53 protein-coding genes and 1 pseudogene (1 of these 54 running past the window's edge) are annotated in these 54,883 nt (G+C 72.3%); 17 read left to right on the top strand and 37 right to left on the bottom strand.

The window, feature by feature from the left end; genetic code table 11:
- The 6 genes in view from nuoF to ACGF3A_RS00495 are tightly spaced (at most 14 nt apart) and all read right to left on the bottom strand, a layout consistent with a single transcriptional unit that may run on beyond the window.
- Positions 1 to 385, bottom strand: the start of a protein-coding gene (gene nuoF / locus ACGF3A_RS00520) for an NADH-quinone oxidoreductase subunit NuoF (RefSeq protein ID WP_393724301.1). 971 nt of this gene lie to the left of the window's left edge; 385 of the gene's 1,356 nt are visible here — the first part of the coding sequence; its start codon is at positions 383 to 385; the stop codon falls past the left edge of the window.
- Positions 382 to 1,110 (bottom strand): NADH-quinone oxidoreductase subunit NuoE, encoded by a 729-nt coding sequence (nuoE, locus tag ACGF3A_RS00515; RefSeq protein WP_393724299.1) that lies wholly within the window; start codon positions 1,108 to 1,110, stop codon positions 382 to 384. The genes nuoF and nuoE overlap by 4 nt, the downstream gene beginning before the upstream one ends.
- Positions 1,107 to 2,435, bottom strand: a complete 1,329-nt coding sequence (locus ACGF3A_RS00510) for an NADH-quinone oxidoreductase subunit D (protein ID WP_393724297.1) — start codon at positions 2,433 to 2,435, stop codon at positions 1,107 to 1,109. Before ACGF3A_RS00510 ends, nuoE begins: the two co-directional genes overlap by 4 nt.
- Positions 2,435 to 3,148: an NADH-quinone oxidoreductase subunit C gene (locus tag ACGF3A_RS00505; protein ID WP_393727059.1), complete on the bottom strand. Its 714-nt coding sequence runs from the start codon at positions 3,146 to 3,148 to the stop codon at positions 2,435 to 2,437. Before ACGF3A_RS00505 ends, ACGF3A_RS00510 begins: the two co-directional genes overlap by 1 nt.
- An 11-nt stretch (positions 3,149 to 3,159) precedes the next feature.
- On the bottom strand, positions 3,160 to 3,714 hold the full coding sequence (locus ACGF3A_RS00500; protein WP_393724295.1) for a NuoB/complex I 20 kDa subunit family protein: 555 nt from the start codon (positions 3,712 to 3,714) through the stop codon (positions 3,160 to 3,162).
- A 14-nt stretch (positions 3,715 to 3,728) separates the two neighbouring features.
- Complete coding sequence (locus ACGF3A_RS00495; RefSeq protein WP_344528328.1) at positions 3,729 to 4,088, bottom strand: NADH-quinone oxidoreductase subunit A; 360 nt, start codon at positions 4,086 to 4,088, stop codon at positions 3,729 to 3,731.
- Positions 4,089 to 4,807: 719 nt separating this feature from the next.
- Between ACGF3A_RS00495 and ACGF3A_RS00490 the strand changes: the two genes are divergently transcribed.
- Positions 4,808 to 5,650, top strand: a complete 843-nt coding sequence (locus ACGF3A_RS00490; protein WP_393724292.1) for a C40 family peptidase — start codon at positions 4,808 to 4,810, stop codon at positions 5,648 to 5,650.
- Positions 5,651 to 5,887: 237 nt separating this feature from the next.
- Here the strand turns inward: ACGF3A_RS00490 and ACGF3A_RS00485 are convergent, their stop codons facing one another.
- Both ACGF3A_RS00485 and ACGF3A_RS00480 read right to left on the bottom strand, forming a co-directional pair.
- Entirely contained in the window at positions 5,888 to 7,210 is a 1,323-nt protein-coding gene (locus ACGF3A_RS00485; protein WP_393724291.1) for an MFS transporter, read from the bottom strand.
- Entirely contained in the window at positions 7,210 to 7,611 is a 402-nt protein-coding gene (locus tag ACGF3A_RS00480) for a MerR family transcriptional regulator (RefSeq protein ID WP_393724289.1), read from the bottom strand. The genes ACGF3A_RS00485 and ACGF3A_RS00480 overlap by 1 nt, the downstream gene beginning before the upstream one ends.
- A gap of 113 nt (positions 7,612 to 7,724) precedes the next feature.
- On the opposite strand from ACGF3A_RS00480, the gene ACGF3A_RS00475 reads away from it, so the two are divergent.
- Positions 7,725 to 8,783, top strand: a complete 1,059-nt coding sequence (locus tag ACGF3A_RS00475; protein WP_393724287.1) for a DUF5954 family protein — start codon at positions 7,725 to 7,727, stop codon at positions 8,781 to 8,783.
- Between the two features lie 42 nt (positions 8,784 to 8,825).
- Here the strand turns inward: ACGF3A_RS00475 and ACGF3A_RS00470 are convergent, their stop codons facing one another.
- Both ACGF3A_RS00470 and ACGF3A_RS00465 read right to left on the bottom strand, forming a co-directional pair.
- Positions 8,826 to 10,112, bottom strand: a complete 1,287-nt coding sequence (locus ACGF3A_RS00470) for a geranylgeranyl reductase family protein (protein WP_393727057.1) — start codon at positions 10,110 to 10,112, stop codon at positions 8,826 to 8,828.
- Positions 10,113 to 10,255: 143 nt separating this feature from the next.
- Positions 10,256 to 12,346, bottom strand: a complete 2,091-nt coding sequence (locus ACGF3A_RS00465) for a hypothetical protein (RefSeq protein WP_393727232.1) — start codon at positions 12,344 to 12,346, stop codon at positions 10,256 to 10,258.
- Positions 12,347 to 12,356: 10 nt separating this feature from the next.
- Here ACGF3A_RS00465 and ACGF3A_RS00460 point away from each other — a divergent pair, with 10 nt between their 5' ends.
- Positions 12,357 to 12,494: a hypothetical protein gene (locus ACGF3A_RS00460; protein ID WP_393727230.1), complete on the top strand. Its 138-nt coding sequence runs from the start codon at positions 12,357 to 12,359 to the stop codon at positions 12,492 to 12,494.
- A 2-nt stretch (positions 12,495 to 12,496) separates the two neighbouring features.
- Here ACGF3A_RS00460 and ACGF3A_RS00455 read toward each other — a convergent pair.
- The 5 genes and pseudogenes from ACGF3A_RS00455 to ACGF3A_RS00435 form a co-directional block, all read right to left on the bottom strand.
- Positions 12,497 to 12,565: pseudogene (locus tag ACGF3A_RS00455) on the bottom strand (zinc-ribbon domain-containing protein); the annotation flags it as partial.
- 132 nt (positions 12,566 to 12,697) lie between these two features.
- Complete coding sequence (locus ACGF3A_RS00450; RefSeq protein WP_393724285.1) at positions 12,698 to 13,396, bottom strand: demethylmenaquinone methyltransferase; 699 nt, start codon at positions 13,394 to 13,396, stop codon at positions 12,698 to 12,700.
- A gap of 26 nt (positions 13,397 to 13,422) precedes the next feature.
- Positions 13,423 to 14,628, bottom strand: coding sequence for a cyclic dehypoxanthinyl futalosine synthase (gene mqnC / locus ACGF3A_RS00445; RefSeq protein WP_393724283.1), 1,206 nt, complete (start codon positions 14,626 to 14,628; stop codon positions 13,423 to 13,425).
- A 94-nt stretch (positions 14,629 to 14,722) separates the two neighbouring features.
- Positions 14,723 to 16,327: a serine/threonine-protein kinase gene (locus tag ACGF3A_RS00440; protein ID WP_393724281.1), complete on the bottom strand. Its 1,605-nt coding sequence runs from the start codon at positions 16,325 to 16,327 to the stop codon at positions 14,723 to 14,725.
- Positions 16,328 to 16,398: 71 nt separating this feature from the next.
- On the bottom strand, positions 16,399 to 17,265 hold the full coding sequence (locus tag ACGF3A_RS00435; protein WP_393724279.1) for a menaquinone biosynthetic enzyme MqnA/MqnD family protein: 867 nt from the start codon (positions 17,263 to 17,265) through the stop codon (positions 16,399 to 16,401).
- A gap of 286 nt (positions 17,266 to 17,551) precedes the next feature.
- On the opposite strand from ACGF3A_RS00435, the gene ACGF3A_RS00430 reads away from it, so the two are divergent.
- Positions 17,552 to 17,755, top strand: coding sequence for a cold-shock protein (locus tag ACGF3A_RS00430; protein WP_180931495.1), 204 nt, complete (start codon positions 17,552 to 17,554; stop codon positions 17,753 to 17,755).
- Positions 17,756 to 17,840: 85 nt separating this feature from the next.
- Here the strand turns inward: ACGF3A_RS00430 and ACGF3A_RS00425 are convergent, their stop codons facing one another.
- The 5 genes from ACGF3A_RS00425 to ACGF3A_RS00405 all read right to left on the bottom strand — a co-directional run bounded on the left by ACGF3A_RS00425 (position 17,841) and on the right by ACGF3A_RS00405 (position 23,455).
- Positions 17,841 to 18,311: a ribose-5-phosphate isomerase gene (locus ACGF3A_RS00425; RefSeq protein WP_393724276.1), complete on the bottom strand. Its 471-nt coding sequence runs from the start codon at positions 18,309 to 18,311 to the stop codon at positions 17,841 to 17,843.
- A 6-nt stretch (positions 18,312 to 18,317) separates the two neighbouring features.
- The gene (locus ACGF3A_RS00420) at positions 18,318 to 20,048 is read right to left on the bottom strand and encodes a dihydroxyacetone kinase family protein (RefSeq protein WP_393724274.1); all 1,731 of its coding nucleotides are present in this window, start codon (positions 20,046 to 20,048) and stop codon (positions 18,318 to 18,320) included.
- A gap of 220 nt (positions 20,049 to 20,268) precedes the next feature.
- Entirely contained in the window at positions 20,269 to 21,726 is a 1,458-nt protein-coding gene (locus ACGF3A_RS00415) for an FGGY family carbohydrate kinase (protein WP_393724272.1), read from the bottom strand.
- A complete protein-coding gene (locus ACGF3A_RS00410) occupies positions 21,723 to 22,787 on the bottom strand; it encodes a 2-hydroxyacid dehydrogenase (protein ID WP_393724270.1) in 1,065 nt (354 codons plus the stop codon). Before ACGF3A_RS00410 ends, ACGF3A_RS00415 begins: the two co-directional genes overlap by 4 nt.
- Positions 22,784 to 23,455, bottom strand: a complete 672-nt coding sequence (locus ACGF3A_RS00405; protein WP_393724268.1) for an HAD family hydrolase — start codon at positions 23,453 to 23,455, stop codon at positions 22,784 to 22,786. The genes ACGF3A_RS00410 and ACGF3A_RS00405 overlap by 4 nt, the downstream gene beginning before the upstream one ends.
- A 115-nt stretch (positions 23,456 to 23,570) precedes the next feature.
- On the opposite strand from ACGF3A_RS00405, the gene ACGF3A_RS00400 reads away from it, so the two are divergent.
- The 4 genes from ACGF3A_RS00400 (at position 23,571) to ACGF3A_RS00385 (ending at position 28,110) form a co-directional block, all read left to right on the top strand.
- The gene (locus ACGF3A_RS00400) at positions 23,571 to 24,362 is read left to right on the top strand and encodes a DeoR/GlpR family DNA-binding transcription regulator (RefSeq protein WP_393724266.1); all 792 of its coding nucleotides are present in this window, start codon (positions 23,571 to 23,573) and stop codon (positions 24,360 to 24,362) included.
- 114 nt (positions 24,363 to 24,476) lie between these two features.
- Entirely contained in the window at positions 24,477 to 25,781 is a 1,305-nt protein-coding gene (locus tag ACGF3A_RS00395) for an MFS transporter (RefSeq protein WP_393724264.1), read from the top strand.
- Between the two features lie 171 nt (positions 25,782 to 25,952).
- A complete protein-coding gene (locus ACGF3A_RS00390; RefSeq protein WP_393724262.1) occupies positions 25,953 to 26,420 on the top strand; it encodes a carboxymuconolactone decarboxylase family protein in 468 nt (155 codons plus the stop codon).
- 274 nt (positions 26,421 to 26,694) lie between these two features.
- Entirely contained in the window at positions 26,695 to 28,110 is a 1,416-nt protein-coding gene (locus ACGF3A_RS00385) for an MFS transporter (RefSeq protein WP_393724260.1), read from the top strand.
- Between the two features lie 13 nt (positions 28,111 to 28,123).
- On the opposite strand, the gene ACGF3A_RS00380 is transcribed toward ACGF3A_RS00385, so the two are convergent.
- From ACGF3A_RS00380 to ACGF3A_RS00355, 6 genes are read right to left on the bottom strand one after another with little or no spacing between them, the layout of a single operon-like run.
- On the bottom strand, positions 28,124 to 29,029 hold the full coding sequence (locus tag ACGF3A_RS00380; protein WP_393724258.1) for an ABC transporter ATP-binding protein: 906 nt from the start codon (positions 29,027 to 29,029) through the stop codon (positions 28,124 to 28,126).
- Entirely contained in the window at positions 29,026 to 30,018 is a 993-nt protein-coding gene (locus ACGF3A_RS00375; RefSeq protein WP_393724256.1) for an ABC transporter ATP-binding protein, read from the bottom strand. The genes ACGF3A_RS00380 and ACGF3A_RS00375 overlap by 4 nt, the downstream gene beginning before the upstream one ends.
- Positions 30,019 to 30,023: 5 nt before the next feature.
- Positions 30,024 to 30,920 carry an ABC transporter permease gene (locus ACGF3A_RS00370; protein WP_393724254.1) on the bottom strand — a complete coding sequence of 299 codons (897 nt, stop codon included), beginning with the start codon at positions 30,918 to 30,920 and terminating at the stop codon, positions 30,024 to 30,026.
- Complete coding sequence (locus ACGF3A_RS00365; RefSeq protein WP_393724252.1) at positions 30,917 to 31,867, bottom strand: ABC transporter permease; 951 nt, start codon at positions 31,865 to 31,867, stop codon at positions 30,917 to 30,919. The genes ACGF3A_RS00370 and ACGF3A_RS00365 overlap by 4 nt, the downstream gene beginning before the upstream one ends.
- 7 nt (positions 31,868 to 31,874) lie before the next feature.
- Entirely contained in the window at positions 31,875 to 33,575 is a 1,701-nt protein-coding gene (locus ACGF3A_RS00360) for an ABC transporter substrate-binding protein (protein WP_393724250.1), read from the bottom strand.
- Positions 33,576 to 33,587: 12 nt separating this feature from the next.
- Complete coding sequence (locus ACGF3A_RS00355; RefSeq protein WP_393724248.1) at positions 33,588 to 34,766, bottom strand: C45 family autoproteolytic acyltransferase/hydolase; 1,179 nt, start codon at positions 34,764 to 34,766, stop codon at positions 33,588 to 33,590.
- A gap of 122 nt (positions 34,767 to 34,888) precedes the next feature.
- Here ACGF3A_RS00355 and ACGF3A_RS00350 point away from each other — a divergent pair, with 122 nt between their 5' ends.
- The 7 genes from ACGF3A_RS00350 (at position 34,889) to ACGF3A_RS00320 (ending at position 41,780) form a co-directional block, all read left to right on the top strand.
- The gene (locus tag ACGF3A_RS00350; RefSeq protein WP_393724246.1) at positions 34,889 to 35,821 is read left to right on the top strand and encodes a MurR/RpiR family transcriptional regulator; all 933 of its coding nucleotides are present in this window, start codon (positions 34,889 to 34,891) and stop codon (positions 35,819 to 35,821) included.
- Positions 35,822 to 35,903: 82 nt separating this feature from the next.
- The gene (locus ACGF3A_RS00345) at positions 35,904 to 36,866 is read left to right on the top strand and encodes a TetR family transcriptional regulator C-terminal domain-containing protein (protein WP_393724244.1); all 963 of its coding nucleotides are present in this window, start codon (positions 35,904 to 35,906) and stop codon (positions 36,864 to 36,866) included.
- 54 nt (positions 36,867 to 36,920) lie between these two features.
- Positions 36,921 to 37,814, top strand: a complete 894-nt coding sequence (locus ACGF3A_RS00340) for a 3-keto-5-aminohexanoate cleavage protein (protein WP_393724242.1) — start codon at positions 36,921 to 36,923, stop codon at positions 37,812 to 37,814.
- A 68-nt stretch (positions 37,815 to 37,882) separates the two neighbouring features.
- A complete protein-coding gene (locus ACGF3A_RS00335; protein WP_393724240.1) occupies positions 37,883 to 38,851 on the top strand; it encodes a 3-hydroxyacyl-CoA dehydrogenase NAD-binding domain-containing protein in 969 nt (322 codons plus the stop codon).
- Positions 38,848 to 39,300, top strand: a complete 453-nt coding sequence (locus tag ACGF3A_RS00330) for a thioesterase family protein (protein WP_393724238.1) — start codon at positions 38,848 to 38,850, stop codon at positions 39,298 to 39,300. Before ACGF3A_RS00335 ends, ACGF3A_RS00330 begins: the two co-directional genes overlap by 4 nt.
- 212 nt (positions 39,301 to 39,512) lie before the next feature.
- Positions 39,513 to 40,478 carry a TauD/TfdA dioxygenase family protein gene (locus tag ACGF3A_RS00325; RefSeq protein ID WP_393724236.1) on the top strand — a complete coding sequence of 322 codons (966 nt, stop codon included), beginning with the start codon at positions 39,513 to 39,515 and terminating at the stop codon, positions 40,476 to 40,478.
- A 90-nt stretch (positions 40,479 to 40,568) separates the two neighbouring features.
- Positions 40,569 to 41,780, top strand: coding sequence for a lipase family protein (locus tag ACGF3A_RS00320; RefSeq protein ID WP_393724234.1), 1,212 nt, complete (start codon positions 40,569 to 40,571; stop codon positions 41,778 to 41,780).
- A gap of 101 nt (positions 41,781 to 41,881) precedes the next feature.
- Here the strand turns inward: ACGF3A_RS00320 and ACGF3A_RS00315 are convergent, their stop codons facing one another.
- The 4 genes from ACGF3A_RS00315 to ACGF3A_RS00300 all read right to left on the bottom strand — a co-directional run bounded on the left by ACGF3A_RS00315 (position 41,882) and on the right by ACGF3A_RS00300 (position 47,325).
- Positions 41,882 to 42,877, bottom strand: coding sequence for a zinc-binding dehydrogenase (locus ACGF3A_RS00315; protein ID WP_393724232.1), 996 nt, complete (start codon positions 42,875 to 42,877; stop codon positions 41,882 to 41,884).
- Between the two features lie 99 nt (positions 42,878 to 42,976).
- Positions 42,977 to 43,903, bottom strand: coding sequence for a hypothetical protein (locus tag ACGF3A_RS00310; RefSeq protein WP_393724230.1), 927 nt, complete (start codon positions 43,901 to 43,903; stop codon positions 42,977 to 42,979).
- An 87-nt stretch (positions 43,904 to 43,990) separates the two neighbouring features.
- A complete protein-coding gene (locus tag ACGF3A_RS00305; protein WP_393724228.1) occupies positions 43,991 to 45,904 on the bottom strand; it encodes an AMP-dependent synthetase/ligase in 1,914 nt (637 codons plus the stop codon).
- A gap of 101 nt (positions 45,905 to 46,005) precedes the next feature.
- Positions 46,006 to 47,325: an acetyl-CoA C-acetyltransferase gene (locus ACGF3A_RS00300; RefSeq protein ID WP_393724226.1), complete on the bottom strand. Its 1,320-nt coding sequence runs from the start codon at positions 47,323 to 47,325 to the stop codon at positions 46,006 to 46,008.
- Between the two features lie 72 nt (positions 47,326 to 47,397).
- On the opposite strand from ACGF3A_RS00300, the gene ACGF3A_RS00295 reads away from it, so the two are divergent.
- Positions 47,398 to 48,741: a 3-oxoacyl-ACP reductase gene (locus tag ACGF3A_RS00295; protein WP_393724224.1), complete on the top strand. Its 1,344-nt coding sequence runs from the start codon at positions 47,398 to 47,400 to the stop codon at positions 48,739 to 48,741.
- A gap of 17 nt (positions 48,742 to 48,758) precedes the next feature.
- Positions 48,759 to 49,616: a MaoC family dehydratase gene (locus ACGF3A_RS00290; protein WP_393724222.1), complete on the top strand. Its 858-nt coding sequence runs from the start codon at positions 48,759 to 48,761 to the stop codon at positions 49,614 to 49,616.
- Here ACGF3A_RS00290 and ACGF3A_RS00285 read toward each other — a convergent pair.
- From ACGF3A_RS00285 to ACGF3A_RS00255, 7 genes are all read right to left on the bottom strand, one after another.
- On the bottom strand, positions 49,549 to 50,205 hold the full coding sequence (locus ACGF3A_RS00285) for a TetR/AcrR family transcriptional regulator (RefSeq protein WP_393727055.1): 657 nt from the start codon (positions 50,203 to 50,205) through the stop codon (positions 49,549 to 49,551). The two genes, ACGF3A_RS00290 and ACGF3A_RS00285, sit on opposite strands and share 68 nt — an antisense overlap.
- Positions 50,206 to 50,368: 163 nt before the next feature.
- A complete protein-coding gene (locus ACGF3A_RS00280) occupies positions 50,369 to 51,736 on the bottom strand; it encodes a dicarboxylate/amino acid:cation symporter (protein ID WP_393724220.1) in 1,368 nt (455 codons plus the stop codon).
- 357 nt (positions 51,737 to 52,093) lie between these two features.
- On the bottom strand, positions 52,094 to 52,390 hold the full coding sequence (locus ACGF3A_RS00275; protein WP_393724218.1) for a DUF4229 domain-containing protein: 297 nt from the start codon (positions 52,388 to 52,390) through the stop codon (positions 52,094 to 52,096).
- 20 nt (positions 52,391 to 52,410) lie between these two features.
- A complete protein-coding gene (locus tag ACGF3A_RS00270) occupies positions 52,411 to 52,914 on the bottom strand; it encodes a GNAT family N-acetyltransferase (protein WP_393724216.1) in 504 nt (167 codons plus the stop codon).
- Positions 52,915 to 52,942: 28 nt separating this feature from the next.
- Positions 52,943 to 53,548 carry a hypothetical protein gene (locus ACGF3A_RS00265; protein ID WP_393724214.1) on the bottom strand — a complete coding sequence of 202 codons (606 nt, stop codon included), beginning with the start codon at positions 53,546 to 53,548 and terminating at the stop codon, positions 52,943 to 52,945.
- Between the two features lie 71 nt (positions 53,549 to 53,619).
- The gene (locus tag ACGF3A_RS00260) at positions 53,620 to 54,072 is read right to left on the bottom strand and encodes an Lrp/AsnC family transcriptional regulator (RefSeq protein WP_393724212.1); all 453 of its coding nucleotides are present in this window, start codon (positions 54,070 to 54,072) and stop codon (positions 53,620 to 53,622) included.
- Between the two features lie 42 nt (positions 54,073 to 54,114).
- Positions 54,115 to 54,825, bottom strand: a complete 711-nt coding sequence (locus ACGF3A_RS00255) for a UbiX family flavin prenyltransferase (protein WP_393724210.1) — start codon at positions 54,823 to 54,825, stop codon at positions 54,115 to 54,117.
- Positions 54,826 to 54,883 lie beyond the last annotated feature (58 nt).

The following is a 54,883-nucleotide window of genomic DNA, read 5'->3' as shown; positions in this document are numbered from 1 at the left end:
CGTGGCCCGACCTGATCGCGTGACAGGCGATGACGATGCCCTCGATGAGGGAGTGCGGATTCGCGAAGAGGAGGGGGATGTCCTTGCAGGTGCCCGGCTCGGACTCGTCGGCGTTGACGACGAGATAGTGCGGCTTGCCGTCGCCCTGCGGGATGAACTGCCACTTCATCCCGGTCGGGAATCCGGCGCCGCCGCGCCCGCGCAGCCCCGCGTCCTTCACGTACGCGATGAGGTCGTCGGGGTCCATCGCCAGGGCCTTGCGCAGCCCCTCGTACCCCTCGTGACGCTTGTACGTGGCGAGGGACCACGGCTCGGCCTCGTCCCAGAAGGAGGAGAGGACGGGTGAGAGCAGCTTCTCCGGGGAGAGCGAGTCCGCCGTCATCATGCTTCCTCCTCGGCGTCGCGCGGGGAGACGACCTTGGGGGCCTCGGTCTCGCCCTTGGCGAGCCGCAGCCCGGTGAGCGAGGCGGGTCCGGCGCCGCCGCTGGCGGCGACCGCGCCCTCGCGCTCGTCGGGGAACCCGGCGAGGATGCGCGCGGTCTCCTTGAAGGTGCAGAGCGGGGCGCCGCGGGTGGGCGCCACCTCGCGTCCGGCGATCAGGTCGTCGACCAGGCCGCGGGCTGACTCGGGGGTCTGGTTGTCGAAGAACTCCCAGTTGACCATCACGACGGGCGCGAAGTCGCAGGCCGCGTTGCACTCGATGTGTTCGAGGGTGACCTTGCCGTCGTCCGTCGTCTCGTCGTTGCCGACGCCCAGGTGCTCCTTGAGGGAGTCGAAGATGGCGTCCCCGCCCATCACCGCGCACAGCGTGTTGGTGCAGACGCCGACCTGGTAGTCCCCGGAGGGCTTGCGGCGGTACATGGTGTAGAAGGTCGCGACCGCGTTGACCTCGGCGGTGGTCAGCTCCAGCATCTCCGCGCAGAACCGCTGTCCCGTGCGGGTGACGTGGCCCTCCTCGGACTGCACGAGGTGCAGCATCGGCAGGAGGGCGCTGCGGCTGTCCGGGTAGCGGCCGATGATCTCCTTGGCGTCCGTCTCCAGCCGCGCGCGTACGTCGGCCGGATAGTCGGGCGCGGGCATCTGCGGAACGCCCAGTTCGACGTTGGTCATCGGTCGACGCCTCCCATCACGGGGTCGATGGACGCGACGGCGACGATGACGTCGGCGACCTGGCCGCCCTCGCACATCGCCGCCATGGATTCGAGGTTGGTGAAGGAGGGGTCGCGGAAGTGCACGCGGTACGGGCGGGTGCCGCCGTCGCTGACGGCGTGCACGCCGAGCTCTCCCTTGGCGGACTCGACCGCCGCGTACGCCTGTCCGGGCGGGACCCGGAAGCCCTCGGTCACCAGCTTGAAGTGGTGGATCAGGGCCTCCATGGAGGTGCCCATGATGTTCTTGATGTGGTCCAGCGAGTTGCCGAGGCCGTCGGGGCCGAGCGCGAGCTGCGCGGGCCAGGCGATCTTCTTGTCGCCGACCATCACGGGCCCGGGCTCCAGCCGGTCCACGCACTGCTCGATGATCCGCAGCGACTCGCGCATCTCCTCCAGGCGCAGCAGGAAGCGCCCGTAGGAGTCGCAGGTGTCGACGGTCGGCACCTCGAAGTCGTAGTTCTCGTAGCCGCAGTACGGGTCGGACTTGCGCAGGTCGTGCGGGAGTCCGGCGGAGCGGAGGATCGGGCCCGTGGCGCCGAGGGCCATGCAGCCCGCGAGGTCGAGGTGGCCGATGTCCTTCAGGCGGGCCTTGAAGACGGGGTTGCCGGTGCAGAGCGCGTCGTACTCCGGGATGTTCTTCCGCATCTTCTTGACGAACTCGCGCAGCGCGTCGACGGCGCCCGGGGGCAGGTCCTGGGAGAGGCCTCCGGGGCGGATGTACGCGTGGTTCATCCGCAGGCCCGTGATCAGCTCGTACAGGTCGAGGACGAGCTCGCGGTCGCGGAAGCCGAAGATCATGACCGTGGTCGCGCCCAGCTCCATGCCGCCGGTGGCGATGGCCACGAGGTGGGAGGAGATCCGGTTCAGCTCCATGAGCAGGACGCGGATGACGTTGGCGCGGTCGGGGACGTCGTCCTCGATGCCGAGCAGCTTCTCCACGGCCATGCAGTACGCCGTCTCGTTGAAGAACGGCGTGAGGTAGTCCATGCGCGTGACGAAGGTCGTGCCCTGCGTCCAGGTCCGGAATTCGAGGTTCTTCTCGATGCCGGTGTGCAGATAGCCGATGCCGCAGCGGGCCTCGGTGACGGTCTCGCCGTCGATCTCCAGGATCAGCCGGAGCACGCCGTGGGTGGACGGGTGCTGCGGACCCATGTTGACGATGATCCGCTCGTCGTCGCTCTTGGCGATGTGGTCGGCGATCTCGTCCCAGTCGCCGCCGGTGACGTCGTAGACGGTGCCTTCGGTGGTCTCCCGAATGCCCGCCGGTGCGTGGGAAGTGCTCATCAGGTGTACGACCTCCGCTGGTCCGGAGCGGGAATCTGGGCGCCCTTGTACTCGACGGGGATGCCGCCGAGCGGGTAGTCCTTGCGCTGCGGGAAGCCCTGCCAGTCGTCCGGCATCATGATCCGCGTGAGGGCCGGGTGGCCGTCGAAGATCAGGCCGAAGAAGTCGTACGTCTCGCGCTCGTGCCAGTCGTTGGTCGGGTAGACGTCGACGATCGACGGGATGTGCGGGTCCGCGTCGGGTGCGCTGACCTCCAGCCGGATCAGCCGGGTGTGGGTGAGCGAGCGCAGGTGGTAGACCGCGTGCAGCTCCCTGCCCTTGTCCTCCAGGTAGTGGACGCCGCTGACGCCGGTGCACAGCTCGAAGCGGAGCGCCGGGTCGTCGCGGAGCGTGCGGGCGACGCGGGGCAGGTGCTCGCGGGCGATGTGGAAGGTCAGCTCGCCGCGGTCGACGACGGTCTTCTCGATGGCGTTCTCCGGGAGGAGGCCCTGCTCCTCCAGCGCGCCTTCGAGCTCGTCGGCGACCTCGTCGAAGTATCCGCCGTACGGGCGCTGGGTGGCGCCGGGGAGGCGGACGGTCCGGACGAGACCGCCGTAGCCGGAGGTGTCGCCGCCGTCGCTGCCGCCGAACATGCCGCGGCGCACGCCGATGACCTCGCCCGCGTCGCTCTTGCGGGAGGGGGGAACGGAACCGTTGGCCCCGTTTCCGTTCACGTTCTCTTCCGTCACCGGAGCAGCCCCTTCATCTCGATCGTCGGGAGCGCGTTCCTCGCCGCTTCCTCCGCCTCGCGGGCCGCTTCCTGCTGATTCACGCCGAGCTTGGTGTCCTTGACCTTCTCGTGCAGCTTGAGAATCGCGTCCATCAGCATTTCGGGGCGCGGCGGACAGCCGGGAAGGTAGATGTCGACCGGCACCACGTGGTCGACGCCCTGCACGATCGCGTAGTTGTTGAACATGCCGCCCGACGAGGCGCAGACGCCCATCGAGATCACCCACTTGGGGTTGGGCATCTGGTCGTAGACCTGGCGCAGCACCGGCGCCATCTTCTGGCTGACCCGCCCGGCCACGATCATGAGGTCGGCCTGCCGGGGCGAGCCGCGGAAGACCTCCATGCCGAACCGCGCCAGGTCGTACCGCCCGGCGCCCGTCGTCATCATCTCGATGGCGCAGCAGGCCAGCCCGAAGGTCGCCGGGAACATCGACGACTTGCGGGCGAGCCCCGCCATCTTCTCGACGGTGGAGAGCAGAAAACCGCTCGGCAGCTTCTCTTCAAGTCCCATTGCCTCTCCTGCCCCTAATCCCATTCCAGGCCGCCGCGCCGCCAGTCATAGGCGTACGCGATACCGATGAGAGCGACGAAGACCAGCATTTCGACGAGACCGAACATCCCGAGCGAGTCGAAATGCACGGCCCACGGGTAGAGGAAGACGATTTCGATGTCGAAGATGATGAAGAGCATCGCCGTCAGGTAGTACTTCACCGGGAAGCGCCCGCCGCCCTCAGGCTGTGGCGTGGGCTCGATGCCGCATTCGTACGCCTCAAGCTTGGCGCGGTTGTAGCGCTTGGGGCCGACGAGCGATCCGGCGACCACGGAGAAGATCACGAACGCCGCCGCTACGGCTCCAAGTACAAGGATTGGTGTGTAGACGTTCACCGCACCCGTTCTCCTTCCAGGCGTCGACGCTGACTGCCGGCAGACCGCTGGGCCACTGCGACTCCCCCACGAAGATCGCTCTTATGTGAGGCAGTTCACAAGCCCTGTTCGCAGGCATCTTAAGCCCGGCCCTCTGTGATCTGCGACACGGGGTACGACAACTGCTTTGTGATCTCCACCACCTGACGGTGAATCATCCCGTCGGATGACCGATGATCTTCATACGCAAAGCCCATAGTTGATCACCCGATGTGACAGAGGTTCGGTGCTCACAGCCCTTGCGGGCGGGTCGCTGTACCAGGCATGCGCCTGCACGGGCAAATTCGCGCTGGACAGATTCTCCTGATAAGCGCCAACCACTCGACAAGTGCGGTCGTGAAGCCCGGCACAAACACCGCGGGCACCCTTCCCGTATGGGTGATTGAGCCTCAACGTCCGATTTGAGCGGCAAGTTGAGAGTGTGAATGTGAGCTGCGCCACTCGATTCCGGGTCGACCCCCGGCACCTTTGCGCGGACGGGGGCGCCGTGATATCGCCGTGACAGTAATTCCGGCATTGCGGACAAGTGCATGGTCACAGCCCCGTAGTTGGGCAATGATCACGCTCGTGTGACGCCCCGGAGAGGGGTTACTCCAGGGTCAACTGGCCGTGCACGCGACGACTGTGGCGCATCGCACGATTGTTGAGCCGACCCTCCGACGCCTGCTAGGCATGCCCTCATGTCCCCGAAAGCTCAGATACCCAGCCACCGGAAGCCCCGCAACAGCAAGATGAATACGGCGCTGCGTGCGGGTGTGACGGGCGGCGTCATGGGCACCATCGCGCTCACCGCGGCGGCCACCCCCTCGTTCGCGGCCGACAACAAGGCCCCGACCGAGACCATGGAGATGCCGACCCTCTCCGGCAACCTGGAAAGCTCCGCCACGGCGGCGGCCGACTCGCTCCAGCAGTCGGCGCTGACGTACGAGCTGCAGGAGGCCCAGGGCTCCGCGGTCACCAAGGCCAAGGAGCAGGCGAAGGAGAACAAGGAGAAGGCGGAGGCCAAGGCGAAGGCCGAGGCCAAGCGGAAGGCCGAGGCGGCCCGCAAGGCGGCCAAGGCCGCTGCCGACCGCGAGGACCGCGCCTCCCGTTCGGACAGCCGCGACTCGCTGCAGAACAACTCTGCCGAGGCCCCGTCGTCGTCCACTCCGAGCCCGGCCAAGGGCAGCGGCAACGCCGCGACCCTCATCAACTTCCTCAAGGGCCAGGTCGGCAAGGCGTACGTCTCCGGCGCCACCGGCCCCTCCGCGTACGACTGCTCGGGCCTGACCCAGGCCGCGTTCAAGACCGTCGGCGTGAGCCTGCCGCGCGTCTCGCAGGCGCAGTCCAGCACCGGTACCGAGGTCTCCCTGAGCAACCTCCAGCCCGGCGACATCCTCTACTGGGGTGGCAAGGGCAGCGCGTACCACGTCGGCGTCTACATCGGCGACGGCAAGTTCATCGGCGCCCAGAACCCCTCCAAGGGCGTTGTGGAGGCCAACATGAGCTACGACCAGCCCACGGGCGCCGTCCGCGTCCTCTGAGCCCCCAGAGCCTCTGAGCGCCCCTGCGGCGCCGCGAAGGGCCCACCGCACACCCGCGGTGGGCCCTTCGCGTGTCCGGGGCGGGAGCGGCGGAGGGAACGGCGGCGGGAGTCGCACCGGTGACCGTAGCGGGACGTACCGGGGCGGACCGCCCTCCGTGAACGCGTGCACAATCGCCGTCGTGGCCCCGTCAGCACACCGCCCGGTGGGGTCCGGCGCACACCGCGAAGAGCGCGGTCACGGTGGGCCGCTGGCCTTCCCGGCGCCCTCGGGCGTACGGCGGGGCGAGGGGTAGCGGCGTACGGAGAGCGCCATCACCGCGACGGTGACCAGACCGGCGGCGCAGGCGACCGCCAGGAGGCCGGTGCCCCCGGAGGCCTCGACCGTGCCGCCGCCGACGGCGCCGGCCAGCGCGATGCCCGCGTAGAGCCCGCTGGTGTTCAGCGCCACCGCCTCGGTGGCGGCTTCGCCGCCCATGTGCAGGGCACGGGCGTTCATCGGAGGGTTGTTGCCCCATCCGGGCACTCCCCACAGCACCAGCACCGCGCAGACCAGCCACACCGGCGCCGCGCCCCGCGCGATCCCGCCGACCGCCAGCAGCACCAGGGCGGCCGCCACCACGCCGCCGAAGGCGGCCAGCAGGGTGCGGTCCACGCCCCACCGGTCGGTCAGCCGTCCGCCCAGCACGGTTCCCACTGCGCCCGAGACGCCCACGACCGCGATGAAGACGCCCACGTACTGGCCGCCGGTGCCGGTGAGATCGTGGGTGAGGGGGGCCATGTAGATGTAGGGCATCAGCCCGCCGCAGGCCGCGAGCATCGTGCCGAGCACGCAGAGCAGCACCGGGGGACGGCGCAGCAGACGCAGCCGCTCGGCCACCCCGGCCACCCGGGTGCGGGGGATCCGGGGCATCGTCAGCGCCGTGACCGCGAGGGCCAGGCACGTGAGGGCGCCCACCGCGACGAAGGTGGCCCGCCACCCCGCCACGCCGCTCAGCCACGAGCCGAAGGGCACGCCGACCACCAGCGACACGGTCAGCCCCGCGGCCACGGTGCCGATCGCCCTGCCGGTGCGCTCCGGCGCGGCCAGTCGCCCGGCGACCGCGAACGCCGCGGGCGAGAGCGTGGCGGCCACCAGCGCCGCCGCCACCCGGAGGGCCATCAGCGTCCCGAAGGAGGGCGCCAGCGCCGTACCGAAGTTGACCGCCGCGAACACCGCGAGCCCTCCTACGATCAGTGCCTTGCGCGGCACCCGCCCGGTGGCCACCGCGAGGACCGGGCAGGCGAGCGCGTAGGTGAGCGAGAACGCCGTCACCAACTGGCCCGCGGCGCCCTCGCTCACCTTCAGGTCGGCGGAGACCGCCGGGAGGATCCCGGCGATGATGAAGTCGTCGGTGCCGATGACGAACGTCGTCAGCAGCAGGGCGAACAGCCAGCCCGAGGTGCGCGGGGCGGGATCCGTGGGCCGGGCGGGATCCGTGGACCGGGCGGAACCCGGGGGCGGGGCAGGCGTGACCGGCGCGGCGCCGGGGGTCCCGGCCCGCGCTGCGGCGCTCCTCATCAGTCCTCGCCCTCCACCACCGGCACCGGACCGGCGGGCAGCGTCTCGTCGATGTGCCGGGCCAGCCGCGCCCGGAGTTCCTGGAGCGCGGCGATCCGCTCGTCGAGCGTGGCCAGCCGCGCCCGGGTCAACTCCTCGGCGGTGTAGTGCGACTGCCGCAGCGGCACGTCCAGACAGCCCTTCTCCAGGGCGGGACGGACGTCCTCCAGGGTGAGCCCCACGTCCAGCGCGTCCCTGATGTTCGCGGCCCGTACGGCGTCCAGCCGGTCGTACGCGCGGTACCCGTTCCCGGCGCGCTGCGGGGTCAGCAGCCCCTGTTGCTCGTAGTAGCGCAGGGACCGGGGGCTGACGCCGGTGAGGTCGGCCAGCTCCCCGATGCGCATCTCGCTCTCGTTCACCATGGTGCGGACGGTAGAACCCTGACACGGGCGTCAAGGTCAAGCCTCCCGGGCGGACTCCGCGCGAATCGGGAGGAACGTCTGACACGGCACCCCGGACCCAACACACTGGGCACATGCGGGACTACAACGAGCAACCGTCGACGCCGGATCACCTCACGATTCACGTGACGCACCGCGACGACCCCGTCTCCCAGGTCACCGAGCTCGACGCGTTCCACGGCGGGCGGCGCTATCCGAACATCCTTGTCCGGGGCCCGCTGTTCGGGTGCGCGGTGCAGACGCCGGAGGACCGGCGGGGCCGGTCGCGGTGGCGGCTGCTGGGCGAGCTGGACACCGGCTTCCCGCAGGACGCGCGCGACGACCTGAACTCCTCCCTGTGGCTCCGCGCCAAGGACGAGGCGAAGGACCACCGCGAGCGGCGCCGTCTGCTGGACGGCGTGGCGCGGCTGGAGAAGGAGCGGATCGACGAGCTGTCCGTGGGCGACGACCGCTACCGGATCGTGCGGGCCGACGAGTTCAGCCGGATCGGCGACGACGCGCTGGAGCCGCCCCGTCCCACCGACCGGCCCGAGGACGACCACTGGGACCTGGAGGCGCGGGACCCGCACTCCGACACCGCCGGGTTCCTGGTCGACCACGCCGCCGAGGTGCAGCTCACGGAGGGGCTGGAGCGGCTCGGCCTGCGCGAGCACGTCTACACCTCGGAGCGCTTCCCGGCCGACGTCCTCGCCGACTCCCGGCGGGCGCTGCGCAGCCATCCCGGGCTGGTGCTGCTGCCCCCGGCGTTCCGGGTGCTGGAGCGGGAGGCGGGGTCCTGGACGATGTTCCTGGGCAATCAGTTCCCCACGCCGCAGGCGGCCCGCCGCGCGCTCGTCGGCCACTTCACGACGTCGGTGCCGATGCTGATGCGGGAGATCCCGGACTGGAAGCCCGACTTCCCGGAGAAGGACGTGCCCGTCTACGCGAAGGCCGCCGAGCGGTTCATGCGCCGGCCCGGCGGCAACGAGCTGCGCGCGCGGGGGCGTACGTTCCAGATCGTCCGCGTCGAACGGATGATGCGCGTCGGCCCCGACGGCCCCGAACCGCCCCGCCCCTCGGACCAGGACCACCAGGAGCCGACGAAGATCCGCCCCACGATGGACGAGTGGGGGAACATCTCGTACGACGACTGACGCCGCCCCGGCCGCCGACCCGCCCGCCGCCCCGGCTACCGGCTACGCGCGGGGCGCGACCTTGGCGATGCCGTTGATGATGCGGTCCATCGCGTCGCCGCCCGTCGGGTCGGTGAGGTTGGCCAGCATCTTGAGGGTGAAGCGCATCAGCATCGGGTGCGAGAGGCCGCGCTCGGTCGCGAGCTTCATGACCTTCGGGTTGCCGATCAGCTTCACGAAGGCCCGACCCATGGTGTAGTAGCCGCCGTAGGTGTCCTTGAGGACCTTGGGGTAGCGGCGCAGGGCCAGTTCGCGCTGGGCCGGGGTCGCGCGGGCGTGGGCCTGGATGATGGTGTCGGCGGCGATGAAGCCGGACTCCATGGCGTACGCGATGCCCTCGCCGTTGAACGGGTTGACCAGCCCGCCCGCGTCGCCGACGAGCAGCAGGCCCCGCGTGTAGTGCGGCTGGCGGTTGAAGGCCATGGGGAGCGCGGCGCCGCGGATCGGGCCCTTCATGTTCTCCGGGGTGTAGCCCCAGTCCTCCGGCATGGAGGCGCACCAGGCCTTGAGGATCTCGCGCCAGTCCAGCTCGCGGAAGGCGGAGGAGGAGTTGAGGATGCCGAGGCCGACGTTGGACGTGCCGTCGCCCATGCCGAAGATCCAGCCGTAGCCGGGCAGCAGCCGGTCCTGCTCGCCGCGCCGGTCCCACAGCTCCAGCCACGACTCCAGGTAGTCGTCGTCGTGCCGGGGCGAGGTGAAGTACGTCCGTACCGCGACGCCCATCGGCCGGTCCTCGCGGCGGTGCAGGCCCATCTTGAGCGAGAGCCGCGTGGAGTTGCCGTCGGCCGCGACGACGACAGGTGCGTGGAAGGTGACGGGCCGCTTCTCGTCGCCCAGCTTCGCGTGGACGCCGGTGATCCGGCCCGTACGGTCGTCGAGCAGCGGCTCACCGACGTTGCACCGCTCGTAGAGCCGGGCGCCCGCCTTCTCGGCCTGGCGTGCGAGCTGCTCGTCGAAGTCGTCGCGCTTGCGGACCAGGCCGTAGTCCGGGTAGCTGGCCAGCTCGGGCCAGTCGAGCTGGAGCCGCTGGCCGCCGCCGATGATGCGCAGCCCCTTGTTGCGGAGCCAGCCCGCCTCCTCGGAGATGTCGATGCCCATCGCGACGAGCTGCTTGGTCGCGCGCGGGGTCAGCCCGTCGCCGCACACCTTCTCGCGCGGGAACGCGGTCTTCTCCAGCAGCAGCACGTCCAGGCCGCTGCGCGCGAGGTGGTACGCGGTCGTGGAGCCCGCCGGACCCGCACCGACGACGATGACGTCCGCGCTGTGCTCGGACGAGGGCTTCGAGTGGATATCGGCCACGAGTGCTCCCGCGTCGGTGACTGGCTGGCTGGCTGCTGACTGACTGACCGCTGCTGCTGACTGACTGGGTCGGTGCTGACTCCGCAGTCTAAGGGCGCATTCCGGGCAGCCCTCTCCCACCCCCGGCCGACGCGCTAGCTCGCGGGTTCCTGCCAGGTGTCGAGCGCCGTCTCGAAGACGATGTCCTTCTTGTTCTCCTCGCCCTCGAAGACGCGCCGCTCCGCGTAGATGCTGTACTCCGTGCCGTCGTCGGCGACGTACGCCTGGTCGATCGCGTGGATCGTACGTCCCGATTCGTCCGAGGTGTACGTGAACTCCCAGCGGGCGCCCGCCTTCCCGTGGAAGGTGTTGCGGCGCATCTCGATCCGCTCGTAGTCGTCGCGCTTCTTCGCCTTCTCCTCCATGGAGAGGAAGTTGTCGTACGAGGTGTACCCGGCGTTCTCGATGACGCCGACCCGCAGATAGTCGCCGCCGGTGGGCTGCACGTAGTCGATCTGCGTGCCGCTCACCTCGCGCTGCCAGCCCTCCATGACGCCGACCCGGAACCCCTCGGGGTCGTCGACCATGGCGAAGCCCTGGGGCAGGTCGGAGTCGGTGGCGGAGCCCGAGGGGGAGTCCGAGGGCGAGTCGGAGGAGGCGGAGGGGTCCGGGTCCGGATCCGCGCTCGCGTCCGGCCCCTCCCCCTCGCCGGACTTCCCGGCTCCGGCCTTGCGCTCCTCGGCGTTCCGCGCCGTGTTCCCGCCGTCCTTGCCGTTCTTCCCGCCGTCCCCGCCGTCGGAGAAGAGCAGCACGCCGCCGGTGATCGCGCCGCCCACCAGGAACGCGGCGAGAATCAGCGCCGCCCACTTCAGCGCGGGCCCGCGCGAGGGCGGTTCGCCGCCGGGGGCACCGCCCTGGCCGAGCTCGTAGGTCGGAGTGTCGAACGGCGAGGCGGCGGCGGGTGCGGCGGGTGCGGCGGGCGCGGCAGAGGCCATGGGGGTCACAGGGGCCGCGGGGGCCGCGGGGGTCACAGGGGACACGGGGGCCACCGGGGACGCGGGCGCCGTCGTGGCGCCCTTGCCCGCCAGCGTCAGCAGCCACGGCACCAGCAGCACCCCGCCGAACGACCACAGCAGGGCGAAGAGCAGCATCTCCGCGCCCGAGGCGCCGCCCTCGGCGGACATCGAGGCCGAGTCGCCCGTCGAGCCGTAGCCGTCACCGAGGCCCGGTGAGCCGCCGCTCCCCTCGTGGAAGTTCGCCTCCATCCGCAGCCCGCCGAGCCCGACGAGCAGCAGGACGGCGACGACGAAGAAGGCCCCGGCGAGGAGCTGTTCGCGGCGGTCGGCGTGGCGCCGGGCGGCGAGGGCGCCGAGGATCAGCGCGCAGGCCAGGCCCCCGACGATGGTGCCGGTGAGGGCCCAGCCGCCCGCGGCGTCGGCGAGCTCGCCGTAGCCGAACGTCTCGCGGCCGATGTCGAACTCCGGCACGTTCCACTTGCCTTCGAGCGGCGCGCCCCAGGCCAGCGCGAGGGCCATCGCGCCGAGGTTGGGCAGGAGCACCAGCAGGCTGAACCAGCTCTGGCCGTCCATGTCCCCGGAGTCGGCCTCGGCCACCACGACGATGCCCGCGACGACCGAGGCCAGCGCCAGGACGAGCACGAGTGCGAGCAGCGCGGTGCGCAGCGCGCCGACGGCCATCCGCGGCCCGGGCGCGGGCCGCGCCGCGAGCCAGTTGTCGGTCTCGCCGCGCGCCATGACCACGGCGGCGACGACGGTGGAGAGCAGGAACGCCCACAGCAGCGTCAGCCCCGGCGCGGAGCCCAGCTCGAACCCCTCGTACGAGGGACGCGCGTACAGCCCCAGCGCGAACGCGCCCGCGCCGCACAGCAGTCCGACGCGCAGCGCGCTCTCAAGACCGCCGCCGTACCGGCCCGCCGCCTGCTCGCGGCGCCGCGCCCACCGCCCGGCGATCACCAGCGCGGCCACCCACAGGGCTGTGGACAGATACGGGACGAACGAGAGCGAGCCCTCCCCCGCGACGCTCTGCCCGCCGATCGGATCGTCACCGTCGGCGGAGACGGTGAACCCGCCGCCGACGCCCTGGAGCAGCAGCGCGAGCACGACCCGCATCCGGTCGCCCCAGCCGACGTCGAGGTCGTCCAGGTCCTCGGTCGAGAAGAGCCCGAACGCGGACGCCGCCACGAACACGGCGATCAGCGGCCACATCGCCACCCGCGCCGAGGTCACCCAGTCCCCGGTGAACGCGCGCGAGAGGAACGCCCCGACGGGCGAGGGCGCGGCGGTCGCGGGGGCGTACGCGGGCGGCGGAGCAGCCGCGGGCGGCGGCGGGGTCGTCGGAGGCGGAGGCGGAGGCGGCGTCTCGGGCCCCCGCTGATGGCCGCAGCCCATGCAGAAGCGGGCCTCCGAAGGAAGCGAAGTGCCACATTCCGGGCATGGGGACGACATGAGCGCTCCGTGGTCGGGGAGTGGGGACGGGATCGCGGGTGCCGCAGGTGTTACCTACGACACACGTGACCCGTACATGGTTCCCACGAAGCAGTGCCCTGTGAAGCGGAGTTACTTAAGTGCAACCGGGCGTCACGCCGCCGGCTTGTACCCCCGGTGGAGGGCGACGATGCCGCCCGTGAGGTCGCGCCAGGCGACGTGGTTCCAGCCCGCGGACTGGAGGCGGCGGGCCAGTTCGGCCTGCTCGGGCCACTCCTGGATGGACTCGGCGAGATAGACGTACGCGTCGGGCGCGCTGCTCACCTTCCGGGCGACCGGCGGCAGGGCGCGCATCAGGTACTCCTCGTAGACCTTGCGGAACGGCCCCCAGGTCGCGTGGCTGAACTCGCAGATCAGCACGCGCCCGCGCGGCTTCGTCACGCGCAGCATCTCCTTCAGCGCCCCGTCGACGTCGCGGACGTTACGCAGGCCGAAGGAGATGGTGACCGCGTCGAAGACGCCGTCGGCGAAGGGCAGCTTCGTGGCGTCGCCCGCGACGAACGGCATCCAGGGCAGCCGCCGCTTGCCCTCCGCCAGCATGCCCGTCGAGAAGTCGCACGGCACCGTGTACGCCCCGGCGTCGGCGAACGGCAGCGACGAGGTGCCCGTACCGGCCGCGAGGTCGAGCACCTTCTCGCCTGGGCGTGCGTCGATCGCCTGTGCGACGGCGCGGCGCCACAGCCGGGACTGGCCGAGCGAGAGCACGTCATTGGTGAGGTCGTACTTCGCGGCCACGTCGTCGAACATCGCGGCGACTTCGTGCGGCTTCTTGTCCAGGGTTGCGCGCGTCACGGTCGGTCCGGGTCCATTCAGTCGGCTCAGTTGGCGTCGATGAGGGTGAGCTCGGGGTGCGCCGTGCCGCCCTCGATCGCGGTCGAGGAGAGGTGGGAGACGACGCGGTCGTCCACCGGGTCGTTCGCCGGGTCGTCGTGCACGACCAGGTGCTCGTACGTCGTCGCGCGCTGCGCGGGAACGCGGCCCGCCGTGCGGATGAGGTCGATGATCTCCATCCGGTTCGAGCGGTGCTTGGCGCCCGCCGAGGAGACGACGTTCTCCTCCAGCATGATCGAGCCCAGGTCGTCGGCGCCGTAGTGCAGCGAGAGCTGGCCGATCTCCTTGCCGGTGGTGAGCCAGGAGCCCTGGATGTGCGGGACGTTGTCGAGGAAGATCCGCGCGATGGCGATCATGCGCAGATACTCGAAGATCGTCGCCTGCGTCTGCCCGCGCAGCTTGTTGTTCTCCGGCTGGTAGGTGTACGGGATGAAGGCGCGGAAGCCGCCCGTACGGTCCTGGACGTCCCGGATCATGCGCAGGTGCTCGATGCGCTCGGCGTTGGTCTCGCCGGTGCCCATCAGCATCGTGGACGTCGACTCGACGCCCAGCCCGTGGGCGATCTCCATGATCTCCAGCCAGCGCTCGCCGCTCTCCTTGAGCGGCGCGATGGCCTTGCGGGCGCGGGCGGGCAGCAGCTCGGCCCCGGCCCCGGCGAAGGAGTCCAGGCCCGCCGCGTGGATCCGGCGGATCGCCTCCTCGGCGGAGACCCCGGTGATCCGGGCCATGTGCTCGACCTCGCTGGCGCCCAGCGAGTGGATCACGAGCTCCGGGAACGCCTTCTTGATCGCGGAGAAGTGCTCCTCGTAGTACTCGACGCCGAAGTCCGGGTGGTGGCCGCCCTGGAACATGATCTGGGTGCCGCCCAGCGCGACGGTCTCCTCGCAGCGGCGCAGGATGTCGTCCAGCTCGCGCACCCAGACCTTGTCGCTCTTGGGCGCGGCGTAGAAGGCGCAGAACTTGCACGCCGTCACGCAGGAGTTGGTGTAGTTGATGTTCCGCTCGATGATGTACGTCGCGATGTGCTCCGTGCCCGCGTAGCGACGGCGGCGCACCGCGTCGGCGGCGGCGCCCAGCGCGTGCAGCGGCGCGGAGCGGTAGAGGTCGAGAGCTTCCTCGGCGGTGACACGCCCCCCGTCCGCCGCTCGGTCGAGAACGGACTGCAGGTCGGCGTTCGACGCGGGCTGTGACACCGGCGCTTCCCTCCAAACGTGGCGGACGCGGCGGAGACGGACATCTCACCCATCTCACCGCTTTGCAGCGACCGGACCAGCCTACGCCAGCCCTTTACTCGATCTTCCGGAGCGTCCCCGAGGGCCCGTTCCCGACCGCCGCGACAAAGCGCAGCGAGCCGTCGCCGCGCAGCGTGAAGGTGTCGCCCTTGCTGTTCCCGGCGCAGAACGGGGAGTCCTCCTCGGCGACCGAGTTCATGGTCAGCTTCTTGCCGCGCACGGAGTCCAGCTTCCAGTACCCCTTGCACCCCACACCGGCGATCTTCGTTCCGCCCGTGGCGACCTTCTCCCCCGGCTTCCCGTCCTTGATCGTGATCGTCATGGTGCCGCCGGGCGTCCCGCTCTTGAAGGTCACGGGCCCCTGCCAGGTGCCGAGGAAGTCCTTCATCCCCTGCCCGCCCCCGTCGGATGGCGGGCTCGCCCGGGGCGGCTCGGCGCCCTGGTCCTTGGCCCCGCCCCCGTCGCCGAGCGGCAGGAGGAAGTAGGAGCTGAGCACGGCGGCGACCGCGAAACAGGCGAACGAGACGACCACCGTGCAGCTCACCTTGCGGCGCCGCTTCTCCGGCGGAGGCGGCTCCTCCGGCGGCTTCGTCGCCGGTTCCGGGGCCGCCGATGCCGGGGCCGCCCCCTGCCCGTACGAGGGGTCGGGCGGCCCGAAGCCCGCCGAAGCGGAGGAGGCGGGCACGGCCGAGGACGCGGGCGCGGGCCCCTGCGAGGACTGCGTGAAGGGGACCGGCCCCGAGTGGCCCCTGTCGGGCTCGGGCTCCAGGTCGAGCAGCTCGACGGCGCGGCGGCCCACCTGCTCCACGAGCGGCGCGGGCAGCCAGCCGGAACGCACCAGTCCGGAGGCGCCGCCCGCCGTCCCGGCCAGCGCGCTAGCGAGCTCTTCGGGCGTCGGGCGCCCCGCGGGGTCCTTGGCCAGGCAGCGCGTGACCAGCTCGCGCAGCTCGCCCTCCAGGCCGTCGAGCTCGGGCTCCTCGTGCACGACCTTGTAGAGCAGCGCGGCCGAACTGTCGCCCGGGAAGGGGGCCTTCCCCGTCGCCGCGTACGCCAGCACGGCGCCCAGCGAGAAGACGTCCGAGGCCGCCGTCGTGCCCTTGGCGAGGACCTGCTCGGGCGACATGTACCCCGGCGAGCCGATCGAGACGCCGCTGGAGGTGAGCGAGGCCGTGCCGTCGGTGGCCCGCGCGATGCCGAAGTCGATCAGCCGGGGGCCGTCCACGGTGACCAGCACGTTGGACGGCTTCACGTCGCGGTGGACGAGCCCGAGCCCGTGCACATGGCGCAGCGCCTCGGCGAGCCCGGCGCCCACGGCCCGTACGGTCGTCTCGGGCAGCGGCCCGTACTCCTCGACGGCCTGCGTCAGCGAGGGGCCCGCCACATAGCCGGTGGCGACCCAGGGCACGGGCGCGTCCGCGTCGGCGTCCAGCACCGGCGCTGTCCAGCCCTCGCCCACCCGCCGCGCGGACTCGACCTCGCGCCGGAAGCGGCGCCGGAACTCCTCGTCGACGGCGAAGTGCGGATGGACGGCCTTGACCGCGACCGTACGGCCGCTCCCGGAGCGGGCGAGGTACACCCGGCCCATGCCCCCGGCACCCAGCCGCCGCAGCAGACGGTAGGCGCCGAGCGCGGGCGGGTCGTCGGGTTCGAGCGGCTGCATGCGGACGTCCCCCCAGCTCTGACCACAGCCCTGGTGTGCCCGACCAGCTTAGGGGGCGCCGCGCGAGGCGCTCAGCCCTCGCCGTCGAGCAGGTCCACCCGTACGTCCGAGGGGAAGCCCGCCGACTCCCCGGCCCTGCGGGCGAACTCGGAGACGCCCTCCAGCTGCCGCGCGCCGAAGCGGAAGTCGAGGGTGGTGAAGTACCGCTCCAGCACCGGCGGCTCGAAGACCTCGTAGCGCGCGGCGTGCTCGGCGACCTTGTCGATCTGCTCCAGGGAGAGGTCGCGGGAGGAGAGGAAGGCGCGGTGCACCTCGCGCACGGTCTCCGGCTCGCGCTCCAGGAAGTCGCGGCGCACGGCCCAGACGGCGAAGACGAACGGCAGCCCCGTCCACTCCTTCCAGAGCTGGCCGAGGTCGTACACGTACAGCTCGTTGTCGGGCAGATGCCGCAGGTACGCGCGCAGGCCGACGTCCCCGATGACGACGGCGGCGTCCGCCTCCTTCATCATCCGCTCCAGGTCGGGCGCGCTCGTGTAGTACTCCGGCTCGACGCCGAACCGCTCGGAGAGCAGCAGCTGCGCCAGGCGTACGGAGGTCCGCGAGGTCGAACCCAGCGCGACGCGCGCTCCGTCCAGCTCCTCCAGCGGGCGGCGCGAGACGATCTCGCAGGACATCACGTCGCCGTCGCAGCCGACCGCGATGCCGGGGAGGGCGACGAGGGACTCCGCGTTCCGCAGATACTCGACGAGCGTCACCGGGCCGATGTCGAGGCTCCCGTCGATCACGTACTCGCTGAGCTTCTCCGGGGTGTCCCGGGTCAGGTCGAGGTCGAGCAGCGTGCCGGTGTGCACGAGGCCCCAGTAGAGGGGGAGGCAGTTCAGGAACTGGATGTGCCCGACGCGGGGGCGGGAGCGCGGGGTCCTCGGTTTCGCAGTCACCCTCCGGAGAGTACGCCCCGGTCTGTACGGTCCTGTGCGGGGTCCCCCGGAGGCTCACCGGAGGTTCCACGGAGCCCTTGTGGCCGCCCGCGCAAGGGCCCGGGCACGTGATCTTCAACCCTTCCCCGGCCGGAGCCACCGTGCTAGGCTCGCCGCAAGTTGCAGTTTGGTTTCCCTTGCAGTACAGAGCCTGCGGAGCGCATGTGACCGCGGGCTCTCGTCAGTTCTCAGAGACTTCTTCGCGGGTTCTGGAACAGGGCAACCCTTATAGGCCCAAGGAGGGCTTATGGCTACCGGAACCGTCAAGTGGTTCAACGCCGAGAAGGGCTTCGGCTTCATCGCCCAGGACGGCGGCGGCCCCGATGTCTTCGTTCACTACTCCGCGATCAACGCTTCTGGTTTCCGCTCGCTTGAGGAGAACCAGATCGTGACCTTCGACGTCACGCAGGGCCCGAAGGGCCCGCAGGCGGAGAACGTCACCGCGCAGTAATTCTGGAAAAGCAGTACCCAAGGAGCCCCCGCCGACGGCGGGGGCTCCTGCCTTTTCCGGTGGGCCGGGCCGGTTCGGCCCGAGTTCAGCAGCCCTGCTCGTAGCCGGTGATCGCGGCGACCTTCTGGGCCGAGGCCGAGTTCTCGTCGAAGTGCTGGTCCAGCCACTCGTCGACGAGGGTGCGGGCCAGCTCCAGGCCGATCACGCGCTGCCCGAGGCAGAGGACCTGCGCGTTGTTGCTGAGCACGGAGCGCTGGACGGAGTAGCTGTCGTGCGCGGTGACGGCGCGTATGCCGGACACCTTGTTGGCGCTGATGGCGACGCCCAGCCCGGTGCCGCAGATCAGCAGCGCGCGGTCGGCCTCGCCGTCGGCGACCCGGCGGGCGGCCTCGACGGCCACGTGCGGGTAGGCGGTGTGCTCGTCGCTGCCGACGCCGACATCGGTCACCTCGGCGACGCGCGCGTCGCCCTTGAGGTCGCGCTTGAGGGCTTCCTTGTACTCCAGGCCCGCGTCGTCGCAGCCGACGACGACTCGAAAGGGCTGTGCGGTGGTCATGACGGGTCAGCCTCCCAGCGGGGTCAGGGCGTTGAGGACGAGGGCGAGCGAGGTGGCGCCCGGGTCGGGGGTGCCGACGCTGCGCTCGGCGAGGGGGCGGGCCCGGCCGAGCTTCGGCCGCAGCTCCGCGGTGGCCTCGGCGGCCGTACGGGCCTCGCCAGCCGCGGCGGCGAAGGCGGCGGCGGGCTCCTCGCCCGCGCCGGTCCCCCGCGTGAACGCGGTCACGAACGGATCGAGCGCGTCCACCAGCGTCTTGTCGCCGGGCTCGGCCCCGCCGAGCGAGGTGACGGCGTCGAGCGCGGCCCGCGCGCCCGCCCCCCACTCGGCGGGCTCGGGGGCCCGGTCGGCGGGCAGCCCGGCGCCGAGCGCGCGCAGGGCCGCGCCCCACAGCGCCCCGGAGGTGCCGCCCGCCTCGGCGGCCCACGCGTCGCCCGCTGCGGCGAGCAGCGGCGCGGGCGCGACACCTTCGGCGTGCGCCGTCTCGGCCGCCGCGAGCGCCGCGTCGACGCCCTTGCACATGCCCCGGCCGTGGTCGCCGTCCCCGGCGACCGCGTCGAGACGGCCGAGCGCCTCCTCCTGCTCGTGCAGCACGGTGTGCGCGGCGCGCAGCGCCCGTACGGCCGTCGCCGAGGTCTCCGCCGCGGCGCCGGTGGCCAACTCCAGGGCGGAGGGGGCCGCGGCGGCACGGGGCTCGGGGGTGGTGGCCCGTGCCGCCGCGACCGGTCCGTCCGCATGCGTGAGCCGGCCCCTGCAGAAGGCGGGGGTGTCGGCGGGCGCGAGCCACAGCCGCTCCAGCTCGTCGTCCAGCCAGGTCAGCGTCAGGGAGCAGCCCGCCATGTCGAGGCTGGTGACCAGCTCGCCGACCTCGGGGCGTACGGGCTCCAGGCCCGCGTCGGCCAGCAGCCGCGCGACGGTGCCCCAGACGACGTACAGCTCCTCGTACTTGGTGGCGCCGAGCCCGTTGAGGATGACCGCGACGCGGTTGTCGGTGACGCCTTCGGGGCGTTCCGCGAGCAGGCCCTCGACCAGCGTGCGGGCCAGTTCCTCGGCGGACGTCAGCGCGCTCTCGCTGACGCCGGGCTCGCCGTGGATGCCGAGGCCGAGCCCGAGTTTGCCCTCGGGGACGGTGAAGAGGGGCTCGCGCTGCCCGGGGAGCGTGCAGCCCGCGAAGGCGACGCCGAGGGTGCGGGTACGGGCGTTGGTGTGCTCGGCCACGCGTACGACCTCGTCGAGGTCCGCGCCCTCCTCGGCGGCGGCCGAGGCGGTCTTGTAGACGGTGAAGCCGCCCGCGATGCCGCGCCTCTTGGCGAGATCCTCGGGGGGCGCGCTGGCTATGTCGTCGGTGACGGCGAACGTACGTGCCGGTGTCCCCTCGGAGGTCAGCCGCTGGGCGGCCTGGCCGAAGTTCATGACGTCACCGGCGTAGTTGCCGAACATGAACAGCACGCCCGCGCCGGTGTCCGCTTCGCGGCCGACCGAGTACGCCTGGGCGGCGGAGGGCGAGGTGAAGACGTTGCCTATGACGGAGCCGTCGGCGAAGCCCTCCCCCACTACGCCGCAGAACGCGGGGTAGTGGCCGGAGCCGCCACCTGTGAGGACCGCGACCTTGGCTCGCGGGCTCTTCTGTGCCCTGACCACTCCGCCGTGCACGGCCCGTATGTGCTCGGGGTGCGCCGCCGCGAACCCGGCGACCATGTCCTCGGCGAACGTCGCCGGGTCGTTGAACAACCTGGTCATGAGTGAACTCCAAGTCTGAGCAGCGGCTGCCAAGGGGCTGCCCCTTGCGGTGCGTTGCAGAGTGCCGGTGCGCCGTAGCCGCCCGCGCAGTTCCCCGCGCCCCTGACGGGGCACATCCCATGCCCGGAACAGCCCCACCACGCGCGATCGCGCCCACGCGGCGGAGCCGCACATCGGCACAGCCCCGCGCCCCTGACGGGGCACCTTTGCTCTGGCCTGCTCACCAGTTCTCCCTCGCCACCGCGAGCGACCGCAGGTACTGCGCGTAGCCCTCGTCGTAGAAGGAGAGGGCCTCCTCGTCGGCCCGGACGACGTGAGGGGGCGAGCCCTCCGCACGGGCCTGGACGCCCAGGGACTCCCAGGCCACCCGCGCCGCGCCGCGGATGCCGACCGCGTCGTCGCGGACGTACAGGTCACGGCCGAGGACGCCCGCGAAGATGCGGCCCCACTCGCCCGAACGGGCCCCGCCGCCGCAGGCGGTGACGGACGCGGAGACGCCGAGCGTCTCCAGGCAGTGGCGGGCCGAGTACGCGACGGACTCGCACAGGGCCCGGACCAGGTCCGCGCGGCCGGTCAGCGGCGAGAGCCCGTCCAGGCGGCCTCGTGCCCGCGCGTCCACGAAGGGCGCGCGTTCGCCGCTGGTGGAGAGGAAGGGGAGCGCGGTGACGCCGCCCGCCCCGTACGGCGACTGGGCCAGCAGCGCGTCCAGTTCCTCGATGCGCACGTTCAGCATCTTCAGCAGCCAGTCGAGGCCCGCCGTGCCGATCATCGCGGGCATGACCTTGAGGTACCGGTCCTCGTACGGGGTCGCGAGGACCATGCCCGCGGCCTCGTCGCCGCCCGCGCCGCCCGGCGGTGTCGGGTCGTCGGAGAGGACCTGGCACGCCAGGGTCGTACCGATGATCATGTGGCCCTGGCCCGGCTCGCTCAGCCCGGAGCCGAAGCCGCAGGCCGGGATGTCGAACGGGCCCGCGCTGACCGGCAGTCCGGAGGGCAGGCCCAGCTCGGCCGCGGCCTCGGGCAGCAGCGGGAAGAGCGCGCCGCGCGGCGCCGGTTCGGCCAGGAGCTTGCGCCAGGCGCCGAGCCCGCACAGGTCGAGGGCGCGCTCGTCGTACGTACGCGAGACGACGTCGAGGAAGGGGACGGACGCGTCGGAGGCGTCGACCGTCCGTTCGCCGGTGAAGCGCTGCACGATCGCGTCGACGCAGTACCCGGCGGTCTCGGCGCGCTCAAGGCGCTCCGGCTCGTGCTCGGCGAGGTACGCGAGCAGCGGACCGGCGGAGCCGGGGAAGAGCCCTGCTCCGGTGCGGGCGTGGACCTCGCGCGCGACCCCGTCGGCGACCCAGCGGTCGAGCACGGGCGCGGCGCGGCCGTCCATCCAGGACAGGGCGCGGCCGACCGGGCGGCCCGCCGCGTCGCGCAGCCACAGGCCGTCGCCCTGCCCGGTGAGGGCCAGGGCCTCGACGGGCTCGTCCGGGTCGAGCGCGGCGGCGTCGGCGACGGCGGCACGGACGACCGTGACGACCGTGCCGACGACCTCGTCCAGGTCCTGCTCCACGCGGTTGCCCGGGAGGGTGTAGACGGTGCTGCGGGCCTCGTGCGCGGGCCCGGTGCGTCCGTCGCGCGCGATCAGCTGGGCCTTGGTGACGGAGGTGCCGACGTCGACCCCGACGATCATGACTCCCGTCCTCCCCCGAGCGCCTCCGGGTTGGCGACGTGGCGCAGCGGCTCGCCGCGCAGGAAGCGCGCGGCCTCGCCCGCGGTGATCGCGGCGGCGCGGTCGGCGGTCTGCCGGGTGGCGCCCGCGAGGTGCGGGGTGGTGATGACGTTGGGCGCCTGGTGCAGCGGCCAGTCGGCGGGCGGCGGTTCGACGTCGTAGACGTCCAGGGCCAGGGCGCCCAGGTGGCCGGAGCGGAGCATGTCCGGGAGCGGCGCGTAGTCCATCAGCTCGCCGCGCGCGGAGTTGACGAGGACGGCGCCCTCGGGGAGGAGGGCGAGGTTCGCGGCGTTGAGCATGTGCCGGGTCTCGGGGGTGACGCGGGCGTGCAGGGAGACCACGGAGCTGCGGCGCAGCAGGTCCTCCAGGCCGGTCAGTTCGACGCCGTCGGCCTCGGCCTTCGCCGGGTCGCAGTACGGGTCGTGGACCAGGACGCGGGAGCCGAACGCGTTGAGCACGCGGGCCACGATCGAGCCGATGGCGCCGTAGCCGACGAGGCCGACGGTGGTGCCGTCCAGCTCGATGCCCGCGTTCCCGATCGCGTAGTAGTCGCCGCGCCAGACGCCCTTCTTCAGCTCGGCGTCGGAGGAGGGGATGCGGCGCAGCGCGGCGAGCATCAGGCCGAGCGCGAACTCGGCGGCCGCCGCGGCGTTCCGGCCCGGGGTGAAGGTGACGGGGATGCCTGCTCTGGTGGCCGCCTCGACGTCGACGTTCACGGGGCCGCCGCGGGCGACGCCGATCAGCTTGAGGTTCGGCGCCTTCTCGATGACCTCGGCGGTGAAGGGCGCCATCTGGATGAGCGCCACCTCCGCGTCGCCCAGCGCTTCGAGCAGCTCCTCCTCGGTGCCGCTGGCCTCCTTGACGTTCCCGACGGGGCCGAAGGGGGTGAGCGGCCACGGGGTGGTCTGGGTGCGGAAGTCCAGCGCGATGCCGGGCGCGGCCTCGCGCAGCGCGTCGACGAAGAGCTGGGGGGCGATGAAGTGGTCGCCGGAGGCGAGGACCTTGCGCGCGTCCGTGCTCATGCGCGGGCACCATCCTTGAGCTTGGTGAGCAGATAGCGGCGTACGTCGGCGTGGTCGGCGGCGACGTGCGCGGAGCCGGCGAGGGCGTCCTCGGCCGGGGGGTAGGTGGGGTTGGGGATGGCGACGACCGTCATCCCGGCGGCCGCGGCGGCCCGCAGCCCGTTGCTGGAGTCCTCGACGGCCAGGCAGTCGGCGGCCGGGACGCCGAGCTTCTCCGCGGCGGCGAGATAGACGTCCGGGCTGGGCTTGCCGCGCGGCACCTCGGCGCTGGAGACGGTGGCCTTGAAGTGGTGGTCGACGGAGTGGTGCGCGAGCACCGCGTCGATGACCCGGCGGGGCGCGGAGGAGGCGAGCGCGATCGGGCCGAGGGCCGCGGAGTCGGTGACCATCTCGCGGGCGCCGGGGAGGAGGTCGATCTCACCGTCCTCCAGCGCCTTGATCATGCCGTCCACGACGGTCCGCTCGGTGTCCGCGGCGCTGTCACCGGCGCCCGCGAACTCGGTGAGGAAGGCGGCCCACTCGGGAGCGCTCATGCCCTGGCAGCTCTTGGTCTGCTCGGGGCCCCACTGCTTGCCGCGGTCGGCGGCGAACGCGGTCCACAGGCCCTCCCAGAGGTGCTCGCTCTCGACGAGCACTCCGTCCATGTCAAACACCACTGCATCGGCCACGGCCGGTACTCCTAACATCGCTGTCTCAGCAAATTAACACCCAATCTGTTAGTTGTCACCGCCCTCCTGATACCGGCGTGCGCCTCTCCGGCCCCCAGGGGGCAAGATGGCCCGTATGACCGCCCAAGGATCCGGATCCGCACGCGCCACGCGCCAGAAGCGCCAGCAACTGATCGTCGACCACGTGCTGGCCCAGGGGGACGCCACCGTGGCGGAGCTCACCGAGCTGACCGGCGTGAGCCTGATGACGGTGCACCGGGACATCGCCGAGCTCGCCGACCGCGGCATCCTGCGCAAATACCACGGCGGGGTCTCGGCCCAGCCGTCCACCGTCTTCGAGTCCAGCTCCGACTTCCGGCTGCACGCGCACTCCGACGAGAAGGGCGCGCTGGCCCGCGAGGCGCTCGGCTTCCTCACCCCCGGCATGTCCCTGATGCTGGACGACTCGACCACGGCGCTGGCGCTGGCGAAGCTGTTGCCGCAGGTCGGGCCGTTGACGGTGGTCACGAACTACCGCCTGATCACGGAGGAGCTGCGGGCCGCGGACGACATCAGGCTGATCCTGGTCGGCGGCGAGTACTCGCGCACGCACGACTCCTGGATCGGGCTCTCGGCGCTGGAGATGATCAAGAGCTTCTCCGTCGACGTCACGGTCGTCTCGACGTCGGCGATGACGTCCGAGATGACCTTCCACCAGGAGCAGGAGATCGTCGCGATCAAGCGCGCGATGCGCGGCGCCGGGGCGCTCAGCGTGCTCCTGATGGACCACAGCAAGGTGGGGCGCAGCGCCCTGCACCGCCTCGACCCGGTCGCGTCCTTCGACCACGTGGTGCTGACCGGGCCTGTGGACGAGACGGTGCTCGCGGACATGCGCAAGCAGACGGACGTACGACTGGTCACGACCTGACACTGGTCACGGATTAACAAAAGTCGTCGTTACCTTTAACACAGCCCTTGATATTTATCGCGGCCAGGCTGAGTATCCCTGGTGCAACCTGCTTACCTCAGAGTGGAGGCCGCGATGCTGCTGGATCGCATAGGGCTGCCGAAGACCCTGGTCCTCGGCTATATCGGCGTACTGCTGTTCATGATCGGCGACGGTGTGGAGAGCGGCTTCATCGCTCCGTACATGGCCGACAACGGCGCGGGCACCGACGTCAGGGCCGGATACGTCATAACCGTCTACGGCGTCGCCGTCATGCTGGCCTCCTGGTTCTCCGGGGCGCTCGCACAGGTGTGGGGCCCCCGCAAGGTGATGTGGGTGGGCCTGGTGATCTGGGCCGTCTTCGACGTCGCCTACCTGGTCTTCGCGCTCGGCACCGAGAACTTCACGCTGATGCTGATCTTCTACGGCATCCGCGGCTTCGGCTATCCGCTCTTCGCCTTCGGCTTCCTGGTGTGGATCACCGGCACCGCGCCCAAGGCCCGGCTCGGCACCGCCGTCGGCTGGTTCTACTTCGCCTTCACCGGCGGCCTGCCCACCCTCGGCTCGCTCTGGGCCAGCTTCACCATCCCCGCGCTGGGCAAGATGGGCACCCTGTGGACCGGGCTCGCCCTGATCGTCCTCGGCGGCGCCGTCGCCCTCGTCGGCGCGGGCAAGCGGCCGGGCGGCGAGCGTCTCGCGCCCCCCGAGGTCACGACGGCCGAGAGCCTCAAGAACAGCGTCTCCATCGTCAGGACCCACCCGCGCGTCCTGGTGGGCTGCCTGGTGCGGATCATCAACACCGCGCCCCAGTTCGGCATGCTGGTCTACCTGCCGCGGATCTTCTCCGACGACGTGGGCTTCGGCACCGACAAGTGGCTGCAGCTGCTCGCGATCATCTACGGCACCAACATCTTCTTCAACCTGATCTTCGGCGCCGCCTCCGACAAGATCGGCTGGCGTACGACGATCGCCACGTTCGGCGCCCTGGGCTGCGCGATCAGCGTCACCACGCTCTACTTCGTCCCGACCTGGCTCGGCCCCGACTACTACTGGGTCGCCGTCATCGCGGGCATGCTCTACGGCGCCACCCTCGCGGGCTTCGTGCCGATCTCGGCGCTCATCCCCTCGATGGCGCCGGAGAACAAGGGCGGCGCGATGGCGCTGCTCAACCTGGGCGCGGGCGGCGCGACGTTCGTCGGCCCGGCCGTCGCCAGCCTCTTCCTCCCGCTGGTCGGCGCGGGCGGCGTGACGATCGTCTTCCTCGCCCTCTACCTGGTCGCGATGGTGCTGACGTTCTTCCTCAAGCTCCCCGAGGAGCGCGGCGGTCCGGCCCCGGAGGACGCGGACACGCCCAGGAAGGGCGACGACGCCTCGCCGGAACCGGCCACGGCACCCGCCTGAGCCCTGCCGCTCTCTGCCCTTCCGCTCTCTGCCCCGCCCTCCCCTGATCGCGGGCCCGGTCACACGGATGACCGGGCCCGCTCCCGTGTTGTCACATCTGTGCGCCCCGTCCCGTCCTAGGGGTGGAGAGTGCACGGCACGGTGCCGCGCACGACCCGAGGAGGGCCCGCCATGACCGTCGCACCCCGCATGCAGAACCCCGCCCTTGTCGTCCCCGGCGCCTTCCAGCCCATCCAGGCGCTGGTCAAGGCCGTTCAGGGCGGCGGCGTCCCGCAGAAGACGCTGGAGCTGGTCCATCTGCGGACCAGCCAGATCAACGGGTGCGGATTCTGCGTCGACTTCGGGACGCGCAACGCCAAGAAGCACGGCGAGACCGACCAGCGGCTGCACGCCGTGGCCGCCTGGCGCGAGTCGCCGTACTTCGACGACGCCGAGCGCGCGGCCCTCGCGCTCGCCGAGCACGAGACCCGGCTCGCCGACCGGCCCGACCCGGTCCCCGACCACGTCTGGGAGGACGCCGCCAAGCACTACGACGAACGCGGGCTGGGCGCCCTGGTCCTGATGATCGCGGCCACCAACCTCTTCAACCGGATCGGCGTCACGACCAAGCAGCCGGCCGACCCGAACGTGACGCTCTGACGCCACCGTGCCGTGCCCCACAGGGGAGGGCGCGGCTCGGATGGCGTCCCGCAGCGTCCGTGGCGTCGGGGGCGTCGGGGGCGTCGGGGGCGTCCCGTATGCTGCCCGGACCGAGGATCCGGCGCACAGGGAGGGAACAGGCGTGAGCGGCACGAAGTGACTCCAGCGTGCTGACGGCCCGGCGACGAACCGGGGCCGACGGCGCGACAGGTGCTCATCGTTCACTCGGCACTCGCCACATCCGGGCGGGCGCCTGGCCTGGAGTTCCCTTTTCGTGCATCCCTTTCGCGGGCGCGCCCTCGGCGTGCTCTCCCTCCTTCAGTTCCTCATCGCTGTCGACGTCACCGTCGTGAACGTCGCCCTGCCCTCCATCGGTGCCGAACTCGGCGCCGGAACCGCCTCGTTGACCTGGGTCGTGACCGGGTACGCGCTCGCGGGCGGCGGACTGCTGCTGCTCGGCGGACGGATCTGCGACCTCTTCGGCAGGCGGCGGATGTTCCTGCTGGGGACCGCGCTGTTCGGTCTCTCCTCCCTGCTCGCGGGGGCGGCGACCAGCCTGCCCCTGCTGCTCGTCGCCCGCCTCGGACAGGGCGCGGGCGAGGCGCTGGCCTCCCCCGCCGCGATGTCGCTCATCGCGCTGCTCTTCCCCGAGCCCAAGGAGCGCGCACGGGCGCTCGGCATCTGGGGCGGCATCTCGGCCTCCGGCCTCGTCGGGGGCGTCCTGCTCTCCGGCGTGCTCACCGAACTGCTGCACTGGCGCTGGATCTTCCTCGTCAACGTGCCGCTGGTCGCCGCCGTGCTCATCGCCACGCCCCTGTGCGTACGCCCGGACGCCGCCGAGCGCACGGCACGGTGGCGCCACCTCGACCTGCCCGGCGCGGCGCTGCTCACCTGCGGGCCGCTCGCCCTGGTCTACGGCGTGCTGCACGCCGCCGAGCACCCGTGGACCAGCACGGGCGTGCTGCTGCCGCTGGCGGGCGGCGCCCTCGCGCTGGCCGCCTTCGTCGCCGTCGAGGCACGGACGGCACAGCCGCTGGTGCCGCTGCGCTTCTTCGCCCACCGCACCCGTACGGTCGCGAACGCGGCCACGGTGCTGCTGAGCGCTGCCCTCTCCACGACGTTCTTCCTCGCCACGCTCTACATGCAGCACGTGCTCGGCATGGGCCCGCTGGCCGCCGGGCTCGCCTATCTGCCGTTCTGCGCCGCGCTGCTGGGCGTCATCGCCGTCGTCAGCCGGATCATCGGGGCGCTGGGCCTGACGGCGACCGCGCTGCTGGGGCTGGTCTGCGCGGGCGCCGGATGCGCCTGGCTGGCGCGGCTCCCGGAGAAGGGGTCGCTGTGGACGGACGTCATCCCCGGGATGGTGGCCGTCGCGATCGGCATGGGGCTCGGGCTGATCGCGCTGCAGAACGCCGCGCTGCACGGGGTCACCGAGGACGACGCCGGGATCGCCTCGGGCGTCCAGCGCTCGGTCGACCAGATCGGCAGCGCGCTGGGCCTGGCCGTACTGGTGGGCGCGGCGCAGAGCGCGGGCGCCGGGGCGGCGGGCGCCGGGGTGGCGGACTCCGGGGTGGAGGTGGAGGGCTACCGGACCGCCTTCCGGTACGCGGTGGCGGGGGTGCTGGCCGCCGTCGCGCTGCTGGCCCTGTGGGGCCGCGAGCCGGGCCGCGAGCCGAAGAGCACCCGATGACGCCCGGCGCCGCTCACTCCTCTCGTGCCGTGCGGACCGCCTCCGCCGGGTCCCAGCCCTCCCGGGGGACGGCGGCGAGCAGGGCGCGGGTGTACGCGGACGAGGGCGAGGTCAGCACGCGCGGCGTCGGGCCCTGCTCGACGGCCTCGCCCTTCCGCATCACCAGCGTCTCGTCGGTGATGTGCTGGACGACCGCCAGGTCGTGGCTGACGAAGACCAGCGCCACACCCGTCTCCCGCCGGATGTCGTCCAGCAGGCTGAGGATCTGCGCCTGGATGGAGACGTCGAGCGCCGCCACCGCCTCGTCCAGCACCAGCACCTGCGGGTCGACCGCCAGCGCGCGGGCGATGGCGAGGCGCTGGCGCTGCCCGCCGGAGAGCCCGTGCGGCCTGGCCTCGGCCTCCCGCGAGCCCAGGCCGACCTGGTCGAGCAGACGCAGCGCCCGTTCCCCGGCCGCTGCCTGGGTGGCGCCGTGCAGCCGCAGCGCGGTGACCAGGCACTGGCGGCTGGTCAGCCGGGGGTCGAGCGAGACATAGGGGTCCTGGAAGACCATCTGGATCTCCCGGGCGCGGGCCAGCCGCGCGGTCCTGCCGCGCGGCGGCCGGTGCTCACGGGCGCGCCCCGCGACGGCGATGCTGCCGGAGTCGGGCCGCACGAGCCCCACGAGCATCCGCGCCACCGTCGTCTTCCCCGAACCGGACTCGCCGACGATCCCGATCGACCCACCGCGCGGCACCCGGAACCCGATCGCGTCAGCCGCCGTGAGCCGCCCGCCACCGGGCAGCGGATACGTCTTGCGCAACGCGTCGACGACGAGCACGTCGGCTTCGGCCGCGGGTGCGGTTCCGCTCGCGGGCGCGGTTCCGGTCGACCGTGCGGCTTCGGCCGCGGGTGCGGGTGCGGGTGCGGGCTCGGTCATTGCGGGGTCCTCTCGGCCAGGGTGGGCAGGCGGCGGCAGGACGCCTCGCCCGCCGCGTCGTCCAGCCGGAACGGCTCCGGCGTCCAGGTCTCGCACGCGGGGTCCGCGTCGGGGCAGCGGGCGGCGAAGGGGCAACCGGTGAAGGTGTCCGCGAGGGACGGCGGGCGGCCGGGGATGGGACGGAGCCGGGCCTCGGTGTCCCCGAGCGCCGGGGAGCAGTCGAGCAGGCCGCGGGTGTAGGGGTGGCGGGGCCGCGCGAACAGGCCGCTCGCGGGCTGCTGTTCGACGATCCGGCCCGCGTACATCACCAGCACCCGGTCGCAGTACGCCGCGGCGAGGTGCAGGTCGTGGGTGATGAAGAGCATCCCCGTCTCGCGCTCGGCGCGCAGCGTGCGCAGCAGGTCGAGGATCTCGGCCTGCGTGGTCACATCGAGCGCGCTCGTCGCCTCGTCGGCCAGCAGCAGCCGCGGTTCGGCGGCGAGCGCGCCCGCGATGACGACGCGCTGGAGCATGCCGCCCGACAGCTCGTGCGGGCGCTGGCGGACGCGGCGCTCGGGCGCGGACAGGCCCACGGTGCCGAGCAGCTCGACCGCGCGCTCCCGCGCCGTACGCCGGTCGGTCACGCCCGCGTGGGCGAGGCGCTCGGTGAGGAAGTCGCCGATGCGGCGCACCGGGTTGAGCGCCGCGCGCGGGTCCTGGTGGACCATCGCGACGGTGCGGGCCCGGTGGGCGCGCAGCTCCTCGCCGCGCAGCCCGAGGACGTCCGTGCCCTCGACCCGGACGGCGCCCCGGGTACGCGTGCCCTCGGGCAGCATCGCGAGCGCGGCCTTGGCGGTGGTCGACTTGCCGGAGCCCGACTCCCCCACGAGTCCGACGACCTCGCCCAGGCGGACCTGGAGCGAGACGTCGGCGAGCAGGGGGCGGGCGGTGCCCGGGAGTTCGAGGGTGAGCCCCTCGATGTCGAGAAGGGGATGTGACGTGGCGGACATGACGGCTACCTCCTGCTGCCGAGGCGGTCGGCGGCCCAGACGCCGACGATGTTGAACGCCACCACGACGGCGGCGATGGCCGTGCCCGGCACCATGGCGGGGAGCAGCGCGCCCTGCACGACGGCCGCCTGTCCCTCCTGCACCATCAGGCCCCAGTCGGAGCTGGGCGGCTGGGCGCCGAAGCCGAGATAGCTGAGGGTGGCCAGGCTCATCAGGGCCTCGCCGAAGAGCACCACCAGATAACCGACCACGGACCGGCCGAGGTTGGGCACCAGATAGCGGGCGCATATCCGGGCGCCGCCCATGCCCTGCACGCGGTAGGCGTCGATGTACGGCTTGGCGCGCTCGGCGAGGGCCACGCTGCGCGTGTACTTGGCGATCGTCGGGGTGTACGCGAGGCCGAGCGCGAGGACCGAGGTCGTCATGCCCGCGCCGAACACGGCGATGATCAGCACCACGAAGAGCAGCCCCGGGAACGCGTACATCACGTCGGTGATCCGGGAGACCAGCGTGTCCACCCAGCCGCCGCGCCACGCCGCGAGGGTGCCGAGCGTGACGCCGAGCGCCGCGCCGAGGGCGAGCAGCAGCAGCGGGGCTATCAGGCTGGTGCGGGTGCCGTGCAGCACGCGCGAGAGCAGGTCCTGCCCGGAGGCGTCGGTGCCCAGCAGATGCTCGCCGCCGGTGCCGACGAGCGACGCGGAGAGGTCGATGGCGTCCGGCGCGTACGGCGCGACGAGCGGGGCGAACACGGCGGCCAGCACGACCAGGACGAGGAAGCCCGCCGCGATCAGCACTCCGACGGGCCGCTTGGGCCGCAGCGCCAAGGGGCGTGCGGGGACGGCAGGCTGGGATCCCTGGGGTCCCTGGGGTCCCTGGGGCGCGGTCAGTGTCGGGGACGTCATGCCGCTCTCCTCTCCGCGCGCACCCGGGGGTCGAGCAGCGGGTGCGCGACGTCCACGAGGTTGGTGACGACGATGTATCCCGTGACCATCAGCAGCAGCACCGCCTGGGCGACCGGGAAGTCATGGGTGTTGATGGCGTTGACCAGCAGGGAGCCGACGCCGCTGAGGCCGAAGGCCGTCTCGATGACGACCGTTCCGGCGAGCATTCCTGCGGTGACCAGGCCGCACATGGTGACGATGGGACCGAGCGCGTTCCGCAGGATGTGGCGGCGGACGACCTCCCGCTCGGGGACGCCGGAGGCGCGGGCCGCCTCCACATGGTCCGAGGCGGCGGCGTCCAGCATGGACTGGCGGGTGACGCGGCTGATGATCGCCAGTGCGCCGAGCGCCATGGAGAGCGCGGGCAGCGTCAGATGGTGGACGGTGCCGCCGAATCCGGAGCCGCCGCCCGTGACCGGGAACCAGCCGAGGCGGACGCCGAAGAGCGAGACGAGCCCGATCGCGGCGACGAAGTTGGGCACCGAGGCCGCCAGCGTCGTGCCCCCGACCACGGTCTGGTCGACCCAGCCGCGCCGCACGGCGGCCAGGATGCCCGCGCCGACGCCGAGGACGACGAAGAGCAGCGTCGCGTAGCCCACGAGGGCGAGGGTGGTGGGCAGCCGGGAGGTGAGCAGGTCGGCGACCTGGTCCGAGTACTTGAAGGAGCGGCCGAGGTCGCCGTGCAGGCAGTCCCACAGCCAGCGGCCGTACTGCACGACGAGCGGCTCGTCCAGGTGATACTGCTCGCGGACGGCGTCGAGCTTCTCCGGGGTCAGCTTGTCCCGGCCGCCCGCGAGGAAGACGGCGGGGTCACCGGGCGCCGCGTACACCGCCGCGAAGATCACGAACGAGGCGGCGAGCAGCGTCGCCACGAGGCCGGCGGCACGCCGGAAGAGTCTGCTGAGCATGGCGGTGTCAGCCCTTCTTCCCGTGAGTGCCCTGCTTGCCGCCGAGGTCGGCGGCCCAGGGGTAGTAGAGGTACGCCATCGAGGCGGGCGGGCCCGTCAGATCGCGGCGCATGACCAGGACGGAGGGGACCTGCGCGACCGGTATCCACACGGACGCCTTCGCGAACTCGCTCTGGGCGCTGACCGCGAGCCGGGCCCGCTTCTTGTCGTCGAGCGTCCGCAGGGCCTTGCGCACCGAGGCGTCGTACGAGGCGTCCTTGAAGCCGACCCAGTTGTTGGAGCTGTTCGACAGGCCGTTGTCGTAGAAGCCCAGGGGGTCGCTCTTGGAGATGTACCAGTCGGCGACGAGCACGTCGATGTCCGAGCGGGACTCGGGCGAGCTGTAGAACTCCTCGAACTGGGCGGTGGGGACCGTCTTGATCTGGCCCCGCAGGCCGATGCGCTGGAGGGCGGCCCGGACCGCGTTCGCCACCACCGTGCGGCCCTGGCTGGCGTCGGTGCCGATGACGAGGGGCCCGTCGGGCTTCTTGTCGGCCTCCTTGACCAGCTTCTTGGCCCGGGTCAGATCGTCCGCGTCGGGCCTCGCCGGGGCGTAGGCGGCGAGCTTCTTCTGGGCGGCGGCGAAGACCGGCTTCTCGTAACCCCACGCGCCCGAGCCGATGTTGCTCGCCCAGGGCTCGACCATGCCTCCGTACCCGGACTGGGCGATGCCCTTGCGGTCCAGGGCGAGGGAGAGCGCCCGGCGGATCTTCGGATCGGCGAGGCCGCCGCGCTCGGTCGGGATGAGGGTGAGGGCCGAGGTGCTGGGCCCGTAGTGCTGGGTGAGGCCCTTCTTGCCGTCGAGGGCCGCCGCGGTGTTGGGCGACTCGGCGAAGACGCCGTCGGCGGCGCCCGTCGTCAGCGCGTTGACCAGCGCGCTGTCGGAGGCCCAGTGGAAGACCAGCTCGCGGGTGAGGGACTTCTTGCCCCAGTAGTCCCCGAACCGCTCCAGGGTGATCGAGTCGCCCGACTTCCAGCTCTTCAGCGCGAACGGCCCCGAGCAGGCGTCCTGCTGGCCGGGGGTGCCGAAGTCCTTGCCGGCCTTCTTGACCTTCTCCTTCTCGTAGACCAACCCGGCGTCGCCCGCGAGGGCCTTGGTGAAGAGCGCGTCGGGCTCCTTGAAGGAGACCGTGATCTCGTGGGCGCCGGTCCTGGCCATCTTCTTGACGTTCTCGAACTCGTCCCCCTGCTCCATGTCCGGGTCGGCGTGCCGCTTGAGGCTCCACAGCACGTCGTCGGCGGTCATCTCCGTGCCGTCGTGGAACCTGACGTCCTTGCGGAGGGAGAGCACCAGGGTCCTGTCGTCCGGGCGGGACTCCTTGGTGACGAGCCAGGGCTTCACCGACATGTCCGGCCGCAGCTGGTAGAGCCGCTCGCACACGTTGGTCAGGACGATGCGGCCCGCGCTGCTGCCCTGGGTGTCGAGGTCGAGCGAGTCCGGCTCGTCCTCCAGCAGCCACTTGACGGTGCCCCGCGGCTCCTCGGCGGGGGCCGTGACGGGCTTCAGATCGAGGTCGGCCGCGCTCTTGCCGCCGCGCACCCCGGTCTGGGGGGCGCCGCTGCAGCCTGCGACGACGAGCGCGATCACGGCGGTGAGCCCGGCGGCAACGGGCCGCGCGGCTGCCGCCCTGAACCAGGCCGCCCTGAACGGGGTGTGCGTGGGCTTCATGGCACTGCGCTCCTAGCGTCCGTACGGGCCGTCGTAGAGATTCCAGGGAAGGTGCTGGTACTCGTGGTCGCAGGGGGTGCCCGCCGTGGCGTAGTAATCCCCCGTGGTCAGGTCGGCGAGCGAGGAGATGAGCGTCGTCCAGTGCGTCAGCTCCGGCTTGCGGGGGTCCGGGTGGGTGCACAGGCCCTCGGGGTGGCCGAGGTGGTCGGACATGGCCTGGCGGATGAGCTTGCGGGACTCCTCGGGGCCGCTCGCCCCGCGCAGCTCCCGCAGCCCCTGCTCGGCGCGCGGCACCCGCACGAGGGAATCGGCGGCCATCGGCCGGTACCCCTTCGCGGCGAGGGGGGCCGGGATCCCCGCCTGGTAGTGATTCCCGTGCACCAGCAGGCCGTCGGTGGGGTACATCCAGCCGTGGCCCGCCGGGGTGGTCTCCAGGTCGATGGCGAAGCCCTCGCGGCAGGTCAGCAGCGCGTTGCTGGCGATGTGGGCGCGGGCGCGGCAGAGCACCTCCAGCGCGTCGGTGACCGAGGGCTGGTCGAGCACCGTGCGCCGCACGACGGTCTGCGGGAGGCCGATGGCGTCGTCGAACCGGCCGCCCAGCCCGTTCGCGTTCAGCGCGACGCCCGCCGAGCTGGCGCCCTGGCGGCCGACCTGCCCGGCCTCCACCTGCATGATCAGCGTCGGCTTCGGGGGCTGCACGATGCGGAGCATCACGAGGGTGTCCGCGACGCCCGCGCGCCAGTCCCAGTTCTGGCCCGCGTAGACATGGCCGTCGCCGCTGGCCTCGCCGAAGAGCGCGAACGACGTGCAGCCGTCGGCCCGTTCGTCCCCGTCCTGGGCGCTCTCCCCCATCGAGGCGAACGACTTGTCGTAGATCACCTCGCCCCGGGCGTTGAGCGCGAGGACGTCGAGCAGGCCCACGCCCGCGCCCTCCGCTATGCCGCGCATCTCCTCGGCCAGCTCCGGGGCATACCCCGTCACGGGCTCCAGCCAGCGCTCGGCCCGCGCGGTCACCTGCTCCCAGGTGAGACCGGCGGAGGCGCCGAACGCCGCCTCGTAATACCCCATGGCGGCGTGGAGCCGGTCCCGCACCGCTTCGCCGTACTGCCTGCCGCGGTCGCGGGGGGAGCCGGAGATCTCGATGACGGGGAGACTCTGTGCAGCTGCCGGAAGGGAGGGATCGTGCGTCATGTCGCTCCTCGCGGGGATCCGCATGCCGTAACGCATGCTGTAACGTGGATTTCAGCAAGCGGACCGATTGAAATGCATTGCCCAGGATCGTAAGCCACGTCACACGAGAGTCAATACCTGTAATGGAAGATTCAGCAGATGGGCTGACGGAGCTGACGGAAGCGACGGACGGCGTCACGCGGCTGCGCAGCGTCGTGCGGGACAGCTGGGAGGAGCTGTCCGCCTCCGAGCGGGCCGTCGCACGGCTCCTGGTGACCGCGCAGGCCGAGCGGCTGCTCTTCGCCAGCGCGCAGGAACTGGGCACGGAGAGCGGCACCAGCAACGCGACGGTGGTCCGCGCCCTCCAGCGCCTCGGATACGCGGGACTGCCCGCACTCAAGCGGGAGCTGGCGGCCGATTTCACGAACGCGGTCGCGCCCGAGGTCCGCCTCAAGCAGCGCATCGCCCACGTCGGCCGGGACCTGGACGGCATCTGGGGGGACGTGTTCGACGAGGCGCAGGAGCGCATCGAGCACTGCCGCAGACTCACCGGCCCGGAGACGCTCAAGGCGGCGGTGACCGCGCTCGCGGAGGCGGGCGAGGTGTTCTGCTACGGGGTCGCGGCCTCCGAGGTCGCCGCCCGCCACCTCGCGCTGGCGCTCGGCCGCATCGGCAGACGGGCCCGCCACATCGGCGCGACGGGCTTCGCCTTCGCCGACGAGCTGCTGCCGGTCGGCCGCGGCGACGCGATCGTCGTCTTCCAGCCGGGGCGCGCGCTCACCGAGTTCACGGTGCTGGTCGAGCGGGCGCGGGCGGTCGGCGCGAAGGTCGTCTTCGTCACGGACGAGCTGGGCGACGCCTTCGCCGACCGCGTCGAGGCCGTGATCACCGCGCCGCACACCCCCACCGGCATCACCGCCGAGTCCCTGACCGGGCTGGTCGTCGCCGACGCGCTGCTCCTCGCCCTCACCACCCTGGACGAGACGCGGGCCGTGGAGACCTCGCACCAACTGACGGCGCTGCGCGAGCAGTTGCTGCCGGAGAAGGAGCGGGACGGGAGGGGGCGCAAGGGGTGAGCGCGCGCAATGTTGCGATGTGATCCTGACTGACGCATCAGTCGGTGTTGCGCTTAGCTCAACGCCGCCGTACGGTCGTGCCATGCAGCAACAGCCGGGCAGCCGTGTCGCCGACGCGGCGGGTGAGGTGGCGGAGCGCGTGCGGAAGGTCGTCGAGGCGGCCGGATGCAGTCAGCGCGAGTTCGCCCGACGGATCGTGATGGACCCGTCGAAGCTCTCCCGCTCCCTCAGCGGCAGCCGCCGCTTCACCGTCGCCGAGCTGGCCCGGATCGCCGACGCCGCCGAGATCGACGCCGCCTGGCTCCTCGGTTCCGGAGCCAGTGCCGATGCCGGTGCCGGCTCCGGCGCGCCCGCCGCCCCGGAGCCGGCACCGGATCCGGCGCCGCAGACTCGTCCCGCGTCGGGCGTACTCCCCCCGGCGCCCGTCGCGGGGCGGCCCCTTCAGATCGTGCGCGAGACGGTGCGGCTCATCGCGGAGCACGGCTTCCACGCCGTGCGCGTCTCCGACATCGCGGGCGCCTGCGACACCAGCACGGCGGCGATCCACTACCACTTCCCCGGCCGCGCCGAGCTGCTGGAGGCCGCCGTCCGCTGGTGCATGGACGAGGACACCGCCAGCCGCGCCGCGCGTCTCGCCGACGCCGCCGGGACCGGCACCGGGAGCGGGACCGGGACCGGGGAGGGCGACGCCGCGGGCGAGCTGCGCCAGCTCATCGCCCTCCAGACCCCGCGCACCCCGCAGCAGCGGCGCCAGTGGCTGGTGTGGCTCGACCTGTGGGCGGAGGCGGCCCGTTCGACCGCCATCGGCAAGCTGCACGTCGAGTACTACCGCCAGTGGCGCACGACCGTCGCCGACGTCCTGCGGCGCGGCATCGCGCAAGGCGTCTTCCGCGACATCGACCCCGAGGCCGGGGCACTGCGCCTCACCGCCCTCATCGACGGCCTCGCCTCCCAGGTGCTGGCCAGCGGCGAGGGCGAGGGGACCAGCGCCGACGACATGCACGAGGCGCTGCTCGCGTACGTCGAGACCGAGCTGAACGCGTAACCCCTCCCCGCCCCACCACCCCGTTCCCCCGTTCCGTACGCCCGGAGGTTCACCATGTCCTTCAACGACAGCGTCATCATCACCTGCGCCCTCACCGGCGCCGGGGACACCGTGCGGCGCAGCCCGCACGTTCCCGTGACGCCCGAGCAGATAGCCGCCTCCGCGGTGGAGGCCGCCGAGGCGGGCGCCGCGGTCGTCCACATCCATGTGCGCGACCCCGAGACCGGCAACCCCTCCCGCGACCCGGCGCTCTACCGCGAGGTGGTCGAGCGCGTGAAGGAGACCGGGACCGACGTCGTCATCAACCTCACCGCGGGCATGGGCGGCGACCTCGTGCTCGACGCCGACCAGCCGCTGGAGAAGGGCGCGCTGGAGGGCACCGACCTGGTCGGCGGGCTCGACCGGCTCCCGCACGTCGAGGACCTGCTGCCGGACATCTGCACCCTCGACTGCGGCTCGCTCAACTTCGGCGACAACCTCTACATCTCCACCCCCGAGATGCTGCGGAAGGGCGCCCGCCGCATCCAGGAGCTGGGCGTACGGCCCGAGCTGGAGATCTTCGACACCGGCCAGCTCTGGTTCGCCAAGCAGCTCCTGGACGAGGGGCTGCTGGACAACCCGACCGTCTTCCAGCTCTGCATGGGCATCCCGTGGGGCGCCCCCGCCGACCCCGGCGTGCTCCAGTCGATGGTCAACTTCCTGCCCGAGGGCGCGCAGTGGGCCAGCTTCGCGCTGGGCCGGATGCAGATGCCGTGGGTCGCGCAGTCGATCCTGCTCGGCGGCAACGTCCGGGTCGGCCTGGAGGACAACCTCTACCTGAGCAAGGGCGTGAAGGCGACGAACGGCCAGCTCACGGAGCGTGCCGTACAGATCGTCGAGTCCCTGGGCGCCTCGGTCGCCACCCCGGACCAGGCCCGCGAGCGGCTCGGCCTGAAGCCCCGCGCGTAACCCGCGTAACCCGCGTAAGCCCGCGCGCGTAACCCCCGCCCCGCTCGTACGGAAGGAGCCGCATCACCATGCGCCCCACCCCCACCCAGACCCGCAACATCACCTGTGTCGGCGCCGGAGTCATCGGCGGCGGCTGGGTGGCCCACTTCCTCGCCCGCGGTTACGACGTGACCGCGTGGGACCCGGCGCCCGACGCGGAGCAGAAGCTGCGGCGGCTCGTGGACGCCGCGTGGCCCGCGCTCACCCAGCTCGGGCTGGCCGAGGGCGCGAGCCGCGACCGGCTCACCGTCGCGCCCACCCTGGAAGAGGCGTGCGCGCAGGCGCACTTCGTGCAGGAGAGCGCCCCGGAGAAGCTGGAGCTGAAGCGGGACCTGCTCGCCCGGATCGACGCGGCGACCCCGGCCGACGTGGTCGTCGCCTCCTCGACGTCCGGCTACCCGATGACCGACATGCAGACCGAGGCCGCGAACCCCGGCCGCCTCCTGGTCGGGCACCCCTTCAATCCGCCGTACCTCATCCCGCTCGTCGAGGTCGTCGGCGGCGAGAAGACGGACGAGGACGCGGTCGCCTGGGCGTCGGAGTTCTACGACGTGGCCGGGAAGTCCGTCATCACCATGGACCGCGAGCTGCCGGGCTTCATCGCCAACCGTCTCCAGGAGGCCCTGTGGCGCGAGGCGCTGCACATGGTCGCCAACGGCGAGGCGACCGTGAAGGAGATCGACGACTCGATCACCGAGGGCCCCGGCCTGCGCTGGGCGTTCATGGGCCCCTGCCTCACCTTCGCGCTCGCGGGCGGCGAGGGCGGAATGGCACACATGCTCGACCACTTCGGCCCCTCCCTGAAGTCGCCGTGGACGCGCCTGGAGGCCCCCGAGCTGGACAAGAAGCTCTACGACGGGATGGTCGAGGGCTGCGAGGAGGCGGCCGACGGGCGGTCCATCGCGGACCTCGTCGCCGAGCGCGACCAGGGCGTCATCGACGTCCTGCGCGCCACAGGGCGGCTCCCGCAGCAGCAGCGGAACGGGGACGCCTCGTGAACGACGACGGCAGCCTCCCCCTCTTCCGCGAGACCGCCAGGCCCGAGTGGATCGACTACAACGGCCACCTCAGCGAGGCGTTCTACGTCCTCGTCTTCGGCTACGCCACCGACGCGATGATGGACGCGACCGGCCTCGACCCCGCCTACCGCGAGGCGACCGGCTGCTCGCTCTACACCGTCGAGTCCCACATCCGCTATCTGCGCGAGGTGAAGGAGGGCGCCGAAATCACCGTCCGTACGCGGATCCTGGGGGCCGCCGCCAAGAAGGCGCGGTTCACCCATGAGATGTACGTGGACGGGGGCGAGCGTCCCGTCGCGACGATCGAGCTGCTCGGCGTGCACGTCGGGGAGAACGGCGCCGAGCCCTTCCCCGACCAGGTCAGGGCCCGTTACGAGGAGCTGGCCGAGGTGGCCCCCGATTGGGCGGGGCGCGCGGTCGCCCTCTGAGCCCCCGGAAGCGGCGGGTGGGAGGCGTGGTTGACGTCTCCCACCTCCCGCTCCGAGAATGTCGCTCATGATCCCGCACCCCGAAGCCCCGTTCGGACGCCTCTGCGTCCCGTGGCGCCGTGGGTGCGAGCGGTCCGGTCTGTAGCTGCGCGCGCGTCCTCGCCAGCTCCGTCGACCGTCGACCACTCCCGCGAAAGCGAAGGATCATCCCCATGAGCATCACCGCGTCCACCCCTGCCCCGACGCCCGCGCCGTCGCCCGCCCTGCGCGAGGCCCGCGTCCCCGAGGGCGGCATGTACGAGGGCGTCCGCGTCCTGCGCCCCTTCCCCGAGGGCTGGGACGAGCGTCCGTACGAGCACATCGAGGTCGTCCCGCAGACCCGCGTCATCGGCGCCGAGGTCCGGCTGCGGGGCGGCGCCGATCTGTCGCGGCCCCTGACCCCCGCGCTGCGCGAGGAGATCAACCGGGCCCTGCTGGAGTGGAAGGTGCTCTTCTTCCGGGGCGCGGACCTCACCCCGGACGAGCAGGCCGCGTTCGGCCGCAACTGGGGCGAGCTGGAGACGAACCCGATCCTCGCGCGCGGCGCCCGCGAGGACATCGTCCGCTTCGAGAAGGGCGGCAACGCCAGGCCGACGTACGAGAACGTCTGGCACACGGACGTCACCTTCCGCGAGCGGCCCGCGCTCGGCTCGATCCTCCAGCTGCGCGAGGTGCCGCCGCTGGGCGGCGACACGATGTGGGCGGACATGGCCGCCGCGTACGACAACCTGTCCGACGAGGTGAAGGCGCGCATCGACGGGGCGACCGCGGTGCACGACTTCATCCCCGGCTTCGCGCGGTTCACGGACCGGGACGAGCTGCTCCGGCTCCAGGAGCGGTTCCCGCCCGTGGAGCACCCGGTGGTGCGCACGCATCCGGAGAGCGGGCGGCGGATGCTCTTCGTGAACACCTCGTTCACCACTCACATCGTGGGCATGGGCCGCGAGGAGAGCGACCGGCTGCTGAGCCTGCTCACCCGGCAGGCCCACGTGCCGGAGTACCAGGTGCGCTTCTCCTGGCGCCCGGGCGACATCGCCTTCTGGGACAACCGCGCCACGCAGCACTACGCGCTCTTCGACTACGCGCCCCACCGGCGGGTCGCCGAGCGTGTGGCAATCGTGGGAGACCGGCCGTTCTGAGCCAGGCCGCGCACGCCCCGTTCCGCAATTACTGACGAGTCAGTACGGTGCACCCACCACCCCTGTGCACAGGAGAGTCGGGAGAGCCGTATGAAGCACTCATCTTCACTGGCGACACCTCTCGGCAGAGCGCGCACGGCCGGTACCGTCACGGCCGTGCTCGCCCTGTCGGCCCTCGGGCTCGCGGGCGGCGCCCACGCCCAGGAGGCGCCCGCTTCCCCGAAGTCCAAGGCGGGTCCCGGGGACATCGTCAGCTCCGAGCCCACCACCTTCCAGTACTGGCCCGGCCAGCCCGCGAACGCCGAGGCCTGGAAGATCAACTACAACTCGACCAGCGCCAACGGCAAGCAGAACACCGTCTCCGGCACCGTCGTCGTGCCCAAGGACGGCAAGACCGGGCCCCGGCCCCTGATCACGTACGCCGTGGGCTCCGTCGGCCTCGGCGACAAGTGCGCGCCCTCGGCCGGGTTCCCCGACGGCAGCACGGCCGAGGCGCCGCTGATCAACGCGGCGCTGGTACGCGGCTACGCCGTCGCCGTCACCGACTACGAGGGACTCGGGACCCCCGGCGACCACACCTACACCGTCGCGCAGGCCGAGGGCACCGCCGTGCTCGACGCGGCACGCGCGGCCCAGAAGCTGCCCGAGGCGCAGAAGATGGGCGTCGGCGCCGACTCGCCCGTCGGCATCATGGGCTACTCGCAGGGCGGCCAGGCCAGCGCCTGGGCGGCCGAGCTGGCGGGCTCGTACGCGCCGGAGCTCAAGGTCAAGGGCACGGCCAGCGGCGGCGTCCCCGCCGACCTCGCGAAGGTCGCCGAGCACGCGAACGGCGGCGAGAGCGCGGGCTACATCATGATGTCCGCCGTCGGCCACGACGCGGCCTTCCCCGAGCTGAAGCTCGACAAGTACCTCAACGACGAGGGCCGCAAGCTCGTCGAGGTCACCAAGGGCGGCTGCGTCGGCGAGATCCTCGACGCGGGCAAGGGCAAGAAGATCGAGGACGTCACCACCAGCAACCCGCTCGAACAGCCCGACTGGCAGAAGGCGATCAACGCCAACAAGCTCGGCACGAAGAAGCCGACGGCGCCCGCCTTCCTCTACCACGGCGAGGCCGACGAAACGATCCCGTACGAGCTGGGCCAGGGGCTCAGGTCGGACTGGTGCGGCAAGGGGCTGCCGGTGGAGTGGCAGTCCTTCCCCGGCAAGACGCACGTCCAGACCGCGATCGACGGAAACGGCCCGGCGCTGGAGTGGCTGGGCAAACGGTTCTCCGGCGAGCCCGCGCAGGGCAACTGCGGGTAGCGGTCGCACCGGTACGTCAGTAGGCCCCACAGGCCGGTGCCGGACGGGTCCCCGCTCGGAGCCCGTCCGGCACCACCCCCTCCCCCTCCCCGTACGTCCGCTCACCCCGCCGTGAGCAGGGTCTTGCCCACGACCTCCCTGGCCTCGACCGCCGCGTGCGCCTCGGCAGCGCGCTCCAGGGGGAACGTCTGTCCGACGACCGGCGTCACGGTCCCGTTCGCCGCCCACAGCAGCGCCCGTTCCAGCAGGGGCCTGGCCTCCGCCGGGGAGAACTGGACCTGTTCGATTCCCACGAGCGTCACCCCGCGCTCCGCCGCCTCCAGCGGGTCCACCGCGGCGGCGCTGCCGGAGGGCGCGCCGTGCGCGGAGAAGCGTCCGCCGCGCGCGACGACCTCGAACGCGGCACGGCCCAGCGCGCCGCCCGCGCCGTCGAGGACGAGGTCGGCGCCCTTGCCGCCGGTGGCCTTGCGGACCGCGTCGGTCCAGTCGGGGTCGGCGCCGGGATCGACGACGACGTCGGCGCCCAGCTCGTCCCGCAGCAGCGCCCCCTTCCGGGCGCCGCGCGCCGCCGCGACGACATGCGCGCCCGCCACCTTCGCGAGCCGGACCAGCAGCGTGCCCAGGCCGCCGCCCGCCGCGAGCACCAGGACCCAGCCGCCGGGCCGCAGGCTGCCCGCGCTGACGGCGAGGTCGAAGAGGCGGAGCGCGGTGGGCCCGTCGTGCGGCAGCGCGGCGGCGTCACGCGGCGCGAGGCCGTGCGGAACGGCCAGCACGGTGGCGGCGTCCAGCAGCGCCCGTTCCGCGTAACCGCCGGTGCCCCCGGGCGTACGGCCGACGACGTGCCGCCCCCGCCAGGCCGCGCCGACGCCCTCGCCGACCTCGGCCACGCGCCCGCCGACGGCACCGCCGGGCATGTACGGCGGCCGTACGCCGAAGAGCTCCGCGCCGTCGCCGCGCCGCAGCTGGGTGTCCAGGAAGAGCACGTCCGCGTGGGCGACCTCGACCAGCACCTGCCCTGGACCCGGGACCGGAGGGGGCAGCTCCACGGGCTCCAGCACCTCGGGCCCCCCGAACCGCCCGACCCGCACCGCACGCATGGCGACCACTCCCTCGCTCTTCCGTCCCGGCCTGCACGGAGAGTCTCCGACTTGAAGTTCCGTTCAAGTCAAGAGCGGGGAACGGCCACGCAGGGGGGGTCAGCCGACGGGCTTGCGGACCTCGTCGCGGATGGTGTTGACGCGCTCGGCGAAGTCCTCCAGGTCGACGTCCGCGGGCTTGACCGAGTACGTCTTCAGGCTGTCGTTCGCCACATAGGCCGCCGTGCCCGGGTTGCTCCAGGCGCAGACGGGGATCGTCAGCTTCCGGCCCCCCTGGGACTTGACCAGCACCTCGCAGGTCAGCGGGTCCTCGGCGCCGTCGGGCGTGATGTCGCGGCGCTTGACTGCCACCTTCATGGAGGGGCTGCCCTCCATGCCCTTCATCATCTGGTCCTTGGACAGCTCGGGGTTCCCGAAGTCCTCGCCCTTGGCCCCGGCGTAGAGGAGACGCTCGGTGGCGGAGGACGTGGAGGTGTACGAACCCATGTGCGCCTTCTGGCCCGAGCCGCCGCCCGCGACCTTGTCGCTCATGTCCTTGGTCAGCCGGAACTTCCCGTTCTCCAGCTTCTTGGGGAACGTCAGCCTGTACGTGGCCGCCGACTCGCTCGGCGTGGGGTCCTCCGACGGCTCCTCGGTCGTCGGCTCCTCCGACGGCTCGTCCGAGGCCGGGTCGGAGGCGCTGGGGCTGCTCGACTTGTCGCCCCCGGCCTTGTCCTTGCCGCCGTCGTCGTCCCCGCCGCCCGCGAAGAGCGCGACGCCGCCGACGACCAGCGCGGCGACGACCACGCAGGCCACCACGATCGCCACCACCTTGCCGTTGCCCCCGCCCCCGCCGGGCGGCTGCTGGGGCTGGCCGAAGGGCGGACCGAAGCCACCGCCGCCGTACGGACCCTGGGGCGGGCCCTGCGGGGGACCCTGCGGAGGGCCGGGCGGCGGGCCGAAGCCACCCCCGTCGTACGGACCCTGCGGGGGCTGACCCGGGGGCTGACCGGGCGGCGGACCAGGCGGCGGCGGGGGCGTTGTCATGGCGGTCCCTCCTGCGAGGGCGCTGAGACTGCCCCGCGATGTCCTCACGTGATACTTATTTCACGTTACCGCCGCCTGGTGACATCGCTACCTCCGGGTCGGATAGAGCCGCTCGATCTCCTCCGCGTAGTCCCGGACGATCGCGGCCCGCCGCAGCTTCATCGACGGCGTGAGATGGCCGTTGTGCTCCGTGAAGTCGCGGGGCAGCACCGCGAACCTGCGGATCGACTCCGCGCGGGAGACCTGCGAGTTCGCCTCGTCCACGGCCTGCTGGAGATTGCGCAGCAGATCGTCGTCGGTGACCAGCTCGGACAGCGGCATGCCCTGCTTCTTGTGCATCTGCTGCCAGTGCGCGAGCCCGTCCGGCTCCAGGGTGAGCAGCGCGGTGACGTACGGCCGGTTGTCGCCGATCACCAGGCACTGGCTGATCAGCGGGTGGGCGCGCAGCCAGTCCTCCAGGGGCGCGGGGGCGAGGTTCTTGCCGCCGGAGGTGATGATCAGGTCCTTCTTGCGGCCCGTGATGCTGAGGTAGCCGTCGCGGTCCAGGGCTCCGAGGTCCCCGGTCGGGAGCCAGCCCCCGGCGTCCACGGCGGGGACGGCGGTGCCGGTGGCCGCGTCCCAGTAGCCGCCGAAGACCTGGCCGCCCCGGAGCAGCACCTCCCCGTCGTCCGCGATCCGGACGGCCGTTCCCGGGACCGGCCAGCCGACGGTGCCGAGGCGGGGGCGCAGCGGCGGGGTGGTGGTCGCGGCGGCCGTCGTCTCGGTCAGCCCGTAGCCCTCGTAGACGGTGACGCCCGCGCCCTCGTAGAAGGCGGCGAGCCGGTGGCCGAGCGGCGAGCCGCCGCAGATGACGTAGCGGCAGCGGCCGCCGAGCGCGTCCCGGATCCGGCGGTAGATCAGCAGGTCGTAGAGGCCGCGCGCGGCGCGCAGGCCGGGGCCCGGCCCCTTGCCGAGGCCGTGTTCCTGGGCCTCGACGGCCTCCCCGTACCGCTGGGCGATCCGCGCGCCCCGGTCGAAGGAGGAGGCGCGGCCCATCTTCTCGGCGGTGGCGCGGCCCGTGTTGTAGACCTTCTCCAGCACGTACGGGATGCCCAGCAGGAACGTGGGCCGGAAGCCCCCGAGGTCCGCGAGGAGGTCCTCGGTCTGGATGCTGGGCGCGTGGCCGAGGCGGACGCGGGCGCGCAGGCAGCCGATGGCGACCATCCGCCCGAAGACGTGCGAGAGCGGCAGGAAGAGCAGCGTCGAGGGCGGGTCGTCGCTGACGGACTTGAAGACGGGGTGGAGCAGCTCGATCGCGTTGTCGACCTCGGCGAAGAAGTTGCCGTGCGTGAGGACGCAGCCCTTGGGGCGGCCCGTGGTGCCCGAGGTGTAGATGAGGGTGGCGATGTCGCCGGGGCCGACCCCGGCGCGGCGCTCGTTGACGAGCGCGTCGGGGATCTCGCGCCCCGCGTCGACGACATGGCCGACGGCTCCCGTGTCGAACTGCCACAGGTGTTCCAGCGCGGGCAGGTTGCCGCGCTCTGCGCTGAGCATCCTGGCCTGCTCGACGTCCTCCACGAAGCAGGCGCGTACGCCCGCGTCCTGGAGGATGTGCCGGGCCTGGGAGGCCGACGACGTCGGGTAGACCGGCACGGTGACCAGGCCGACGGCCCAGGCGGCGAAGTCGGCCAGCGTCCACTCGTACGTCGTCCGCGCCATGATCGCGAGCCGGTCGCCGGGCATCAGCCCGTGCGCGAGCAGGCCCTTGGCGACGGCCTGGACCTCGGCGGCGAACTCCCGTGCGGTCACGTCCCGCCACGCGCTGCCGTCGCCGCGGGTCTTGCGGCTGAGCACGGCCTCGTCCGGGGCCTCGACGGCGTTGGTGAAGGGGATGTCGCCGAGCGAGCCGTGGGTGACGGCGGGTGCGAGAGGCGGTACGGACACCTCCCGGACGGTGCCGTTCTCGGTCTTTTTGTGCGGCTCCGTGACCACGGGCGCCGGTGTCTGTGCCTGAACGGTCATGCGCGGCTCCTCCTCAGTGCGCTGCTGTCCCCCGTGCCCTGGTCGTCCGTCCCCGTCCTCACGTGCTCGGCCACCGTCGGTCGGACGGCGTGCGCGTACGCCTACGCCCGCTCCAGAACCGCCGTCACCCCCTGGCCGCCCGCGGCGCAGACGGAGATCAGGCCGCGCGCGTTCGGCGGCATGCCCTCGCGTTCGGCGAGGAGCTTGGCGAGGGTCGCCACGATGCGGGCGCCGGTCGCGGCGAAGGGGTGGCCCGTGGCGAGCGAGGAGCCCGCGACGTTCAGCCGCGCGCGGTCTACGGGGGCCAGGCCCTGCTTCTCCCAGGCGGCGAGCGTGGCGAGCACCTGGGAGGCGAACGCCTCGTGGATCTCGACCAGGTCGAAGTCCCCGGTCCCGAGCCCGGCCCGCTCCAGCATCCGGGGCACGGCCAGCGCGGGCGCCATCAGCAGCCCGTCGTACGGGCCTTCGCCGTCCACGAAGTCGACCGCGCCCGTCTCGTACGCCGTCAGGTACGCGAGAGGCCTCAGGCCGCGCTCGCGGGCCCAGTCCTCGTTGGCGAGCAGCACGGTCGCGGCCCCGTCGGTCAGCGGGGTCGAGTTCCCGGCGGTCATCGTCGCGCCGTCGCCCTCGCCCTCGCCGAACACGGGCCGCAGTGCGGCGAGCTTCTCCGGCGAGGTGCCGGGGCGCAGGTTCTGGTCGCGGGCGAGGCCCTGGAAGGGGACGACGAGGTCGTGCAGGAAGCCGGAGTCGTAGGCGGTGGCGAGGTTGCGGTGGCTGGCGGCGGCCAGTTCGTCCTGCTCGGCGCGGCCGATGCCCCATTCGCGGGCGGTGCGCGCGGCGTGCTCGCCCATCGAGAGGCCGGTGCGCGGCTCGGCGTTGCGGGGGATGTCGGGCACCAGGTGGCGGGGGCGCAGCCGAGTCAGCGCGCGGGCGCGCTCCTTGAGGGTCCGCGCCCTGCGGACCTCCAGCAGGGTGCGCCGCAGCGCGTCGTTGACGCCGAGCGGCACATCGCTGGCGGTGTCGGCGCCGCCCGCGATCCCGGCCGGGATCTGGCCGAGTGCGATCTTGTTGGCGACGGCGATGACGGCCTGCAGCCCGGTGCCGCACGCCTGCTGGAGGTCGTACGCCGGGGTGCGCGGGTCGAGCGCGGAGCCCAGCGCCGTCTCGCGCGCCAGGTTGAAGTCCCTGCTGTGCTTGAGCACGGCACCCGCCACGAACTCGCCCACGGCGCCCGGCCCCTGGAGCCCGAAGCGCTCGACGAGCCCGTCCAGCGCTGCGGTCAGCATCTCCTGGTTCGAGCGGGCCGCGTACGGCCCGTCGGCGCGCGCGAACGGAATCCGGCTGCCGCCGATCACGGCGACGCGGCGGGAGACACGGGGACTGAGAAGCCCGCCGGAGCCCTGCGCACTCTTCGTCGACATCCGCTGCCAAACTCCTGACCTGAAAGTAACCTTACTCGGAAGTAAATTTACGTGAGGCGAAGGAGCAGGGGAATGGCCGATCGGTACCTTCATTGGACATCCACACGCCCCGGCCGATTCCTCACCCGCCGCCTGGGCCTCCCGCGCCCCGAACGCCTGCACCGCTGGTCGGCGGAGCGTCCGGCGCTGGAGGGCGGGCCGCTGCTGCACCTCACGGCCGCCTCGCTGTACGAGGAGAAGGAGGTGTCGGCCGCGCTCGACGCCTGCGGCTGCGGCCTGCCGGTGGTGCAGGGGATCGCCCGCGAGGGCACGCCGCGCTGTGCTGCCGTGGTGCTCGACGCTACGGGGATCGCGACCGTCACGGAACTGCGCGGAGTTCACGAGCGGCTGCACCCGATTGTGCGTTCGGTGACAAACGGCGGGCGCGTGGTGGTGCTCGGCGCCGTCCCCTCGCCCCGTGACCACCACCAGGCGGCGGCCCAGCAGGCCCTGGAGGGCTTCGTCCGCTCGCTCGGCAAGGAGCTGGGCGGCGGCCGTACGGCGCAACTCGTCCGTATCGCCCCGGACACGGGCATACGGGCCGCGGGTTCGGCCCTCGGCTTCCTGCTCTCGCCCCGTTCCGCGTACGTCAGCGGGCAGGTCGTCGAGATCGCCGGGCCCGGGCCCGAACCGGACGAGGCGGCGCCCGGCGCGCGTACGGCCCTGGTGACCGGCGCGGCGCGCGGCATCGGCGCCGAGGTCGCGGCGGTGCTCGCGCGCGAGGGCGCCTCGGTGATCTGCCTCGACGTCCCCGGCTCGGCGGCCGAACTCGACGCCGTGGCCGCGCGCCTGGGCGGCACGGCCCTCCCCCTCGACATCACCGCGCCGGACGCGGGCGCCCGTATCGCCGAGGCGCTGCCGTCCGGCGGGCTCGACGTCCTCGTCCACAACGCGGGCATCACCCGCGACCGCAGGCTCGCCAACATGGCCGCGGAGCGCTGGGACGCGGTCCTCGACGTGAACCTCGCGAGCGTGCTCCGTACGACCGACCACCTGCTCACCGTCGGCGCGCTGCGCGAGGGGCACGGGCGGGTGGTGGCCACCGCCTCCATCGCGGGCATCGCCGGGAACACCGGGCAGACCAACTACGCGGCGAGCAAGGCGGGGATCACCGGCCTGGTCCGCTCGCTGGCGCCGCGCGCCGCGGCCGAGCACGGCGTCACCGTCAACGCCGTGGCGCCGGGCTTCATCGAGACGAAGATGACCGCCGCCGTCCCGCTCCTCATCCGCGAGGCCGGGCGGCGGATGAACTCCCTGTCCCAGGGCGGCCTTCCCGTCGACGTCGCGGAGACGGTCGCGTGGCTCGCCGACCCCGCCTCCTCGGCGGTCAACGGCCAGGTCGTCCGCGTCTGCGGCCAGTCCCTGCTGGGAGCGTGAGGAGCGTGAGGCGAGCGATGACCGGTCCGACGACCAGTCCCCTGCTGAAGGCCGCGCTCTCGCCGCTGGCCAAGCGCGGCCCGTACGACGGCGCCCGGCTCCCCCGCACCGAGCTGACGCACGAGGCGGTGCCGGACCCGGCGCGGCTGCGCGCGTACGCACGGGTGTGCGGGTTCGAGGACGACGGGTTCCTCCCGGCGCCCTATCCGCACGTGCTCGCCTTCCCGCTGGCGATGCGGCTGATGACGGCGCGGGACTTCCCGTTCCCCGTGCTCGGGCTGGTGCACACCCGCATCGAGCTGACCCGGCACGTGCCGCTCGCGTCGGCGGACCGGCTCACCCTCGCCGTACGCGCGGAGGGGACGGTGCCGCACGCGCGCGGCACCGAGTTCGGCGTGCACACCAGGGCGCTGCTCGACGGGGAGGAGGTGTGGCACTCCCGCAGCACATACCTCTTCCGGCACAAGCGCGCGGAGCAGGGGGCCCGGGAGTCACGGCAGGCGCGGGAAGCACGGGAGGAGCGCGCGGCGCTGCCCCTGCGCGCCACCTGGGAGCTGCCCGCCGGGCTCGGACGCCGGTACGCCGCGGCCTCCGGCGACCGCAACCCGATCCATCTGCACCCGCTCACGGCCCGCCTGTTCGGCTTCCCGCGCGCCCTCGCCCACGGGATGTGGACGTTCGCGCGCTGCCTGGCGGAGGCGCCCGCGGATCTCCGTACGGCCGAGGCGGCCTTCCGCGCGCCCGTACTGCTGCCCGCGCGCGTGACCTACGGGGAGGAGGACGGGAACTTCGAGGTGCGCGGCGGCGTCACGCGCTCGCGGCTCCATGTGTCGGGGAAGTGGGGCGGGCGGGTGTCCACCGCTCGCCCTTCATGAGGTTCTCCAGGCCCGCCCAGCAGAAGTTCATGAGCGTCGCCGCGGTCTCCTTGGCCGAAGGGGAGTCGTCGCGGCGGGAGTTGGCCCACTCGGCCAGCGACTCCGCGGCGCCCACCAGCGCGTGCGCGAGGCCGGAGACCTCGCGGTCGGCCAGTTCGCTGTCGCACCCGGCGTCCTGAGCGGCCTGCGCCAGCAGCACCGTCACGATGTCCGTGATCTGGGCGCGCATGGCGACGACCTCCTGCGCGAAGGGCTCCCCCTGCGTACGCGCCCTGTGCAGCACCGTCACCCCGTCGGGGTGCGCGGCGGTGTGCGTGAAGAAGGCCCGCAGCCCGTTCCACAGCTGCCGGTCCGCGGGCAGGTCACGCTCCCGCGTCCCCTCGCGCACGGTCTCCACCAGCGCCCCGACCTCGCGCCGCACGCAGGCCATGAACAGCTCTTCCTTGGACTTCAGATAGAGGTAGACGAGCGGCTTGGACACGCCCGCCGCCTCCGCGATGTCGTCCATGGACGCCGACTGGTAGCCGTGCCGCGCGAAGGCCGCGACCGCCGCGTCGAGCATCTGCCGCTCGCGCACGGCACGCGGCATCCGCTTGTGCCCCTTGCCCGTCGTCCTCGTCCCCACGTTGGTCCCCACGCGCGCGCCCCTCCGCCGCCCCGTAGCCATGGCCAGGGCAAGGGTACGCGCCCCGAACCGAAGGGGGAGGGCTCACGGATGAGCCCTCCCCCGGAAGTTGAACGGTGCCGTGCGCTCAGCCGCTCGCGCCCGCCGCGGCCGGGACCGGCGCGGTGCGCTGCGAGTCGTCCTGCTCGGCCTCCTCGATGCTGAAGCTCCGCGCCGTACGGAAGGCCTCCAGGTCGAGGATCTTCTCGCGGGCCGAGACCAGCACCGGGACCACGACCTGGCCCGCGACGTTCACCGCGGTGCGGCCCATGTCGAGGATCGGGTCGATGGCGAGCAGCAGCCCGACGCCCTCCAGCGGCAGGCCCAGCGTCGACAGCGTCAGGGTGAGCATCACGGTCGCACCGGTCAGACCCGCCGTGGCGGCGGAGCCGACGACCGCGACGAACGCGATGAGCAGGTACTCCTTGATGCCCATGTCGACGTGGAAGAACTCGGCCACGAAGATCGCCGCGATGGCCGGGTAGATCGAGGCGCAGGCGTCCATCTTCGTCGTGGAGCCGAACGGCACCGCGAACGAGGCGTACTCCTTCGGCACGCCGAGCCGCTCGGTCACCTTCTGCGTCAGCGGCATGGTGCCGACCGACGAGCGGGAGACGAACGCGAGCTGGATGGCGGGCCAGGCGCCCCGGAAGAACTGGAGCGGGCTGACCTTCGCGACCGTCGCGAGGAGCAGCGGGTAGACGACGAACAGGACGATCGCGCCGCCGATGTAGACGTCCGCGGTGAAGGTCGCGTAGGAGCCGATCAGGTCCCAGCCGTAGTCCTTGATCGCGGTGCCGATGAGGCCGATGGTGCCGATCGGGGCGAGGCGGATGATCCACCACAGCGCCTTCTGGAGCAGCGCCAGCACGGACTCGCCGAGCTGCAGGATGGGCTCGGCCTTCTCGCCGAGCTTCAGCGCGGCGATGCCGACGACGACCGCCATGAAGACGATCTGGAGCACCTTCAGCTCGGTGAACGGCGTGATCACGTCGGTCGGGATGATCCCGGTGAGGAAGTCCAGCCACGAGCCCGTGCTGTCGGACGGCGGCTTGGCCGCGTCCTTCGCGGAGAGGCCGGTGCCGGAGCCCGGGTTGGTCAGCAGGCCGATGGCGATCCCGATGACGACCGCGATCAGCGAGGTCACCATGAACCACAGCAGGGTGCGGGTCGCGAGCCGGGCCGCGTTGTGGACGTTGCGCAGGTTGGTGATCGAGATGGTGATCGCGAAGAACACCAGCGGCGCGACCGCCAGCTTCAGCAACTGGACGAAGATCTCGCCGACCTTGGTGAGCGTGGTGCCCAGCCAGGCGACGTCCCAGTTCCGGGCGACCCAGCCGAGGACGACGCCGAGGACCAGACCGAGCAGGATCTGGGCCCAGAAGGGGATCTTGGGTATGCGGGACCGCGCCGGGGCGGCCGGCGCGGGCGTATCAGAGACAGATGACACGGACATACTCCGGAGGCTTCAGAGACGGGGAGGGGGAAGGGTGACGGGATGCGCCGGAGGGTAGTCCGGGCCATCGGTCAGCGACAGACCGCCGACAGGCACCGGCACAGATCGACGTGCAGCCGCGCGACGAGCGGGACGCCGGGTCGGCGCGCGTCGTCGGAAGCGGGGGCTGCTGATATCACGCCGGTCACGCTAACACTCCGTCTTTGGCTTACCCAAAGCATTCCTTTGGGGGGCAGGTACGAGAAACGTCAACGCCCCATCGGGGAAGGGTCATTCCCGATGGGGCGCTGAGAAGTGTGTGACGCGTGTTACACGGAGATGAACCGCGCAGGTCAGGGCGCGAACCGGACCCGGGGGTCAGGCGATGCTGTCCTCCTGGCTGCGGTTGGCCGCGAGCCGGTCCTTGGCGTGCTCGACCCCGCCCACGATCTGCTCGGACATCGCCTGGCGCTGCTTGCGCAGCAGCACGTAGCTGAGCGGCGCCGAGATCACCAGGGCGAGCAGCACGACCCACAGCGGGTTCGACTTGCCGATGCCCGACGGGACGACCCCGACCTGCGCCAGCACACCGACGACGACGAGGCAGCCGACGAAGACGCCGAGCCGCATGGTGGTGTAGCGAAGCGTCGCGTGCGACTTGCTGCTACTGCTCACAGTGAATCTCTCCCAACCTCTCAGTGGAGCGACAGCCACATGGTGACGTCGTCCCTGAAGTCGCCCACTCCGGCCTTGATCGCGCCAGGCACACGCCCGACTTCCTTGTACCCGCACGAGCCGTAGAACCGCTCCAGCCCCTCGCTGCCGCGCAGCGTGAGCCGGATCCCCTCCACCCCGTCCAGGGACCGGGCGGCGTCCTCGGCCGCCGCCATCAGCTCGCGCCCGGCACCGCGGCCCCGCACGGAGGGGTGCAGCATCACGGTGTAGAGCCACACCCAGTGTCGCATCAGGCGGTGGGTGTTCAGAAAGAGGAAGGCCGTCCCGACGGCACGGTCCTCGTCGTCCAGCGCGACGAGCAGCCTCGCCCGCCCCTCCGCCATGGCCCGCAGATGGCTGATCAGCTCCGGCCGTACGTCGTCCGCGGTGACCGGCGGCACGAAGCCGGCCGAGCCGGCCGAGCCGCCCGCGTTGCTCACCTCGCTCCAGAGCTCCACGAGCTCGTCCCGGAACGCCGGGGTCATCCCCGGATCGAGTACGTACCGCACGGTCTCAGACCCGCATCGGCTGCGGCGACTCGCGCCGCTCCGGGTCGGGCCCGTCGTACGTCCCCAGCTCCGCGTACCCGCCGTCGCGCTCCACGGGGCGGAACCCGGCGTCGCGGATCAGGTCGATCAGCTCGTCGCGGGTGACGCCGGACTCCGGGTCGGGGCCGTCGGTGTCGTCGGCCCCGTGCTGCAGCGCGAGCTGCGCCAGCTGGTCGCCGTGCGCGGCCCACAGCACGCGGACGTGCGGCACGTTCTCCAGCAGGACGCGGGTGACGGCGAAGGCGCGCAGCGCCTCGGCGCCGGTCACCTCCGTGCCGCGCGGCACGACGGCCTGGACGCCGCCCTGCCCGTCCTGGAGCTCGCGCAGCCGCAGCACCTGGTCGACGGTGCCTGCGGCGTCGCCGCACTCGACGGTGTGCGCGCCGTCGCCGGGGACGCCCGGGTCCCCGAAGTACGCCGCGTCCCCGTGCCGCTCCGTCCGCGCCGCGTGCGCGAGACCGCCCAGCCAGGCCATGTCGTCGCACGCGAAGAGCGCGAGCCCGTCCTCCCGGCTCAGCCTCTCCCCGGCGCGGATCCTGTGCTCAAGGTCCCGCCGCAGCCCCGCGTCCATGCCTCGCGCCACCTGCCTCACGTTTGTCTGTTTCGCACGCTCCAGCGAGCGTACGCCCCCGCCTTCCGCGCTCATTCCTCGGGCAGCTCGCCGACGCGGTTCTCCCACTTCGTGGAGAGCACGATGGTGGTACGGGTGCGCGAGACGCCCTTGGTGCCGGACAGGCGGCGGATGGTGCGCTCCAGCCCGTCGACGTTGTCCGCGCGGACCTTGAGCATGTACGAGTCGTCGCCCGCGATGAACCAGCAGTCCTCGACCTCCTGGAGGTCGCGGAGCCGGTTCGCGACGTCCTCGTGGTCGGTCGCGTCGGAGAGCTGGACGCCGATGAGCGCCGTCACCCCGAGCCCGAGCGACGTGGCGTCCACGGTGGCGCGGTACCCGGTGATCACCCCGGCGGCCTCAAGACGGTTGATGCGATCCGTGACGCTCGGCCCCGAGAGACCCACGAGACGCCCGAGCTCCGCGTACGACGCTCTGCCGTTCTCGCGCAGCGCCTGGATGAGCTGCCTGTCCACCGCGTCCATGGATGCCGCTGCCTCCCGTTGTAGGTATTCAAGACAACGAATCTAAGGCATGGGCCCGGTGGCCCCGCTCCCCTGCCCGGCCCCCTGCCCGAGCTCCCCCTCCCAGCGGTGGTAGAGCTTGTGCGGCACCCCCGCGGCGTCCAGCGCGCGGCCCGCGACGAAGTCGACGAGGTCCTGGATGTGCCGCGCCCCCGCGTAGAACGCGGGCGAGGCCGGGAGCACCACGGCCCCCGCCTCGTCCAGCGTCACCAGATGGCGCAGGGTCTGGCCGGTCAGCGGCGTCTCGCGCAGCGCGACGACCAGGGGACGGCGCTCCTTGAGGGTGACGCTCGCCGCCCGCTGGAGCAGGTCCTTGGAGAGCCCGAGCGCGACCCCGGCCACGCAGGCGGTGCTGGCGGGCACGATCAGCATCCCCTGCACGGGGTACGAGCCGGAGGACGGCCCGGCCGCCAGGTCGCCCGGCACCCAGTGGCGCACCCGCGAGGTGTCGGCGCCCGCGTCCACGTCGAACGCGTCCGGCGTCCCGTCGGCGCCCCGCGCCAGCCAGCGCCGCAGATCGGCGTCGGCGTGCGCGTCACGGAAGGGGTGGCCCGTCTCGTCCAGGATCGTCAGCCGGGAGGCGCGGCTCACCACCAGGTCGACGTCCTCCCCGGCGTGCAGCAGCGCGCGGATCACCGCCGCCGCGTACGGCGTCCCGGAAGCGCCGGAGACACCGACGAGCCAGGGCCGCCGGTCGGTGCGCGTCTCGCTCATCCTTCGAGCGTACGCGCGGGGGCGCGGCGGTTTTCCACAGCCCCCGCGGGGGACGGGC

The organism is Streptomyces sp. NPDC048172 (genome assembly GCF_043202595.1).
GTDB lineage: Bacteria > Actinomycetota > Actinomycetes > Streptomycetales > Streptomycetaceae > Streptomyces.
Note: the sequence above shows the minus strand (reverse complement) of the source record. Positions and strands in the feature narration are given on the sequence as shown.

What these genes read in the sequence shown, in the direction of transcription:
- ACGF3A_RS00260 (WP_393724212.1), bottom strand. Translation starts at nt 54,072, where the DNA reads ATGGACGCGGTGGACAGGCAGCTCATCCAGGCGCTGCGCGAGAACGGC.
- ACGF3A_RS00255 (WP_393724210.1), bottom strand. Translation starts at nt 54,825, where the DNA reads ATGAGCGAGACGCGCACCGACCGGCGGCCCTGGCTCGTCGGTGTCTCC.
- ACGF3A_RS00355 (WP_393724248.1), bottom strand. Translation starts at nt 34,766, where the DNA reads ATGACGCACGATCCCTCCCTTCCGGCAGCTGCACAGAGTCTCCCCGTC.
- ACGF3A_RS00335 (WP_393724240.1), top strand. Translation starts at nt 37,883, where the DNA reads ATGCGCCCCACCCCCACCCAGACCCGCAACATCACCTGTGTCGGCGCC.
- ACGF3A_RS00500 (WP_393724295.1), bottom strand. Translation starts at nt 3,714, where the DNA reads ATGGGACTTGAAGAGAAGCTGCCGAGCGGTTTTCTGCTCTCCACCGTC.
- ACGF3A_RS00475 (WP_393724287.1), top strand. Translation starts at nt 7,725, where the DNA reads ATGCGGGACTACAACGAGCAACCGTCGACGCCGGATCACCTCACGATT.
- ACGF3A_RS00485 (WP_393724291.1), bottom strand. Translation starts at nt 7,210, where the DNA reads ATGAGGAGCGCCGCAGCGCGGGCCGGGACCCCCGGCGCCGCGCCGGTC.
- ACGF3A_RS00320 (WP_393724234.1), top strand. Translation starts at nt 40,569, where the DNA reads ATGAAGCACTCATCTTCACTGGCGACACCTCTCGGCAGAGCGCGCACG.
- ACGF3A_RS00370 (WP_393724254.1), bottom strand. Translation starts at nt 30,920, where the DNA reads ATGACGTCCCCGACACTGACCGCGCCCCAGGGACCCCAGGGACCCCAG.
- ACGF3A_RS00305 (WP_393724228.1), bottom strand. Translation starts at nt 45,904, where the DNA reads ATGACCGTTCAGGCACAGACACCGGCGCCCGTGGTCACGGAGCCGCAC.
- ACGF3A_RS00365 (WP_393724252.1), bottom strand. Translation starts at nt 31,867, where the DNA reads ATGCTCAGCAGACTCTTCCGGCGTGCCGCCGGCCTCGTGGCGACGCTG.
- ACGF3A_RS00400 (WP_393724266.1), top strand. Translation starts at nt 23,571, where the DNA reads ATGACCGCCCAAGGATCCGGATCCGCACGCGCCACGCGCCAGAAGCGC.
- ACGF3A_RS00295 (WP_393724224.1), top strand. Translation starts at nt 47,398, where the DNA reads ATGGCCGATCGGTACCTTCATTGGACATCCACACGCCCCGGCCGATTC.
- ACGF3A_RS00380 (WP_393724258.1), bottom strand. Translation starts at nt 29,029, where the DNA reads ATGACCGAGCCCGCACCCGCACCCGCACCCGCGGCCGAAGCCGCACGG.
- ACGF3A_RS00410 (WP_393724270.1), bottom strand. Translation starts at nt 22,787, where the DNA reads ATGAGCACGGACGCGCGCAAGGTCCTCGCCTCCGGCGACCACTTCATC.
- ACGF3A_RS00490 (WP_393724292.1), top strand. Translation starts at nt 4,808, where the DNA reads ATGTCCCCGAAAGCTCAGATACCCAGCCACCGGAAGCCCCGCAACAGC.
- ACGF3A_RS00270 (WP_393724216.1), bottom strand. Translation starts at nt 52,914, where the DNA reads ATGACCCCGGCGTTCCGGGACGAGCTCGTGGAGCTCTGGAGCGAGGTG.
- ACGF3A_RS00310 (WP_393724230.1), bottom strand. Translation starts at nt 43,903, where the DNA reads ATGACAACGCCCCCGCCGCCGCCTGGTCCGCCGCCCGGTCAGCCCCCG.
- ACGF3A_RS00510 (WP_393724297.1), bottom strand. Translation starts at nt 2,435, where the DNA reads ATGAGCACTTCCCACGCACCGGCGGGCATTCGGGAGACCACCGAAGGC.
- ACGF3A_RS00285 (WP_393727055.1), bottom strand. Translation starts at nt 50,205, where the DNA reads ATGCCGCGTGCCGTGCGCGAGCGGCAGATGCTCGACGCGGCGGTCGCG.
- nuoE (WP_393724299.1), bottom strand. Translation starts at nt 1,110, where the DNA reads ATGACCAACGTCGAACTGGGCGTTCCGCAGATGCCCGCGCCCGACTAT.
- ACGF3A_RS00390 (WP_393724262.1), top strand. Translation starts at nt 25,953, where the DNA reads ATGACCGTCGCACCCCGCATGCAGAACCCCGCCCTTGTCGTCCCCGGC.
- ACGF3A_RS00350 (WP_393724246.1), top strand. Translation starts at nt 34,889, where the DNA reads ATGGAAGATTCAGCAGATGGGCTGACGGAGCTGACGGAAGCGACGGAC.
- ACGF3A_RS00340 (WP_393724242.1), top strand. Translation starts at nt 36,921, where the DNA reads ATGTCCTTCAACGACAGCGTCATCATCACCTGCGCCCTCACCGGCGCC.
- ACGF3A_RS00290 (WP_393724222.1), top strand. Translation starts at nt 48,759, where the DNA reads ATGACCGGTCCGACGACCAGTCCCCTGCTGAAGGCCGCGCTCTCGCCG.
- ACGF3A_RS00415 (WP_393724272.1), bottom strand. Translation starts at nt 21,726, where the DNA reads ATGATCGTCGGGGTCGACGTCGGCACCTCCGTCACCAAGGCCCAGCTG.
- ACGF3A_RS00425 (WP_393724276.1), bottom strand. Translation starts at nt 18,311, where the DNA reads ATGACCACCGCACAGCCCTTTCGAGTCGTCGTCGGCTGCGACGACGCG.
- ACGF3A_RS00480 (WP_393724289.1), bottom strand. Translation starts at nt 7,611, where the DNA reads ATGGTGAACGAGAGCGAGATGCGCATCGGGGAGCTGGCCGACCTCACC.
- ACGF3A_RS00375 (WP_393724256.1), bottom strand. Translation starts at nt 30,018, where the DNA reads ATGTCCGCCACGTCACATCCCCTTCTCGACATCGAGGGGCTCACCCTC.
- ACGF3A_RS00315 (WP_393724232.1), bottom strand. Translation starts at nt 42,877, where the DNA reads ATGCGTGCGGTGCGGGTCGGGCGGTTCGGGGGGCCCGAGGTGCTGGAG.
- ACGF3A_RS00265 (WP_393724214.1), bottom strand. Translation starts at nt 53,548, where the DNA reads ATGGACGCGGGGCTGCGGCGGGACCTTGAGCACAGGATCCGCGCCGGG.
- ACGF3A_RS00360 (WP_393724250.1), bottom strand. Translation starts at nt 33,575, where the DNA reads ATGAAGCCCACGCACACCCCGTTCAGGGCGGCCTGGTTCAGGGCGGCA.
- ACGF3A_RS00395 (WP_393724264.1), top strand. Translation starts at nt 24,477, where the DNA reads ATGCTGCTGGATCGCATAGGGCTGCCGAAGACCCTGGTCCTCGGCTAT.
- ACGF3A_RS00280 (WP_393724220.1), bottom strand. Translation starts at nt 51,736, where the DNA reads ATGTCCGTGTCATCTGTCTCTGATACGCCCGCGCCGGCCGCCCCGGCG.
- ACGF3A_RS00325 (WP_393724236.1), top strand. Translation starts at nt 39,513, where the DNA reads ATGAGCATCACCGCGTCCACCCCTGCCCCGACGCCCGCGCCGTCGCCC.
- ACGF3A_RS00345 (WP_393724244.1), top strand. Translation starts at nt 35,904, where the DNA reads ATGCAGCAACAGCCGGGCAGCCGTGTCGCCGACGCGGCGGGTGAGGTG.
- ACGF3A_RS00440 (WP_393724281.1), bottom strand. Translation starts at nt 16,327, where the DNA reads ATGCAGCCGCTCGAACCCGACGACCCGCCCGCGCTCGGCGCCTACCGT.
- ACGF3A_RS00420 (WP_393724274.1), bottom strand. Translation starts at nt 20,048, where the DNA reads ATGACCAGGTTGTTCAACGACCCGGCGACGTTCGCCGAGGACATGGTC.
- ACGF3A_RS00300 (WP_393724226.1), bottom strand. Translation starts at nt 47,325, where the DNA reads ATGTCGACGAAGAGTGCGCAGGGCTCCGGCGGGCTTCTCAGTCCCCGT.
- ACGF3A_RS00430 (WP_180931495.1), top strand. Translation starts at nt 17,552, where the DNA reads ATGGCTACCGGAACCGTCAAGTGGTTCAACGCCGAGAAGGGCTTCGGC.